General features: G+C 71.7%; 55 protein-coding genes, 1 tRNA gene and 1 riboswitch (2 of these 57 cut by a window edge). Of the genes, 25 read left to right on the forward strand and 31 right to left on the reverse strand.

Features of this window, described 5'->3' with window-relative positions; genetic code table 11:
- The 5 genes from DEI83_RS00530 to pstB all read left to right on the forward strand — a co-directional run.
- A protein-coding gene (locus DEI83_RS00530) for an NUDIX domain-containing protein (protein ID WP_111079882.1) crosses the window boundary here: on the forward strand, positions 1-210 show its 3' portion. It extends 738 nt beyond the left edge of the window; 210 of the gene's 948 nt are visible here — the last part of the coding sequence; its start codon lies beyond the left edge, outside the window; its stop codon occupies positions 208-210.
- Positions 211-592: 382 nt separating this feature from the next.
- Positions 593-1708: a phosphate ABC transporter substrate-binding protein PstS gene (locus DEI83_RS00535; protein WP_111079883.1), complete on the forward strand. Its 1116-nt coding sequence runs from the start codon at positions 593-595 to the stop codon at positions 1706-1708.
- Between the two features lie 161 nt (positions 1709-1869).
- Positions 1870-2820, forward strand: a complete 951-nt coding sequence (gene pstC / locus DEI83_RS00540) for a phosphate ABC transporter permease subunit PstC (protein ID WP_111079884.1) — start codon at positions 1870-1872, stop codon at positions 2818-2820.
- A gap of 20 nt (positions 2821-2840) precedes the next feature.
- Positions 2841-3920 (forward strand): phosphate ABC transporter permease PstA, encoded by a 1080-nt coding sequence (gene pstA, locus DEI83_RS00545; protein ID WP_111079885.1) that lies wholly within the window; start codon positions 2841-2843, stop codon positions 3918-3920.
- A gap of 76 nt (positions 3921-3996) precedes the next feature.
- Positions 3997-4776 carry a phosphate ABC transporter ATP-binding protein PstB gene (pstB, locus tag DEI83_RS00550; RefSeq protein ID WP_111052332.1) on the forward strand — a complete coding sequence of 260 codons (780 nt, stop codon included), beginning with the start codon at positions 3997-3999 and terminating at the stop codon, positions 4774-4776.
- A 161-nt stretch (positions 4777-4937) separates the two neighbouring features.
- On the opposite strand, the gene DEI83_RS00555 is transcribed toward pstB, so the two are convergent.
- From DEI83_RS00555 to DEI83_RS00565, 3 genes are all read right to left on the reverse strand, one after another.
- Positions 4938-5783 carry an anti-sigma factor domain-containing protein gene (locus DEI83_RS00555; RefSeq protein WP_111079886.1) on the reverse strand — a complete coding sequence of 282 codons (846 nt, stop codon included), beginning with the start codon at positions 5781-5783 and terminating at the stop codon, positions 4938-4940.
- Positions 5780-6379, reverse strand: coding sequence for an ECF RNA polymerase sigma factor SigK (sigK, locus tag DEI83_RS00560; RefSeq protein WP_111079887.1), 600 nt, complete (start codon positions 6377-6379; stop codon positions 5780-5782). The genes DEI83_RS00555 and sigK overlap by 4 nt, the downstream gene beginning before the upstream one ends.
- Positions 6380-7041: 662 nt before the next feature.
- Positions 7042-7671: a DNA-directed RNA polymerase subunit beta gene (locus tag DEI83_RS00565; protein ID WP_111079888.1), complete on the reverse strand. Its 630-nt coding sequence runs from the start codon at positions 7669-7671 to the stop codon at positions 7042-7044.
- A gap of 43 nt (positions 7672-7714) precedes the next feature.
- Here DEI83_RS00565 and DEI83_RS00570 point away from each other — a divergent pair.
- The 5 genes from DEI83_RS00570 to DEI83_RS00590 all read left to right on the forward strand — a co-directional run bounded on the left by DEI83_RS00570 (position 7715) and on the right by DEI83_RS00590 (position 11066).
- Positions 7715-7787: transfer RNA gene (locus tag DEI83_RS00570), tRNA-Lys, on the forward strand.
- Between the two features lie 59 nt (positions 7788-7846).
- A complete protein-coding gene (locus tag DEI83_RS00575; protein WP_111079889.1) occupies positions 7847-8971 on the forward strand; it encodes an acyltransferase in 1125 nt (374 codons plus the stop codon).
- Between the two features lie 43 nt (positions 8972-9014).
- Positions 9015-9803, forward strand: coding sequence for an SGNH/GDSL hydrolase family protein (locus DEI83_RS00580; protein WP_111079890.1), 789 nt, complete (start codon positions 9015-9017; stop codon positions 9801-9803).
- A gap of 143 nt (positions 9804-9946) precedes the next feature.
- Positions 9947-10585, forward strand: coding sequence for a TetR/AcrR family transcriptional regulator (locus DEI83_RS00585; RefSeq protein ID WP_146243200.1), 639 nt, complete (start codon positions 9947-9949; stop codon positions 10583-10585).
- Positions 10586-10745: 160 nt separating this feature from the next.
- A complete protein-coding gene (locus tag DEI83_RS00590) occupies positions 10746-11066 on the forward strand; it encodes a hypothetical protein (protein WP_111079892.1) in 321 nt (106 codons plus the stop codon).
- 121 nt (positions 11067-11187) lie between these two features.
- On the opposite strand, the gene DEI83_RS00595 is transcribed toward DEI83_RS00590, so the two are convergent.
- Positions 11188-12135: an aldose 1-epimerase family protein gene (locus tag DEI83_RS00595; RefSeq protein WP_111079893.1), complete on the reverse strand. Its 948-nt coding sequence runs from the start codon at positions 12133-12135 to the stop codon at positions 11188-11190.
- Positions 12132-12977: a DeoR/GlpR family DNA-binding transcription regulator gene (locus DEI83_RS00600; RefSeq protein ID WP_111079894.1), complete on the reverse strand. Its 846-nt coding sequence runs from the start codon at positions 12975-12977 to the stop codon at positions 12132-12134. The genes DEI83_RS00595 and DEI83_RS00600 overlap by 4 nt, the downstream gene beginning before the upstream one ends.
- Before the next feature lie 63 nt (positions 12978-13040).
- On the opposite strand from DEI83_RS00600, the gene galT reads away from it, so the two are divergent.
- Complete coding sequence (galT, locus tag DEI83_RS00605; RefSeq protein WP_181431015.1) at positions 13041-14138, forward strand: galactose-1-phosphate uridylyltransferase; 1098 nt, start codon at positions 13041-13043, stop codon at positions 14136-14138.
- Positions 14135-15274 (forward strand): galactokinase, encoded by a 1140-nt coding sequence (gene galK, locus DEI83_RS00610; RefSeq protein ID WP_111079896.1) that lies wholly within the window; start codon positions 14135-14137, stop codon positions 15272-15274. Before galT ends, galK begins: the two co-directional genes overlap by 4 nt.
- A 59-nt stretch (positions 15275-15333) precedes the next feature.
- Here galK and DEI83_RS00615 read toward each other — a convergent pair whose 3' ends face one another.
- From DEI83_RS00615 to glyA, 4 genes are all read right to left on the reverse strand, one after another.
- Positions 15334-15771: a hypothetical protein gene (locus DEI83_RS00615; protein WP_146243201.1), complete on the reverse strand. Its 438-nt coding sequence runs from the start codon at positions 15769-15771 to the stop codon at positions 15334-15336.
- Between the two features lie 5 nt (positions 15772-15776).
- The gene (locus tag DEI83_RS00620) at positions 15777-16283 is read right to left on the reverse strand and encodes a hypothetical protein (protein WP_111079898.1); all 507 of its coding nucleotides are present in this window, start codon (positions 16281-16283) and stop codon (positions 15777-15779) included.
- A gap of 115 nt (positions 16284-16398) precedes the next feature.
- A complete protein-coding gene (locus tag DEI83_RS00625; protein ID WP_111079899.1) occupies positions 16399-17322 on the reverse strand; it encodes a tetrahydrofolate dehydrogenase/cyclohydrolase catalytic domain-containing protein in 924 nt (307 codons plus the stop codon).
- Positions 17319-18623 (reverse strand): serine hydroxymethyltransferase, encoded by a 1305-nt coding sequence (gene glyA / locus DEI83_RS00630; RefSeq protein ID WP_309146577.1) that lies wholly within the window; start codon positions 18621-18623, stop codon positions 17319-17321. Before glyA ends, DEI83_RS00625 begins: the two co-directional genes overlap by 4 nt.
- 74 nt (positions 18624-18697) lie before the next feature.
- Positions 18698-18783: riboswitch (ZMP/ZTP riboswitch) on the reverse strand.
- Positions 18784-18821: 38 nt separating this feature from the next.
- On the opposite strand from glyA, the gene clpS reads away from it, so the two are divergent.
- The 5 genes from clpS (at position 18822) to nagA (ending at position 22123) form a co-directional block, all read left to right on the forward strand.
- On the forward strand, positions 18822-19109 hold the full coding sequence (gene clpS / locus DEI83_RS00635) for an ATP-dependent Clp protease adapter ClpS (protein ID WP_111052343.1): 288 nt from the start codon (positions 18822-18824) through the stop codon (positions 19107-19109).
- Positions 19106-19582, forward strand: a complete 477-nt coding sequence (locus DEI83_RS00640) for a DUF2017 family protein (protein WP_111079900.1) — start codon at positions 19106-19108, stop codon at positions 19580-19582. The genes clpS and DEI83_RS00640 overlap by 4 nt, the downstream gene beginning before the upstream one ends.
- 80 nt (positions 19583-19662) lie before the next feature.
- Complete coding sequence (purU, locus tag DEI83_RS00645; RefSeq protein ID WP_111079901.1) at positions 19663-20532, forward strand: formyltetrahydrofolate deformylase; 870 nt, start codon at positions 19663-19665, stop codon at positions 20530-20532.
- A gap of 8 nt (positions 20533-20540) precedes the next feature.
- Positions 20541-20948 carry a YrdB family protein gene (locus tag DEI83_RS00650; protein ID WP_111079902.1) on the forward strand — a complete coding sequence of 136 codons (408 nt, stop codon included), beginning with the start codon at positions 20541-20543 and terminating at the stop codon, positions 20946-20948.
- Entirely contained in the window at positions 20945-22123 is a 1179-nt protein-coding gene (nagA, locus tag DEI83_RS00655; protein WP_111079903.1) for an N-acetylglucosamine-6-phosphate deacetylase, read from the forward strand. Before DEI83_RS00650 ends, nagA begins: the two co-directional genes overlap by 4 nt.
- 43 nt (positions 22124-22166) lie before the next feature.
- On the opposite strand, the gene DEI83_RS00660 is transcribed toward nagA, so the two are convergent.
- A complete protein-coding gene (locus tag DEI83_RS00660) occupies positions 22167-23012 on the reverse strand; it encodes a helix-turn-helix transcriptional regulator (protein WP_111079904.1) in 846 nt (281 codons plus the stop codon).
- Between the two features lie 101 nt (positions 23013-23113).
- Here DEI83_RS00660 and DEI83_RS00665 point away from each other — a divergent pair, with 101 nt between their 5' ends.
- Together DEI83_RS00665 and DEI83_RS00670 are read left to right on the forward strand one after the other, a co-directional pair.
- Positions 23114-24082 carry an SDR family NAD(P)-dependent oxidoreductase gene (locus tag DEI83_RS00665; protein ID WP_111079905.1) on the forward strand — a complete coding sequence of 323 codons (969 nt, stop codon included), beginning with the start codon at positions 23114-23116 and terminating at the stop codon, positions 24080-24082.
- 151 nt (positions 24083-24233) lie between these two features.
- Positions 24234-24896, forward strand: coding sequence for a peroxiredoxin-like family protein (locus DEI83_RS00670; protein WP_111079906.1), 663 nt, complete (start codon positions 24234-24236; stop codon positions 24894-24896).
- A gap of 28 nt (positions 24897-24924) precedes the next feature.
- Here DEI83_RS00670 and DEI83_RS00675 read toward each other — a convergent pair whose 3' ends face one another.
- The 3 genes from DEI83_RS00675 to DEI83_RS00685 form a co-directional block, all read right to left on the reverse strand.
- Complete coding sequence (locus DEI83_RS00675) at positions 24925-25107, reverse strand: hypothetical protein (protein ID WP_111079907.1); 183 nt, start codon at positions 25105-25107, stop codon at positions 24925-24927.
- A 114-nt stretch (positions 25108-25221) separates the two neighbouring features.
- Positions 25222-25518, reverse strand: coding sequence for a hypothetical protein (locus DEI83_RS15665; protein WP_146243202.1), 297 nt, complete (start codon positions 25516-25518; stop codon positions 25222-25224).
- 88 nt (positions 25519-25606) lie between these two features.
- Positions 25607-28072 (reverse strand): GH92 family glycosyl hydrolase, encoded by a 2466-nt coding sequence (locus tag DEI83_RS00685; RefSeq protein WP_258370994.1) that lies wholly within the window; start codon positions 28070-28072, stop codon positions 25607-25609.
- A gap of 136 nt (positions 28073-28208) precedes the next feature.
- On the opposite strand from DEI83_RS00685, the gene DEI83_RS00690 reads away from it, so the two are divergent.
- Entirely contained in the window at positions 28209-29378 is a 1170-nt protein-coding gene (locus tag DEI83_RS00690; RefSeq protein ID WP_111079910.1) for a MalY/PatB family protein, read from the forward strand.
- An 11-nt stretch (positions 29379-29389) separates the two neighbouring features.
- Here DEI83_RS00690 and nagB read toward each other — a convergent pair whose 3' ends face one another.
- Positions 29390-30175: a glucosamine-6-phosphate deaminase gene (nagB, locus tag DEI83_RS00695; protein ID WP_111079911.1), complete on the reverse strand. Its 786-nt coding sequence runs from the start codon at positions 30173-30175 to the stop codon at positions 29390-29392.
- A 169-nt stretch (positions 30176-30344) separates the two neighbouring features.
- Here nagB and DEI83_RS00700 point away from each other — a divergent pair, with 169 nt between their 5' ends.
- The 3 genes from DEI83_RS00700 to DEI83_RS00710 all read left to right on the forward strand — a co-directional run bounded on the left by DEI83_RS00700 (position 30345) and on the right by DEI83_RS00710 (position 33252).
- Positions 30345-31589: a Gfo/Idh/MocA family protein gene (locus DEI83_RS00700; RefSeq protein WP_111079912.1), complete on the forward strand. Its 1245-nt coding sequence runs from the start codon at positions 30345-30347 to the stop codon at positions 31587-31589.
- Positions 31590-31664: 75 nt separating this feature from the next.
- Positions 31665-32726: a LacI family DNA-binding transcriptional regulator gene (locus DEI83_RS00705; RefSeq protein ID WP_111079913.1), complete on the forward strand. Its 1062-nt coding sequence runs from the start codon at positions 31665-31667 to the stop codon at positions 32724-32726.
- A gap of 46 nt (positions 32727-32772) precedes the next feature.
- A complete protein-coding gene (locus DEI83_RS00710) occupies positions 32773-33252 on the forward strand; it encodes an NUDIX domain-containing protein (protein WP_111079914.1) in 480 nt (159 codons plus the stop codon).
- Between the two features lie 179 nt (positions 33253-33431).
- Here the strand turns inward: DEI83_RS00710 and DEI83_RS00715 are convergent, their stop codons facing one another.
- The 10 genes from DEI83_RS00715 to DEI83_RS00760 form a co-directional block, all read right to left on the reverse strand.
- Positions 33432-34295, reverse strand: a complete 864-nt coding sequence (locus tag DEI83_RS00715; protein WP_111079915.1) for an NAD(P)H-hydrate dehydratase — start codon at positions 34293-34295, stop codon at positions 33432-33434.
- A complete protein-coding gene (locus tag DEI83_RS00720; protein ID WP_111079916.1) occupies positions 34288-35034 on the reverse strand; it encodes a histidine phosphatase family protein in 747 nt (248 codons plus the stop codon). The genes DEI83_RS00715 and DEI83_RS00720 overlap by 8 nt, the downstream gene beginning before the upstream one ends.
- Before the next feature lie 141 nt (positions 35035-35175).
- Positions 35176-36378 (reverse strand): ice-binding family protein, encoded by a 1203-nt coding sequence (locus tag DEI83_RS00725; protein WP_111079917.1) that lies wholly within the window; start codon positions 36376-36378, stop codon positions 35176-35178.
- Between the two features lie 267 nt (positions 36379-36645).
- Complete coding sequence (locus DEI83_RS00730) at positions 36646-39693, reverse strand: glycoside hydrolase family 38 C-terminal domain-containing protein (protein ID WP_111079918.1); 3048 nt, start codon at positions 39691-39693, stop codon at positions 36646-36648.
- A 53-nt stretch (positions 39694-39746) separates the two neighbouring features.
- On the reverse strand, positions 39747-40646 hold the full coding sequence (locus DEI83_RS00735) for a carbohydrate ABC transporter permease (protein ID WP_111079919.1): 900 nt from the start codon (positions 40644-40646) through the stop codon (positions 39747-39749).
- A gap of 2 nt (positions 40647-40648) precedes the next feature.
- Positions 40649-41599 (reverse strand): carbohydrate ABC transporter permease, encoded by a 951-nt coding sequence (locus DEI83_RS00740; RefSeq protein WP_111079920.1) that lies wholly within the window; start codon positions 41597-41599, stop codon positions 40649-40651.
- Positions 41600-41700: 101 nt separating this feature from the next.
- Positions 41701-43056 carry an extracellular solute-binding protein gene (locus DEI83_RS00745; protein ID WP_111079921.1) on the reverse strand — a complete coding sequence of 452 codons (1356 nt, stop codon included), beginning with the start codon at positions 43054-43056 and terminating at the stop codon, positions 41701-41703.
- Between the two features lie 138 nt (positions 43057-43194).
- Complete coding sequence (locus DEI83_RS00750; RefSeq protein WP_111079922.1) at positions 43195-44046, reverse strand: PhzF family phenazine biosynthesis protein; 852 nt, start codon at positions 44044-44046, stop codon at positions 43195-43197.
- 118 nt (positions 44047-44164) lie between these two features.
- Positions 44165-46531, reverse strand: coding sequence for a lamin tail domain-containing protein (locus tag DEI83_RS00755; protein ID WP_111079923.1), 2367 nt, complete (start codon positions 46529-46531; stop codon positions 44165-44167).
- 139 nt (positions 46532-46670) lie between these two features.
- On the reverse strand, positions 46671-47945 hold the full coding sequence (locus DEI83_RS00760) for an ROK family transcriptional regulator (protein WP_111079924.1): 1275 nt from the start codon (positions 47943-47945) through the stop codon (positions 46671-46673).
- Between the two features lie 81 nt (positions 47946-48026).
- Between DEI83_RS00760 and DEI83_RS00765 the strand changes: the two genes are divergently transcribed.
- A complete protein-coding gene (locus DEI83_RS00765; RefSeq protein ID WP_111079925.1) occupies positions 48027-48479 on the forward strand; it encodes a GNAT family N-acetyltransferase in 453 nt (150 codons plus the stop codon).
- 8 nt (positions 48480-48487) lie between these two features.
- Complete coding sequence (locus DEI83_RS00770) at positions 48488-48886, forward strand: MGMT family protein (protein WP_111079926.1); 399 nt, start codon at positions 48488-48490, stop codon at positions 48884-48886.
- Here DEI83_RS00770 and DEI83_RS00775 read toward each other — a convergent pair.
- The 7 genes from DEI83_RS00775 to DEI83_RS00805 all read right to left on the reverse strand — a co-directional run.
- Positions 48883-49338: a DUF805 domain-containing protein gene (locus tag DEI83_RS00775; RefSeq protein WP_111079927.1), complete on the reverse strand. Its 456-nt coding sequence runs from the start codon at positions 49336-49338 to the stop codon at positions 48883-48885. The genes DEI83_RS00770 and DEI83_RS00775 overlap by 4 nt on opposite strands.
- A gap of 103 nt (positions 49339-49441) precedes the next feature.
- Positions 49442-51250: an ABC transporter ATP-binding protein gene (locus tag DEI83_RS00780; protein ID WP_111080110.1), complete on the reverse strand. Its 1809-nt coding sequence runs from the start codon at positions 51248-51250 to the stop codon at positions 49442-49444.
- A gap of 191 nt (positions 51251-51441) precedes the next feature.
- The gene (locus DEI83_RS00790; RefSeq protein ID WP_111079929.1) at positions 51442-53268 is read right to left on the reverse strand and encodes an ABC transporter ATP-binding protein; all 1827 of its coding nucleotides are present in this window, start codon (positions 53266-53268) and stop codon (positions 51442-51444) included.
- A 247-nt stretch (positions 53269-53515) separates the two neighbouring features.
- A complete protein-coding gene (locus DEI83_RS15785) occupies positions 53516-53668 on the reverse strand; it encodes a hypothetical protein (protein WP_181431016.1) in 153 nt (50 codons plus the stop codon).
- 158 nt (positions 53669-53826) lie between these two features.
- Complete coding sequence (purH, locus tag DEI83_RS00795) at positions 53827-55464, reverse strand: bifunctional phosphoribosylaminoimidazolecarboxamide formyltransferase/IMP cyclohydrolase (RefSeq protein WP_111079930.1); 1638 nt, start codon at positions 55462-55464, stop codon at positions 53827-53829.
- Entirely contained in the window at positions 55461-56054 is a 594-nt protein-coding gene (purN, locus tag DEI83_RS00800) for a phosphoribosylglycinamide formyltransferase (protein WP_111079931.1), read from the reverse strand. The genes purH and purN overlap by 4 nt, the downstream gene beginning before the upstream one ends.
- Positions 56055-56119: 65 nt before the next feature.
- Positions 56120-56918 carry the final stretch of a DUF6350 family protein gene (locus DEI83_RS00805; RefSeq protein WP_111079932.1) on the reverse strand. The gene runs 1334 nt beyond the window's last position, so only the last 799 of its 2133 coding nucleotides appear in the window; the start codon falls outside the window, past its right edge — the gene reads right to left on this strand; it ends in the stop codon at positions 56120-56122.

Below are 56918 nucleotides of genomic sequence, written 5' to 3' on the forward strand. Positions count from 1 at the left end.
CTCGACAAGGCCAAGTCCGCGGTGCTGTGCTCGCACGGACCCGTGCTGCCGGACATCGTGGCCAGGATCGCGACCGACACCGCTGACGACGGCTCGCGGTTCGACCTCCGCCGTGCCGCGATGCTCTCGGTCGGGGACTTCGCCGTCATGCACATCGCTGGCCGCAAGCTCGTCGCGGTCGAGACGCACCGCAACACCGTCAGCGCCTGACACGCCGATCTCGCGGGCTGAACGGGTCGAGAGACCGGCAGGGTCGGCAGGGCGGCAAGGCCGGCAGGGCGGCAGGGCCGGTGAACCCGGCACGGCCGGCACGGCCGGCACTCTGCCGCTGCACGCGGACGGGAGCACCTCCGTCCGGTGACGGACCCGGAGTGTCCCCGCGACCTCCCGTCCGCAGGGCAGCGTGCCCCGATCCTGCCCGCGCCCGCCCCCGGTGTCCGTCGACCCGCACCGGATGAACCCCGCGTTCACCTTCCGTTCACCAGAGGGCGTCATCCCGGTCACCTCTCGTCCCTACAGTCACTCCCGGGTCAGCACCGGCCCGGGGACCACACAGCGGTCCCACTGCACTTACATTCCCGAAGGGACCCCTGTGAACATCAAGCGAATCGGCTCGGTCGCGGCAATCGCGATCGCCGGCGCCGTCGTGCTCTCCTCCTGCGCGGCGAACGAGGACACCGCGGGCAGCGACACCTCGTCGTCCGCCTCCTCCTCGGGTGTCGACTACTCGAACCTCTCCGGCACCCTCACCGGCTCGGGCTCCTCCGCGCAGCAGACCGCCGAGGCCACCTGGGCCGCCGGCTTCCAGGAGCAGGCCTCCGGCGTCACGGTGAACTACACGCCCGACGGCTCCGGTGCCGGGCGCGAGAACTTCATGTCCGGTGCCGCTGACTTCGCCGGCTCCGACGCCGCGCTGAAGGAAGAGGAGCTCTCCGGCGAGTTCAAGAACTGCGCCGCGGACTCCAAGGGCATCGACATCCCCGTCTACATCTCCCCGATCGCGATCGCCTACAAGGTCGACGGCGTCTCGGACCTGACCCTCGACGCGAAGAGCATCGCGGGCATCTTCTCCGGCAAGATCACCAAGTGGAACGACGACGAGATCGCCGCGCTCAACGACGGTGTGGACCTGCCGTCGTCGAACATCACCGTCGTGCACCGCTCGGACGACTCGGGCACCACGCAGAACTTCTCCGAGTACGTCGCGGCGAACGCCCCCGACGTGTGGACCGAGGAGCCGAGCCAGACCTTCCCGTTCCAGGTCGGCGACAGCGCGAAGGGCACCTCGGGTGTGGCCTCGGCCATGCAGGGCGCCTCGAACGCCATCACCTACATCGACGACTCCGGCGCCGGTGACCTCGACAAGGCGAAGCTGATGGTCGGCGACACGGCCACCGAGCTCTCCGCCGAGGGTGCCGCCCAGGTCGTGGCCGACTCCGACGTGGCCTCGGGCCGCGAGGAGAACGACCTCGCGATCGACATCGACCGCAAGGACACCGCTGAGGGCGCCTGGCCGCTCGTGCTCGTCTCCTACGCGATCGCGTGCCAGGAGTACGAGGACAAGGACAAGGCCGACCTCGTGAAGGCGTACCTCGGCTACGTCGTGTCCGAGGACGCGCAGAAGGCCGCGGCGACGGAGGCCAAGTCGGCCGCCCTGTCGTCCGAGCTGTCGGAGAAGGCCGCAGCAGCGGTCGAGTCCATCAAGTAAGTCCCGCTAGCGCCCGGACGCCGGTCCCACCCATCAGACCGGCGTCCGGGCTCTCGCCCGTCCCGACGCGAGCTGCCTCCGCGCCCGTCGTGACCCGCACGATCACCTCTCCCCCGAACCCCTCGCGTTCACCCCGGGCGCGATCCTCCGACAGGAGCCCCATGACGACCGCACCGGTCCGAGACCAGGACACCGCCACCCCGTCGAAGCCCAAAGCCGTCGTCCGTATCGGCGACCGGGTGTTCTCCACCGCCTCCGTCGTGGCGGGCAGTCTCATCCTCTTCGTCCTCGCGCTCGTGGCCGCGTTCCTCGTCTGGCAGAGCCTCCCGGCGTTCTCCGCGAAGGCGGGCGACCTGCCGAACGACGCGGCGAACTTCTGGGACTACGTCGGCCCGCTCGTCTTCGGCACGGTGTGGTCCGCGTTCCTGGCCCTCGTGATGGCCGTGCCGCTGTCGCTCGGCATCGCGCTCTTCATCTCGCACTACGCGCCGCGCCGTCTGGCGCCGGTGCTCGGGTACGTCATCGACCTGCTCGCCGCGGTCCCCTCGGTCGTCTACGGCCTCTGGGGCATCGTCGTGCTGGCTCGGTTCGTGCGCCCGTTCTACGAGTTCCTCAACGAACACTTCGGCTGGATCCCGCTGTTCTCCGGACAGGTCTCCGGCACGGGCCGCACCATCCTGACCGCCTCGATCGTCCTCGCGGTCATGGCCATCCCGATCATGACCGCGGTCATGCGCGAGATCTTCCTGCAGGCGCCGACCCTCAACGAGGAAGCGGCGCTGGCGCTCGGAGCGACGCGCTGGGAGATGATCCGGATGTCCGTCCTGCCGTTCGCCAAGTCCGGCATCGTGTCCGCGATCATGCTCGGCCTCGGACGCGCGCTCGGCGAGACGATGGCGATCGCACTGGTCCTGTCGGTGTCGACGAACATCACCTTCAACCTGATCGGATCGCTCAACCCGTCGACGATCGCGGCGAACATCGCCCTGCAGTTCGCCGAAGCCTCCGGGACGGCGCTGAACGCCCTGGTCGCCTCCGGCTTGATCCTCTTCGTCATCACCCTGGTCATCAACATGCTCGCGCGGTACATCGTCCGCAAGCGAGTCTCCTGACGGGAAAGGTCGCACACCCGATGTCCCTCGCACTCCGTCAGCCCGCCGGCAACGTCTTCGCCAACGGGAAGCTCCACAAGTCCGTCCCGTGGCTGCTCCTCGTCGGCAGCTGGGTCGCCCTCGGCCTGGTGTTCGCCTTGCTCGCCGCCAGCGGCGCCACGAAGGACTTCAACATCGTGGCCGCGGTCTTCCTCGGCACGGTCCTGTTCGACGTCCTCATCGTCGTCCTCTCCCGGATCGTCGAGGGTGGACGAAAGGCCGTGGACCGGCTCATCACCTCGCTCGTCGTCACCGCCTTCGTGATCGCCGTGCTGCCGCTGGTCTCCCTGCTCTACACGGTGCTCGCCAAGGGGCTGGCCCGCTTCGACGCCGAGTACTTCTCGTACTCGATGCGCGGCGTGATCTCCGAGGGTGGCGGCGCGGTCCACGCCCTCATCGGGACGCTCGAGATCACGCTCTTCGCGGCGCTCATCAGCGTCCCGATCGGCCTGCTCACCTCGATCTACCTCGTCGAGTACGGCAAGGGCGTCCTCGCCCGGGGCATCACGTTCTTCGTGGACGTGATGACCGGCATCCCCTCGATCGTCGCCGGTCTGTTCGCCTACTCGCTCTTCGCGCTGATCCTCGGCCCGGGCGCCCGCTTCGGCCTGGTCGGTTCCATCGCCCTCGCGGTGCTGATGATCCCGATCGTCGTGCGGTCCACCGAGGAGGTCCTGAAGATCGTCCCGATGGAACTCCGCGAGGCGTCCTACGCACTCGGCGTCCCGAAGTGGCTGACGATCGTGAAGGTCGTCCTCCCCACCAGCCTCGCCGGCATCACGACGGGCGTCATGCTCTCGATCGCCCGCGTCATCGGTGAGACCGCCCCGCTGCTCGTCACGGCCGGCTTCACGTCGAGCATGAACTACGACCTGTTCGGGGACCCGATGATGACGCTGCCGGTGTTCGCCTACACCCAGTACTCGCAGCAGGGCGCCAACCCGGTGCCGTTCGTCGACCGGGCCTGGACGGCAGCGCTGCTCCTCATCCTCATCGTGATGCTGCTCAACCTGCTGGCCCGCTTCATCACCCGCCTCTTCGCCCCGAAGCTCCCGCGCTAGCGCGGAAGCGATCCCGAGCACCCCTCCACCGACTTCCCGCCCCAGCGGTTCGACCACCCAACCCAGAAGGATCCACGTGTCCAAGCGCATCGAGGTCGACGGCCTCAACGTCTACTACTCGAAGTTCAAGGCCGTCGAGGGCGTCGACATGACGATCGAGCCCCGCACCGTCACCGCCTTCATCGGCCCGTCCGGCTGCGGCAAGTCGACCTTCCTCCGCACCCTCAACCGCATGCACGAGGTCATCCCCGGTGCGTACGTCGAGGGCTCGGTCAAGGTCGACGGTGACGACCTGTACGCCCCCGGCGTCGACCCGGTCATCGTCCGCCGCCAGGTCGGCATGGTCTTCCAGCGCCCGAACCCGTTCCCGACGATGTCGATCAAGGACAACGTGCTGGCCGGGGTCAAGCTCAACAACAAGCGCATCTCGCGGTCCGAGGCCGACGACATCGTCGAGCGCTCGCTCCAGGGTGCGAACCTGTGGAACGAGGTCAAGGACCGCCTCGAGAAGCCCGGCATGGGCCTGTCCGGTGGTCAGCAGCAGCGCCTCTGCATCGCCCGGGCGATCGCGGTGCAGCCGGACGTGCTGCTCATGGACGAGCCGTGCTCCGCGCTCGACCCGATCTCGACCCTCGCCATCGAGGACCTCATCGAGGAGCTGAAGAAGGAGTTCACGATCGTCATCGTGACCCACAACATGCAGCAGGCCTCGCGCGTCAGCGACAAGACCGCGTTCTTCAACATCGCGGGCACCGGTCAGCCGGGCCACCTCATCGAGTTCGACGACACCGCGACGATCTTCTCGAACCCGTCGGTGAAGTCGACCGAGGACTACGTCTCGGGTCGCTTCGGGTGATCGACCGCCGGTCGGTCCGCTGACCATCGGACGGGAGGCCCGGTGCACGTCCGCCACGGACGACACCGGGCCTCCCGTCGTTGCGCGGGACGCCCCGCACGAACGGAAGGCCCCCACCGGTCGGTGGGGGCCTTCCGTTCGTGCAGCCGGGACCGCGCGGGTCAGGCCTCGGAGGTGGGGACGGCCACGACGGGCTCGGATGTCGGCTGGTCCGACCCACCCGTCGGCTCGACCGTGATGCCGATCACGTCACCGGCACCCATCGTGCCGTGCAGGACCGCGGAGCGGACCCCACCGTCGACGTCGTTCATGAGCCCGGCGGCCGTGATGGTGCCGCCCGACTCCTCCGGGCTGATGTACCAGAGCTCGTACGTCTTGTCCTGGGGCGCCGCCTCGACGCCGTCGAGGATCACCGCGGAGCGACCGAGTTGACCGGACCACACGACGGTGGCCGTACCGCCGCCCTTGACCTTCGCGGTGCTGCGCTGGAAGTCCGGCGAAGCGTAGATCTGGTCGAGCCCCGTGGCGGCCTGCGTGGTCGCCGGGGTGTTGCTGCCGTCGTCGAGGGCGGTGCCGACGCCCAGCCCGACACCGAGGAAGACGACCGCGCCGGCGGCAGCGACGCTGAGCATCGCGGCGGGGCGCTGGAACCAGCGGGCGCGGGCGGTGGATGCGGCGCGACCAGAGTCGGAGGCGACGTCCGTGACGGGCGCGGGCCGGGCCTCCTGGACGGGTTCCGGACTCGCCTGCTCCGTGCCGTCGAGGGCGGGCAGCTGCGGGGTCGTGGCGATCTTCGCCATGAGCGCGCTCTTGAGCGAAGCGGACGGCTCGACCGGCGGCACCGCGTACGCGAGGGCCAGAGCGGTCTCACGCAGTGAGTCGGCCTCGACGCGGAGCTCGGAGGAGCCCTGCAGTGCCCGCTCGACCGCGGCACGTTCGTCGTCGTCGAGGGCGTCGAGCGCGTGCGAGCCGGTCATCAGCTCGGGGTCGTCGTGCTTGCTGGTCATGATGTCACCCCCATCTCGTCACGGAGTCGGATCATCCCGTCGCGGAGACGGGTCTTGACGGTGCCGATCGGCACCCCGAGCTTCTCAGCCATCTCGCTGTGCGAGAACCCGCCGTAGTAGGCGAGCTGCACGGCTTGGCGCTGGAACTCGGTGAGTCGGGACAGCGCCCGGCTGACGCGCTCGTGCTCGAGTCGGATCTCGACCGACTCGGAGACGGAGTCGAAGTCCGTCTCGAAGTCGCGGATGCCGATCTTGGTGTCGCGATCGCGGGAGGACTGCGATGCCCGCACCCGGTCGACCGCTCGCCGGTGCGCCATGGTGAGCACCCAGCTCGCGGCGCTGCCGCGGGCCTGGTCGAAGCGCGTCGCCTGCTGCCAGACCTCGAGGAAGACCTCCTGCGTGACCTCTTCCGACTGCGCACGGTCCTTGAGGAGCCGTGTCACGAGTCCGAGGACCCGCCCCGACAGCTCGTCGTACAGGTCGGAGAACGCAGCCTGGTCGCCGGTCGCGACCCGACTGAGCAGGTCGTCCGCCGACACCGGTTCCGGCGCCGCGGGAGTCCAACCATCCATGTCGCCTTCCACGAGAGTGAGCATTGCAGGTTTTCCTCCTCCCCGTGTGTACGGCGTCCTCCGCGCGCACTGGACAGAGCGCTCGGCGACGGCGATCGCGGTGGTCATCAGCTGGGTCCCGTTCGGATCGGGTCGCGGCAGCGGTCGCTGCGCGGGTGGTGCGGTGCCTGTGGCGAGGCCCCGTGCGACCCACAGGGAATTGACCCGGGAGCGGGCCCGGGTCGCACGGGGACCTCGTGCGACCGTCGTACGACGGTCACGCTGATGATTCGGCACCCTCGCGCTGTCGGATTGGGTGAGGATCGCTTCGGGTTCGCTCGGCGGGGGCGGGTGCACCCGTCGGCCGTTGCCCGGGCGCCGTGTCGCGGGCGGCACGGGCCGGGGCGGAACGAACCGGGGCGCGCCCGGTGCCGGATCTGTCCACCGAGAGTGAACACCTGGGCGCACACCCGGAGGTGTCTCGTACAATTGAACTCGCCGGGCCGCAGCAAGCCCCGGGCTCCAATATTCGCCGCTCCGAGCGGCCTCGCGCCGAGAGGCGCTTCTGCGGCCCGGTCTTCTCATGTCCGGAAGTGGATCCGGTCGCGTGGCGGCTGCGCGCCCGTGCTGCACGCCCGGCGGTCAGGTCCGCCCGTGCGGTCCTTCGCCGTTGCCGCCCGTGGCGTCCGGGCCTCCGGGCGTGCGGATCAGTCCAGGCTGTCGCGCCGCCAGAGCGCCGCCGCGGCGGACAGGTCCTCGGCGAGTTCGGCGAGTCGGTACGCCCGGGTCGTCAGGGCCGACGCCCGCTCCGCCGCCGTCAGGTCCGCGTCGTCCGCCACCGACGTCGCCCCCGCCGCGGTGAGCCGGGCGAACGCTGCGCCGCGCTCCAGCGCCACCGCGAAGTCCCCCGTGTAGAGGCCGTGCAGGATCCGGTCGGACAGGGTGAGGATCTCGGCCGGTCCCGTCGGTTCCTCCGCGCCCGCGACGGCCTGGTCGATCGTGCCGATGAGCTGCGTGCCCCGCTCGAAGAGGTACGCGATCTCCTCCGGGTTCTGCCGGATGACCGTCCGCACCAGGTAGATGCGCCACAGGGCTCCCGGCAGGGTGTGCGCTCCGACGCGGGCCCAGAGCTCCGCGATCGCGTCGATGCCGTGCACGTCGGTGTAGGTGACCAACCGCTCCACGACCGCCGGATCCGGGTCCTCCCGCACACGGTGCAGCAGTGCGTTCGCCGTGTCATGGGCGACGCGGTTCACCAGCGCCGGGTCCTCACCGCCCTGGATGGCGGCGAACTCGGCATCGGTGAACTGGACAGGACGGTGGTGTTCGCGAGGCACCGCGACAGTGTAGGCGCTGCTCTCCCGATACCCTTGTCGACGAGGGCCTCTAGCTCAGTTGGTAGAGCACCGGACTTTTAATCCGAGGGTCGTGGGTTCGAGCCCCACGGGGCCCACTTCCTCATACAAGATGACGGGTTTTCGGATTCAGTGCTGACCTTCGTAGGATCAGTCCATGCGCGATCGCCCAGCGGGCCGGATCGGTTCGCTCGACGGCCTGCGTGGTGTCGCTGCGGCCGTCGTCCTGGTCCACCACTCCCTGTTGACGATCCCGTCGTTCGCGAACGGGAACCTCCACCTCCCCGTGCCGGAGAGCCGCTCGTGGCTCGTGTACACGCCACTCCACCTGTTCTGGGCCGGAGGCGAGGCGGTCTTCGTCTTCTTCGTGTTGAGCGGTTTCGTGCTCACGCTCCCGGCGCTGCGCCGCACGCAGGACTGGGTGGCGTACTTCCCCGCGCGCCTGGTGAGGCTCTACGTGCCCGTCGTTGCGTCGGTGGCCGTCGCGCTCGTCCTCTTCCTGCTCGTCCCACGCACTCCGGACGCGGGCGAGTCCGCGTGGGTCGCCCGCCATGCGCAGTCGCTCAGTCTCGAAGGGCTCGTCGGTGACCTGACGCTGCTCGCCCCCACCCGGATGAACAGCCCGCTCTGGTCGCTCACCTGGGAGGTGGGATTCTCACTCCTCCTGCCGCTGTTCGTCTCGATCGCCGCCGTCACGCGTCGGTACTGGTGGATCACCGCGATCATCGCCGCGCTCCTGTCGACCGCTGGCCATCCGCTCCGCGTGCAGTGGCTCACGTACCTGTCGATGTTCCTGGTCGGGTCGGCCCTCGCCGCCGGCTGGGAGCGGATCCCGCAGGTCCGGCGTCCGCTCGGCTGGTTGCTCTTCCTCGCGAGCCTGCTCGGCCTCACCTGTGCGTGGTGGTACCCGCGGGAGGCACCCGGTGCGGTCTTCGGGTCGACGGTGATCCTGCTCTCGGCCGCCGTGTTGGTCGTGCTGGCCGGCAAGTGGCTGCCTGCGGAGCGGGTGTTGCTCGGCTCGCTCCCGCGGACGCTCGGACGCATCTCCTTCAGCCTCTACCTCATCCACGAACCGATCGCGGTCAGCATCGCGGAGCTGGTCCCGGTCGAGTACCCGTGGATCACACCGATCCTGACGATCCCGCTCGCGCTCGTCGCGGCGGTGTTCTTCGCTCGGTTCGTCGAGCTCCCCGCCCATCGGCTCGCCAAGAGGGTGTCCCGCCGGATCTCCGGTCCCGACCGGACGCGGCGGGGGCGGCGAGCCGCCGAGGTGACCGGCTAGGACCGACACCTCCCCGGTCAGTTCCGTTCCGTAAGATCCAGACGTGTCCAGGCGAAGCAACGGTGACGTGGTCGTCGACGCCACTGCAGGCGCTGGGCGCAGCCGACGGCGGACCATCCCACTGGTGTTGACCGCGCTCGGCGTCGTCGCGTTCCTCGTGCTGGTGCCGTCCAACTCAGAGGCCTGTCTGCCGGTGGAGACGCCCGCCACCGAGCAGGCTCAGCGGGCGGTGGCGCCGGGTTCCCGCGTCCTGGTCATCGGCGACTCGTACACGGCTGGGCGCGGGTCCTCCGACGGGCGGACCGGATGGGCGCAGATGCTGTCGGCCCGCAACGGCTGGGACAGCACGCTCGACGGACGACCCGGCACCGGGTACGCCAACCCGGGCGCATCGGGCTCCGAGCAGAACACCTACCTGCCACGGGTCATCGCCCACGCCGACGAGGACCCGGACCTGGTGATCGTGCAGGGCAGCCAGAACGACTGGACGGTGGGTGAGACCGCGCTCCGCCGACGTGTCGAGCAGACGCTCCGTCAGGCCGTGCGTCAGTGGCCACGGGCGTTGGTCGTCGCCATCGGTCCGTCGGCACCGCAGCCACGTGCCGCGACCACCGGCACGATCGACGCTGCGGTCGGTGCCGGTGCGGGATCGGTCGGTGTGCCCTACATCGATGCCGACGAGGAACAGTGGTTCACGTCGGTCAACAGCCACGAGTACGCGGCCGCCGACGGCGAACACCTCGACGACGACGGACACCGGTACCTCGCACGTCGGATCGACGCCGCGCTCCGTGCGCTCGGGACGACCGCCCCGGACTGCCGCGCCCGGTGACCACGGCCGACCAGACGGCGACACGACGACCGTCCCGGGGGCGTGGACCGAGGTCGCCGGACCCCGCCCGGCGCTACGCCGAGCGGACAGGACTCTCGTTGTGGGGGTACCCCGACGCCTCCGCCATGTGATGTGGTGCTGACATGCCCAGCCCCACCATGGACTCCGCACAGCACGACGACGTCTCCACCCGCCTGCAGATCGTCGATGCGATGATCCGCGTGCTCCACGAACTGCCCCTGCACGAGGTCACCCCCGCTCGCGTCGCCGACGAGGCGACCATGAGCGTCGAGTCGATGACCGTCTCGTTCCCGAGTTGGGACGGCCTCCTCCTCGCGAGCATCGACCGATGGAACGACCAGCGCACGACGCCCCTCATGCCGATCGCCGCGGACTTCGGCACCATCCGGTTCCTCCGCGCCATCGTCATGAAGAACATCGAGGACCCGTCGCTCATGCGGTTCCTCACCGCGACGCTGAACATCGCCGCAGCCCCGAAGCACCCGCTCGCACCGATGCTCCACAGCCGCTGGCGTCGTTTCCACGGCTTCGTGCAGCAGTCGCTCGTGCAGGACATCGCGGCCGGCCGTGAACCGCACACCATGGAGCCTGCCCGCGGCGCCGAGCAGTTGCTCGCCACGTACGAGGGCCTGCAGCTGCAGTCGATGGTCCGCCCGGAGATGGACCTGCTCGAGTCGTTCGACCGTGCCGTCACGCGCCTGCGCGAGGGCTGGTCCCGCGCCTACGTCCCGCCGGTGTGGGACCTCACCCGAGCGAGCTGACCCCGGGGTACAAGTCACCCCCAGGTGTTCCTTGGCCACTGCTCTGTCCACATCAGTGGCCCGCTCAGCAGTCTGTTGGATTCGCCCGGATATGGTCGTTCCTGGTTCCGCTCACCGCGGGACGCCAGCACTGAACGAACCACACCGAACGGGGTACATCGTGATCGAGCCCATCGACGCCACGCAGACCAGCTCCACCGGTGACGCGCGCCGCCTCGTGGAGCTCGCCGCCGCCACCGGGACGACCATGAGCGACGAGCTCCTGCTCGACACCCTCCGCCGCAACGCCAAGGTCAGCATCCGGCACATCCGCAATGACTTCGCAGAAGTCGCGACCGGCACTGCCGTGCTCGGGTACGTCTGCCGTCAGCGCAAGGACTTCCTGGCGCTGCGTGGTGACGATCCCGCGTGGGCGCAGGAGATCGGTCGCTACCCGAGCGAGTCCCTGGCGGTCGAAGCCCTGCGGATGCGCCGGGCCTGACCCGGCCGCCGGGCCTGACCCGGCCACGCCTGAGACCGGCGACCGGCGACCGGTGTCACCAGTCACCGCCAGCGCCAGCGCCACCACCGGAGAGACCGGGTCGACTCAGGCGTGGAGCGGGTCAGGACCAGACGCGCCGGATCCCCCACGAGCCGGTCCAGGTCTCGTCGGCATCGAGCCACCGGAGGCCCTCGCCGGAGTTGAGCGCGTCCGCGGGCGCGGTCATCGGTTCCACCGCCACCGCGAGCCCCTTCCCGTCGCCGCGGGGGAACTCGCGGGAGGTGAAGACCTGCACGTACGGGAACGACCCGTCCTGCCACAACTCGACGCCGTCCCCCTCGGGGCCGTGCAGTGACGTCCGCCGGATGCCGGCTTCGTCCGGCTGCACGTCGGTGTAGGCGGTGTCGAGGTCCGAGTCCCCGGCCCGGCGCCCCTGACGGAGGTCGACGTCCGTGCCCTCGACCGGCCGGGTGCCGTTCGGGATCTTCCGCTCGTCCACGGTGAACGCGGTCGCCGCGTCGAGCTGGACGACCAGGTCCTCCGGCGGGGTGTCGCCCGCACGCAGGTAGGGGTGCGCCCCGACCGCGAACGGCGCCGGGCGACCCGACCGGTTCGTGATGGTGTGGGTGATCCGGATGCCGTCCTCGACGAGTTCGTGGTGCACGCGGGTCTCGAGGGTGAACGGCCAGCCGTGCTGCGGGTGGATCGTGGCCTGCTGCGCGATCGACGACTCGGTCTGGTCCACCACCCGGTACGGCGCGAAGCGGAGCAACCCGTGCGAGGCGTTGCCGTACTTCGGCTCCGAGATGTCGAGCTGCTGCGCCTTCCCGTCGAGCTGCCACACACCACCGGCCACGCGGTTCGGCCACGGCACGAGCACGATGCCGTTCGCACCTGCGGGCGCCTCGCTCGCCGGGAACGGCTCGGTCAGGTCGAAGCCCGCGACCCGGAGTTCGCGGATGCCGGCGGCCACCTCGGTGACGACGGCCTCGACGACACCGTCGGGTCCGGCGTACCGCAGGTGGTACTGGCCGCCGGTGGGTGCCGCTGCGCTGGCCGCTGTGCTCATGGTGTCTGCTTCCTCTCCGATGCGCGGGTCGTGCCCGCTGGTGCATCCGCGACGACGACGTGGACCCCGGCGGCCCGGATCGGGTCGACCGCGTCCGCGCTGACGCCCGCGGTGACGACGACGTCGACGTCCTCCAGCGTGCTCACCACGCCGATGTCGGCCCGGCCGAACTTCGACCCGTCCGCGACCACGACGGTACGCCTGCCCGCCGCTGCGAGGACCCGCTTCGCCTCGGTCTCGGGCAGGTTCACGTTGGTCAGGCCGTGCTCGACGTCGAGTCCCGTCCCGCCCAGGAACACCAGGTCCGCCGACAGCATCGGCAGCACGGTCGCGTTGAACGGTGCGACGAGCGAGTGCTGGAGCGGGCGCAGTGTCCCGCCGGTGACGACGACGGTGACGCGCGGCACCGCCCGTTCGAGCGCGAGTGCGGTGGTGAGTGAGTTCGTGACGACGGTGACGTCGACCAGGTCCTCGCGGGCGACGAGCGCCTCGGCGACGGCCGCTGGCGTGGTGCCGACGTCGATGACGATGCACTGCCCGGAGCGGACGAGGTCCGCCGCGGCCCGGCCGATCGCGGCCTTGGCGGTGCTGTTCTCGACGGCGGTCTCCTCGAGCGGGCGCTCGCGCGACCCGGCCCCGAGGCGGACGGCACCACCGTGCACCCGTCGGATCCGGGCCTCCCGGTCCAGGGCGGCCAGGTCCTGGCGGACCGTCACCTCGCTCGTGCCGACGGCCGCGGCCAGTGCTGCGGTCCGGACCATGCCGGGGGCGCCGTCCAGGAGCGCGACGATGCGGTCCTGGCGCAGCAGCGCTGGCAGGACGGAAGGCTCGTCAGACGTCACACCACGAGTTTCGTCTGCTTCCACTTGCTTTCGCAACCCTTCGACTCGGAGTACAGTGAAGCGGTGATCACGAAACGTGCGACGACGCTCGCGGACGGCCGCGACCTCTTCTACTTCGACGATGCGGATTCCACCCTCCCCGCCGAGCGGAGCATCGACCAGCGCGTCCTCGACCCCCGTCCCGAGACAGCGCGGATGCGCCAGGACGTCCTGACGGGCGAGTGGGTGTCCATCGCCGCCGCCCGGCAGAACCGGGTCTTCCTGCCGCCCGCCGACCAGGACCCGCTTGCGCCGCAGACCGCCGCGAACCCGTCCGAGATCCCGAGCCGCTACGACGTCGCCGTTTTCGAGAACCGTTCGCCGTCGTTCGGTCCGGTGCTCGAGGCCGACGACGCCCCGTCCTCGCTCGAGTCCCTGTCCGAGGTCGGCCTGAACCGGGAGCTCCGGAGCGTCGGGCGCTGCGAGGTCGTCTGCTTCTCCCCCGAGACGAGCGGCTCCTTCGCGTCGATCTCCGGATCGCGCGCCCGCACGGTGGTCGAGGCGTGGGCGGACCGCACCGCGGCACTCTCCGCGATGCCCGGGATCCAGCAGGTGTTCCCGTTCGAGAACCGCGGTGAGGCCATCGGCGTCACACTGCACCACCCGCACGGGCAGATCTACGCCTACCCGTACATCACCCCGCGCACCCAGCGGTTGCTCGCGTCGATCGAGCGCTTCGGGCCGGACCTGTTCGAGCAGCACCTCGCGAACGAGCGGGCGTCGGACCGGGTGGTCCTCGCCGGCGAGCACTTCACCGCCTTCGTGCCGTTCGCCGCGCGCTGGCCGATCGAGATCCACATGCTCCCGCACCGCCACGTGCCGGACTTCGCCGGGCTCACCGACGCCGAGAAGGACGAACTTGCACACATGCACCTGCGGCTCACCCGCGGCCTCGACGCGCTCTACGGCGACCCGACGCCCTACATCGCCGCCTGGCACCAGGCGCCGGTGCACACCGCGCGCGACACCGTCCGGCTGATGCTGCAGATCACCTCGCCGCGACGGGCGGCGGACAAGTTGAAGTTCCTGGCCGGCAGTGAGGCCGCGATGGGCGCCTGGATCGGGGACCTCGTGCCCGAGAAGGCGGCCGAGTTCATCCGAGGAGGGATCGAACGAGCATGACGTTCCAACAGGTGTTCGGGTACGAGCCGACGGTGCGGTACTCCGCGCCCGGCCGAGTGAACCTGATCGGTGAGCACACCGACTACAACGACGGGTACGTGCTGCCCTTCGCGATCGACCGCCGGACCACGGCGGACATCGCCCGGCGCGAGGACCGCGTCATCCGCGTGGCCTCGGCGTTCGACCAGGAGGGCGGCGCCGTCTCGCTGTCCCTCGATGACCTCGCTCCCGACGCCATGGACGGCTGGTCGGCGTACGTCTTCGGCATCGCCTGGGCGTTGCGTGAGCAGGCCGGTGCGGACCTGTCGGACAAGACCGGCTTCGACGTCTTCATCGACTCGGACGTCCCGGTCGGCGCGGGCCTGTCCTCGAGCGCGGCGATCGAGTGTGGTGTCGCGCTCGCGTTCGACGACCTGTGGGAGCTCGGGCTCGACCGCAAGACGCTGGCCCGCGTCGGCCAGTACTCCGAGAACCACGCCGTCGGCGCCCCGACCGGGATCATGGACCAGTCCGCGTCACTCCTCGGCGAGCAGGACGCGGTCGTCTTCCTCGACTGCCGCACGCTCGACACCGCCGTCGTCGACCTGGCGCTCGAGGCGAACGGGCTCGAGGTCCTCGTCATCGACACGCGCGTCGAGCACGCCCACGCGACCGGTGGGTACAAGGCCCGCCGTGACTCGTGCGAGCGGGGGGCCGAGGTGCTCGGTGTGCCCGCGCTCCGTGACGTGTCGGTCGCGGACCTGCCACGCGCGCAGGAGCTGCTCGACGACGAGACGTTCCGCCGCGTCCGGCACATCGTGACCGAGGACCAGCGCGTCCTCGACACCGTGCGCACGCTCCGTGAGCAGGGTCCGCGTGCGATCGGTGACCTGCTCGTCGCCTCGCACGCGTCGATGCGCGACGACTTCGAGATCTCGGTGCCGGAGCTCGACCTGGCGGTCGAGACCGCGATGGCGCACGGTGCTGTCGGTGCGCGCATGACCGGTGGCGGCTTCGGCGGTGCCGCGATCGCGCTGGTCGACCGGGAGGCGCGTAGCGCGATCACCGACGCGGTCACGTCCGCCTTCGCGGCGGCCCGGTACCGCGAGCCGACCGTCTTCACGGTGCACGCCGCGCAGGGCGCCCGGCGCGACTGACGCGCAGCCCGGCAAGCCGGGCACGCCGAGCCCGAGCAGGGCGACTCGGACGCGCGCGGTCAGCCCTCGTGGCTCGGGTACTCCACCGTGCTCGACACGTCGCCGAGCATGAACGGGTGCAGGACCCCGTGGTCCACCGCCCAGAACGCCCACTCGTACTGCACGAGGAACAACACCCACACCAGGACCGTCACCCCGACGACGCCCGCGAGTCCGAGTGCGATCACGCGGTCCTGGTCCCAGCGCCGAGCACCTCTGCGTGCGACCCCGACGAGGAACCCCGCGAGGGCGGAGCCGACCGTGAGCAGGGTCCACCCGAGCCACGGACGCGCCTGGAACGCCACCGAGCCGAGTGACACGGCGTCCGTGCTGCCGGGCAGGGGCGGCTCCGCCGACCAGTTCTGCGCGAGCACCTGCAGGAACAGGCAGATCAGCGTGATCCAGACGAGCTTGCGGCTGTCGCGGGTGAACAGTGACTCCCCGGTGGCCCCACGCACGGACCTCACCGCGTCTCGTGTCCCGTCGTCACGGTGACGCCACCCCACGGGAAGCCGTGTGGTTCGAGGACCTGCCGGTTGATCTGGTCCATCACGACGTGGCCCTGCCACACCGTGTAGACGAGCGTCCCGACGACCGCGCAGACGACGACCGCCGCGTACGCACCCCACCGGACGAGTTCGCCGAGCCCGGGGCGCCCGTACCGTGCGAGCGTCGGCGGCGCGACGATCCCGACGACGACCACGAGCAGCAGGACCGCGAGGGCAGCCGGCGCCGGGTGCCCGACGACGTCCACGGTCGGCGGAGCTGCGGTCACGGGGTTGCCGGCGCCGTCGATCCAGTTGCCGGCTGCGTCCGTCCCGCCGTGACCGGCAGAGGCGCTCCAGAGGGTGGTCTGCGACGTCAGCACGGCGACGATGCCGATCAGCACGAGCCCCCGGGCGCGCGGCCGGAACCGGCGCCCTCCGGGCACCGTCACCGGAGCGGTCAGGACCGACTGCGTCTCCCCCATGGGGTGACCGTAGCACCGCGGGAGGCGCGTGGCTGCGGTGATCCGCGCCTCCAGTCCGGGTGACGGGACACGCTCGCTTCCGCCGACCAGCCCGGCGGGAGACGCGCCGCGGCGCTCAGCGCAGGTGGCGCTCCGCGGCCTCGACCACGTTCTTCATGAGCATCGCCCGGGTCATCGGGCCGACACCGCCCGGCGTGGGCGACAGGAAGCCGGCGACCTGCGCGACCGACGGGTCGACGTCGCCGCGGAGCTTCGCCTTCCCGGTGGTCTCGTCGATGATGCGGCTGATGCCCACGTCGATCACCGCCGCACCGGGCTTGACCCAGTCCGGCTGCACGAGCCCGGCGACGCCGGCGGCCGCGACGACGATGTCGGCGCGACGGCACTCGGCGGCGACGTCCTCGGTGAGCGAGTGCGTCAGCGTGGCCGTCGCCTCGAGGCGGGTGAGCAGCAGGCCGAGCGGACGCCCGACCGTCAGGCCCTGCCCGATGATCGTGACGTGCTTGCCGCGGATCGGGACCTCGTACGCCTCGAGCATCGCGACGATGCCCCGCGGGGTGCACGGCAGCGGGGCGTCGATCGTGCCGGCACCGCCCGGCACGGCGAGCACGAGTTCACCGAGGTTCGTCGGGTGCAGGCCGTCAGCGTCCTTCGCCGGGTTCATGAGCTCGAGCATCGGGATCGGGTCGATGCCCTGCGGCAACGGGAGTTGCACGATGAACGCGGTGACCCGGGGGTCGTCGTTCATCTGCAGGATCGCGCCCCGGATGTCCGCAGCGCTGGCGGTCTCCGGCAGGTCGATGCGGACCGAGTCGAGCCCGATCTGCGCCGAGTCCTTGTGCTTGCCGGCGACGTACGACACCGAGCCCGGGTTCTGGCCGACCATGATCGTGCCGAGCCCGGGGCGGAACCCGTGGTCGTGCAGGCGGTCGATGCGGACCTTCAGGTCGTCGAGCGTGCGGGCGGCGAGGGCGGTGCCGTCGATGCGGACGGCACTGCCCTCGCCGGCCCAGCGCTCGCGGGGAAGCGCGTCGCTCACGCGTAGAGCGGGAACGCGTCGGTGAGGGCCTTCACCCGGGCCGAGAGCGCCGCGACGTCGGGGTTCGGCATGAGCGTCAGCGCGATGATGTCCGCGACCTCGGTGAACTCCGCGTCCCCGAAGCCGCGGGTCGCGAGCGCCGACGTGCCGATGCGGACGCCCGAGGTCACCATCGGCGGGCGCGGGTCGAACGGCACGCTGTTGCGGTTCACGGTGATGCCGACCTCGTGCAGGAGGTCCTCGGCCTGCTTGCCGTCGACCTCGGACTCGCGGAGGTCCACGAGCACCAGGTGCACGTCGGTGCCGCCGGTGAGGACGTCGATGCCGGCGGCCTTCGCGTCGGGCTGGGTGAGGCGCGACGCGAGGGCCTTCGCCCCGCGGAGCGTGCGCTCCTGGCGGTCCTTGAACTCGGGCGTCGCGGCGAGCAGGAACGCGGTGGCCTTGGCGGCGATCACGTGCATGAGCGGGCCGCCCTGCTGCCCGGGGAACACGGCCGAGTTGAGCTTCTTGAAGAGCGACTCGTCGTTGGACAGGATGATGCCCGAGCGGGGACCGGCGAGCGTCTTGTGCACCGTCGAGGAGACGACGTGGGCGTGCGGGAGGGGCGACGGGTGCAGGCCCGCGGCGACGAGCCCGGCGAAGTGCGCCATGTCCACCCAGAGCGTCGCGCCGACCTCGTCCGCGATCTCACGGAACTTCGCGAAGTCGAGCTGTCGGGGGTACGCCGACCAGCCGGCGATGAGGACCTTCGGCTGGTGCTCGATCGCCTTCGCGCGGATGTCGTCGTAGTCGACCTCGAACGTCTCCGGGTCGACGCCGTAGGACACGGCGTTGTAGATCCGGCCGGAGAAGTTGAGCTTCATGCCGTGGGTCAGGTGGCCGCCGTGGGCGAGCTCGAGGCCCAGGATGGTGTCACCGGCGGAGGCGATGGCGTGCAGGACCGCGGCGTTCGCGCTGGCGCCGGAGTGCGGCTGCACGTTCGCGTACGCGGCGCCGAAGAGGGCCTTCGCACGGTCGATGGCGAGCTGCTCGGCGACGTCGACGAACTCGCAGCCGCCGTAGTAGCGCTTGCCCGGGTAACCCTCGGCGTACTTGTTCGTGAGCACCGAGCCCTGCGACTCGAGGACCGCGCGCGGCACGAAGTTCTCCGACGCGATCATCTCGAGGGTGTCGCGCTGACGGCCGAGCTCCTGCTGGAGGACGGCCGCGATCTCCGGGTCGACCTCGGCGAGCGGGGCGTTGAAGGTGGTCCGGGCTGCGTCGGCGGACGCGGCGACGGGGGTGAGATCGGTGATGGACACGGGACTCCTCGTTGTCTGGCCGCGCCGAGCGACGCGACACCGCCGTGCAGGGACGCACGACGGGGTGGACGGGTGGGCGCGGCCCAGGCGTACGGCTGCGCTCCGTGTCAGGTGTCGCTCCCCGATGGTGACCCATCCAACGCCAGTCGCGACCGTTCGATCGTACCGAGGCCACCGGTTCGTGTCACCCTTGTCTGCATGACCATGCTGAGTCCGGACGTCGACGAGCGCACCTCGGTGCGGGCCGACGTCCCGTGGACCACGGTGGTGTGGGACGACCCGGTGAACCTGATGTCGTACGTCACCTACGTCTTCGAGTCGTACTTCGGGTTCCCCCGGGCGAAGGCCGAGCGCCTCATGCACCAGGTCGACTCCGACGGTCGGGCGGTCGTCGCGACCGGGCACCGCGAGGAGATGGAGCGCCACGTGGAGGCCATGCACGGGTACGGCCTGCAGGCGACCGTCGACCGGGCCCCGGCCGCGTGATCCCCTTCGTCCGTCGCGCCGACGGGGTGCACCTCGGTCTGGCCTCCGGCGAGCGCGCCGTCCTCACCTCGCTGGTCGAGCAGCTGCGCCAGGTCCTCGACCACGACCTGGTGACAGACCCGGTGGCGGCCCGGATGTTCCCGGACGCGTACCCGGAGGACGACGAGGCGAGCGCCGAGTTCCGCCGCTACACGCAGGATGACCTGCGGACGGCGAAGTCGTCGAACGCGACCGTGGTCCACGAGTGGCTCACCGGCACGCGGGAGGGCGCGCTGACCCGCGCGGACGAGCAGGCCTGGCTCCGGTCGCTGACCGACCTGCGGCTCACCATCGCGGACCGCCTGGGCATCGTCGATCGCGAGACGGCCGACAACGGGCTGGACGGCGACGACGGCAGCGTCGGCCTGCGGGACGTCTACGACTGGCTCGGGTACGTGCAGGAGCACCTCGTCGTCACGATCTCGTCCCGCTGACGACCGGGAGGCCCGTCACACCGCCGCCACGTGCCTCCCGTCCCGCGCGGACGCGCTCACGCCCCCGGTACCCTGATCCGGTGACGACCCCGACGCCCGAGACCCCCACGCACTGGACCCTCACGCTGGTCTGCGACGACCAGCCCGGCATCGTGCACGCCGTCTCCGGAGCCGTCGTCGCCGCCGAGGGCAACATCACCGAGTCGCAGCAGTTCTCCAGCGCCGACACGGACACGTTCTTCATGCGCCTGCAGGTGATGGCCCCGGTCGACCGCCAGACGTTCCAGGAGGCCCTGGCACCGGTCGTCGAGCGCTACGGCATGCGGGTGCAGCTCGACGTGGTCGGCCGGCCGATGCGCACCCTCGTCCTCGTGTCCAAGGCCGGACACTGCCTCAACGACCTGCTGTACCGGCAGCGCGGCGGGCAGCTCCCGATCGACGTGCCGCTCGTGCTGTCGAACCACACCGACCTCGCCGAGCTGGCGTCGTTCTACTCGGTGCCGTTCGAGCACCGCCCGGTCACCGACGCCGAGTCGAAGGCCGCGATGGAGCGCCGGATCCTCGAGGCGGTCGAGGAGCACGACATCGAGCTCGTCGTCCTCGCCCGGTACATGCAGATCCTCTCCCCCGAGCTCTGCGCCGCCCTGGCCGGGCGCGCGGTGAACATCCACCACTCGTTCCTGCCCGGCTTCAAGGGCGCCAACCCGTACCGGCAGGCGCACGCCCGCGGGGTGAAGCTCATCGGGGCCACGGCGCACTTCGTCACGAGCGACCTGGACGAGGGCCCGATCATCGAGCAGAACGTCGTGCGGGTCGACCACACCAAGGAACCGGCCGAGCTCGTGTCGATCGGACAGGACGAGGAGTCCCGCACCCTCACCCAGGCCGTCCGGTGGATCGCCGAGGACCGCGTGCTCCTCGACGGCGCCCGGACGATCATCTTCAAGTAGGTCAGACGATGCGCGACGCACCCCGCAGTCCGGTCGACCCCGGCGACGACCACGTGCCGGCGACGCCGGCGGCCCCGCGGCGACGGGTCGACACCTGGAGCGTCCTCCGCGTCGTGGTCCGCGCCTTCGGCCTGCTCTCCCTGGCGTACTGGGGCTACCTGGCGTGGCCGTACCCGTTCCCGGCGGTGTTCTTCATCGTCGGCGCCCCGCTCTTCGCGGCCGTCGTCTGGTACCTCTTCCGTTCGCCGCGCTCCCCGATCGAGACCGACGTGGTCGGCAAGTCCGTCGTCGAGACCGCCCTGGTCGTCGCCGCGGGCGCGACCTGGGTCTCGCTCGGGCACCCGCTCGTCGGACTCGTGTTCGTCGTGGTCGCCGCCGTGAGCGGCGTCGTCGCGTTCCGCAGGGAGACCGCATGAGCACCACGGGCCTCCAGGACCGCGATCGCGCCTCCGGCCTGGAGGCCCGCACCACCCTGGTCCGGGCCGCCCGCCTGGTCGACGTGGCCGGGTCCGTCGCGGACGGGTGGGTGCTCGTCGGCGGCGACACGATCCTCCAGGTCGGGTCCGGGGCAGCACCCGCGGCGGACGAGGTCGTCGACCTCGGCGACGCGACCCTGACGCCCGGCTCCATCGACCTGCACGGACACGGCGGCGCGACCGAGGCGTACGAGGACGACTCCTTCGCCCAGGCCCTGGCCATGCACCGGGCGCACGGCACGACCCGGTCGGTGCTGTCGCTCGTCGCGAACCCCGTCCCCGCACTCGTCGCATCGCTGGCGCAGGTGCGTGCCGTCATGGCGACGGACCCGCTCGTGCTCGGCGTCCACCTGGAGGGGCCGTTCCTCTCGCCGCACAACAAGGGCGCCCACAACGAGGACCACCTCATCGCACCGACCCCGGCCGACGTCGACACCCTGCTCGAGGCCGGCGAGGGCGTCCTCCGACAGATCACCATCGCGCCCGAACTGCCCGGGGCGCTCGACGCCGTCCGTCGGTTCGCCGCCGCTGGTGTGACCGTCGCCGTCGGGCACACCGTCGGGACGGTCGACCAGACGCGGGCCGCGTTCGATGCCGGCGCGACCGTCCTGACGCACGCGTTCAACGCCATGCCCGGCCTGCACCACCGAGCGCCCGGGCCGATCGGGGCGGCGGTGTCGGACGACCGGGTCACGCTCGAGCTCATCCTGGACGCGGTCCACGTGCACCCGCTCGTGGCCGAGACGCTGTTCCGCGCTGCCCCGGGTCGGGTCGCACTCATCACCGACGCGATGGGGGCCGCGGGAGCTGCCGACGGCGACTACCGCCTCGGGTCGCTCGACGTCACCGTGACGGACGGGGTCGCGCGCGTCGCCGGGACGGACACCATCGCCGGGTCGACCCTGACGCAGGACGTCGCACTCCGGAACGCCGTGACCCTCGCCGGGCGGTCGCTGCCCCAGGCCGTGGCGGCGCTCACGAGCATCCCGGCCGCGGCGCTCAGGCTCGGGGACCGCCTCGGTCGCCTCGCTCCGGGCTCCGCGGCGGACCTCGTGGCGCTGTCGCCGGCGCTCGAGGTGCGGCGGGTGTGGGGCGGCGGACGCGAGCTGCGCTGACGGCTGGCGGCTGGCGGCTGGCGGCTGGCGGCTGGCGCGGACGCTACCGCCGCGCCGCGGTCCTCGCCGTCATGCCCACGGAGAGCAGCGGAAGAGCTCGTGCCGTCGCGGACCCCGGTTCGACCCCGTAGACGACGAGATGCAGGCCCGGCGCGCCCTGGACGGCGAAGGAGTGCGCGTCGAACTCCAACCGTCCGACCTCGTCGTGCAGGAACTGCTTGACGGTCGCCGTCTTGCGCTGGACGCGCTGCGCTCGCCACCGCTCCTCGAACTCCGGACTCCGCTCGCCCACCGACTCCACCACGCTCAGCAGCCGGGGGTCGGCCTCGAAACCCGTCGTCGCTGCCCGGAGGCTGGCCACGGTCGAATCGGCGGTGCGTGCCCAGTCGACGTGGAAGCGCCGGGCCACCGGCTCGAGGAAGGTCATCCGGACCAGGTTGTCGAACTCGCCGAAGGGCGCGTACACCGCGCGGGCGAGCGCGTTCGCGGCGAGGACGTCGTGGGCCGGGTTGATCACGAACGCGGGCTGCGCCGACCAGGAATCCAGGAGTTGCGCGAGCGCCGGTGTCACGGACGTCGCCGCAGCGTGCACCCGTGGCGGCGCGGTCAGCCCGGCCAGGGTGAACAGGTGGTCGCGCTCGTCCCCCTCGAGCTCCAGCCCGGTCGCGATGCCCTCGAGCACCGCCACGCCCGGGCTGAGCTCGCGTCCCTGCTCGAGACGCGTGTAGTAGTCGACGCTGAGGCCGCCCAGCACGGCCACCTCCTCGCGCCGGAGCCCCGCAACACGGCGGACGCCGCCACCGGGCAACCCGAGCGCCTCCGGGGAGAGGCGCCCACGGACGGCGCGGAGGTAGGCGGCGAGGCTGCGGTCGTGATCGGGCGGAGACACACCTCCACGGTAGGCGCAGATCGTGGCGCCTCCCTGGCCCTCGCGCACCCCGGGACGATGCGACCTGGGTCCGGGTCCGCGCCGGCTCCAAGGTGGTGGACATGAACGAGGACACGACCACCACCACACATCCGTACGTCGGGCTCTGGGTCACATCGGACGGCCGGATCCGCCACGAACTCCGCGCCGACGGGCGGTACGTCGAGGCCCGCGGCGACCGGGAAGCGGCGTACGTCGGGCGCTACGAAGTCTCCGGCGGCCACGTCGAGTACGTCGACGACACCGGTTTCACCGCGGATGGCGACTTCCGTGACGACGTCCTGCACCACGCCGGCATGGTGCTGCACCGCCGAAGGGTCGTCCTGGTCACCGGTGCCTCGAGCGGTATCGGGCGGGCCACGGCGCTCCGCCTCGCCGCCGCCGGGCACCCCGTCGTGCTGGGCGCCCGACGGACCGATCGCCTCGACGCCCTCGTGGCCGAGATCGAGGCTGCCGGAGGGCAGGCGCTCGCGGTACCCCTCGACGTGACCGACGCAGCCTCGGCCCGCCACTTCGCCGAGGCCGCACTCGCGCGGTTCGGACGCATCGACGTGCTGGTCGCCAACGCCGGAGTCATGCCCCTGTCCCCACTGGCAGCGGGTCTGGTCGACGAGTGGGACCGCATGATCGACGTCAACGTGCGCGGTCTCCTGCACAGCATCGCCGCGACCCTGCCCACCATGCTCGCCCAGGGCACCGGTCACGTCGTCACGATCGCGTCCGTCGGGGCATTCGAGGTCTCGCCGACGGCAGCCGTCTACTGCGGCACCAAGTACGCGGCCCGAGCCATCACGGAGGGACTCCGCCAGGAGTCCCCGCGCTCCGTCCGCGTGACCACCGTCTCCCCCGGCGTGACGGACTCGGAACTCGCCTCCACGATCACCGACGCATCGGCCGCCGCCGCGATGGTGGCGTACCGCGCAGAGTCCGTCCCGGCCGACGCGATCGCTCGTGCGGTGGCCTACGCCGTGGACGAGCGCCCCGATGTCGACGTGAACGAGATCGTCGTGCGTCCGGTGGGGCAACGCTGAGTTCCCTGTCCGGGCACGTGATCGGGAAGCGGCTCCGTGACGGCCCGTGACACTCGGTGACGGAGCGTGACGTCCGAGCACACCCGCCCCGACCTCGCTGCATAGGCTCCCTGCACCGGCGGACCCACCGCCGCCACCCGGAGGAGCCCCGATGCCCGAGCAGTCCATCGCCGAGCAGGTCCACACGTTCAACGAGGGCTTCACCGCCCAGATCGGTCCGGAGTTGAGCGCGGTGTTCGACCGGGAGCAGGCGGCACTCCGTGCAGCGGGCGTGCCGAGCACCGCCGCCGACGTGGGCGACACCGTCCCCGACGCCGCGCTGCTGACGGCGACCGGGGCCGACACGTCACTGGCCGCCGAGCTCGACGGCACCCTCGCCGTCGTGGTGTTCTACCGCGGCGCCTGGTGCCCGTACTGCAACCTGGCGCTCCGCACGTACCAGCAGGACCTCCTGCCGGAACTCACCACCCGCGGGGTCCGTCTCATCGCGATCTCGCCGCAGACACCCGAGGGTTCCGAGCAGGCGATCGCGAACGGCGAGCTGGCGTTCCCCGTCCTGTCCGACCCGGCGAACGCCCTGGCCGCGCGGCTGGGCGTCGTGACCTCGCCGGACGGGCCCGCGCGGGAGGCCCACACGAAGCTCGGCTTCGACGTCGCCGACAGCAATGCCGACCACACGGCTCAGGTCCCGTTCCCGTCGGTGTTCGTCGTCGACGGTGACCGGATCGTCCGGTTCGCCGACGTGCACGTCGACTACACGACGCGCACCGAGGTGGCGACGGTCCTCGACGCCGTCGCCCGCGTCGCCGGGTAGCGGCTCGCGGGAGCTGGTCCGGCCCGCCTCACCGCTCGACCGGCACCGCCGTGTCGTGGAGCCACGACGCGATCATCGCCGTGGCCGTCGAGAACTCCGTCAGCGTCGGGCGGTTCAGGAAGGCGTGCCGCGTACCCGGCAGGACGTGGTGTGCCAGCTCGACACCGGCGGCACCGAGCTCCGCCGCGAAGAGGTCACCCGAAGCGCCCATGTTGTCGTGCTCGGCCTCGATCAGCCGTGCCAGGAGCTCCGTCGGGCACTGAGGGTGGTCCTGCTGTGAACGGCTCCGGCCTCCGCGACGGTGCGGGGTCAGCAGCCTGGAGGACTAGAAACCCTTGCGGTGTGCGGTCTCCCAGTACGCCAGTTCCACCGTGTGACCCTCAGCCTCCACGACTCGTTGTACCGCGCCGAACAGACCCCGACCGCGACGGCGGTGTTCGTCGGCACGCGCCTTCGTCTGCCAGCCGAACTCGTACGAGTAGCCGCCGTCGAAGTCGGCCGCCCACTGGCGCACGTCAGCGTCGAGGCGCGGCGGGAGCGCTGGTTCCCCGTCCGGGCACTGGCCGTCATCGCCCCATAACGGCCAGTCCGCCGAGTAGTCGTTCATCATCCGGTAGTGCACGCGGACACTCTCGCACGACAGCCCGTCGGGCCGGCAACCACCCGGCACCGGGACGTCCTCGACCGCTTGCTGGGGCGTGGTGGTGCGCTCAGCGGTCGACCGGCCGGTCCCGCACCGCCGTCGCCCACTCCGTGTCCGGCGTCGCCCCGACCCGCAGCGACAGCGTGCCGCCCCGGTTGACGAACGATGCCGGCACCCACGACTTCGTGAGGGCCTTCCCGTCGAGCCGCGCGCCCTGCACGTACTGCTCCGTCCCCGAGGACCGGATCACGATCCGCTGCCCACTCGACCGCCGGATGTCGACCGTGCTGAACGTCGGGCTGCCGACGAGCATCTCGGCCCGGCCGGGCGTCTGCGGGAAAAGCCCGATCGAGGCGAAGACGTACCAGGAGCTCATCGTGCCGAGGTCGTCGTTGCCCGGCAAGCCGCTCGGTCCGGTGCGGTACGCGTCGTCGACGACCCGGCGCACGGTCTCCTGCGTCTTCCACGGCTGTCCGAGCGCGTTGTACATCCACGGCGTGTGGATGTCGGGCTCGTTCGTCGGGTCGAAGCGCGTCGCGTCCCCGCCGGTCACCGCCCAGTTGCCCGAGGCGGCGTGGAAGAACGCGTCGAGTCGAGCGACCGCGGCCTCGTCCCCGCCGAGTGCCGCGGACAGCCCGCTGACGTCCTGCGGCACGAGCCAGGTGTACTGCGCGCTCGTCCCCTGCGCGAACCCGGTCCCGGTCGAGGGCGACCACCCGGGCGTCCATGACCCGTCGGCCTGGCGCGCAGCCTGGTACCCGACGGCCGCGTTGAACGTGTTCTCCCAGTACTCGCCACGGGCGGCGAACATCCGGGCGTCGGACCGCAGCCCGAGCGACGAAGCCCAGTACCCGAGGGCGCTGTCGGAGATGGAGTCCTCGAGCGTCTCGGCAGCGCCGCCCCAGCACGAGCAGTCGTCGTTCGTGGCGTAGTGCCGCTGCAGGTACTCGTCGAGCGCGGGCCGCTGCGCGAGGCACTGGCCGGGGCACCCGATGTCGCTCTCGGCGTCTCCGTTCTCGACGGTCGCCTGGCGCTTGAGGGAGGCGTAGGCGGCGCGGACGTCGAAGTTCCGGACCCCCATGGCGTACCAGGTGGCGAGCGTCGCGGCGGAGGGGTCCCCGGTCATCACGTGTGTCGGTGCGCCGAGGTGCAGCCACCGGTCCCACACGCCGCCGTTCTGCTCGGCGAACCGCAGCATCGACTGGGCCATGTCCCCGGCGACGTCCGGCCGGAGCAGCGCGAGCAGCTGGATCTGCGCGCGGTACTGGTCCCATCCGGAGTACGTGCCGTAGACGGCGCGGTGCCCGCGGTCCATCCGGTGAACCCGCATGTCCGGCCCGAGGTAGCGTCCGTCGCGGTCGTTCAGCGTGTTCGGCTGCATGAGCGCGTGGTACACCGAGGTGTACAGCTGCGTGGTGCGGTCGGTCGTGCCGCCACCGACCCGGATGCGCGACAGCTCCGTGTTCCAGGAGGCCCGGGTCGCCGCCGCCACGCTGGCGACGGTCGCCCGCTTGGTCACCTCGGCGTCACGGTTCGCGACGGCGCCGGCGGCGCTCACGTACGAGATCCCGATCTTCGCGTGCACGGTCGCACCGCGACGCGCGTCGAACCCGATCCACGCACCGGAGCCGCGTCCCGCGCGGTCGGTGCCGGTCAGGTAGCCCTCCCCGCCGGAGGCGCGCGTGCCTCCCGGCTGGACGGTCCCGTCCTTCCAGGTGCCGGTGCTCGTGAACGGCTTGTCGAAGGTGGCCGTGAAGAACAGGCGGTAGTAGCTGCGGCGGTCGGGGTTCGTCGCGCCGCCGCCGTTCGCGCGGCGGCTGCAGAAGCCGCCGGTCAGGACGCTCCCGCTGACCGTGCGGGTGCGGGGGTCGACGCGGGTGTCGGCGGCCTCGCTGCCGTTGATCGAGTTCGAGGTGCGGAAGAGCAGGTTCGCGTCCTGCCCGGCCGGGAACGCGAACTTGCCGACGCCGGCGCGGGTGGTCACGGCGAGGTCGGTGCGGACGCCGTTGTCGAGCGTGACGCCGTAGCGGCCGGGGCTGGCGTGCTCCTGGTCGTGCGAGTACCCCGCGGCGTAGACGGCGTCGGTCGAGTCCGCGGAGGGCGAGGTCGTGACGGGCGTCGTGACCGGCATGATCGGGACGTCGCCGGCAGCACCGGGGGCGCAGCCGGCGCCGTTGAGGTGCGTGAGGCTGAATCCGCGCAGGCGGTTCACGTCGTACGAGTAGCCGTTCGCGACCGGGGTCGACGTCTGGTCGCCCTTGGTCCCGGTCGGGCTCCACTGCATCATGCCGAACGGTGCGGTGGCGCCGGGCCAGGTGTTGCCGTCGTGGCTGGTGCCGATGAACGGGTCGACGGACGCGGCCGGATCGGTGACGGGCCGGGAGGCCGTGGCCACCCCCGCAGCACCGGCGGTGGGCGCGGCGGTGGCCGGCGATGCACCGACCACGGTGCCGAGCAGCGCGGCGATCGTGGCCACCGCGGCGAGTGGGACGGGACGGAGGAGCGGGCGGCGGTGCACGCGAGAGCTGGTCACCTTCGCGACGGTAGACCCCTCGGACGGGGGACGCCAGGGTCGTCACCGAGCGGTCGGGGGTTGTTCACGTCGTGGCCGCCTCGGGTCGGTGCGCACGGCCCTGGTCGCCGGACCTGGGTGCTGCGAGGATGACGGCATGAGCGTCATGGTCTCCGTGTTCGATGCCCGCCAGACCCGCACGAGCGAGAAGTACACCGCGTTCGGCCCCGAGGTGCTGCCGATGTTCGTCGCCGAGATGGACTGCGCCCTCGCCGGACCCGTGCGGGACGCCCTGGTCCGAGCGGTCACGGACGGCGACACCGGGTACGTCGGGCACCACCGGGTGCTGCCCGAGGCCTTCACCACGTTCGCCGCCGACCGGTGGGGCTGGGCGGTGGACCCCGACCTCGTCCGAACCACCACGGACGTCTCGGTCGCCGCGGTCGAGGTGCTCCGCCGGGTGATCGAGCCCGGGGACCAGGTCGTCATCATGCCGCCCGTGTACGCGCCGTTCTGGGAGTACGTCAGCGAGGCCGGCGGGTCCGTCACCGAGGTGCCGCTCCTCGCTCCCGAGGGCCCGGCCGACCCCTTCGACACGACCGCGGGCTGGCGGATGGACCTGGACGGCGTGCGGCAGGCCTTCGCCGACGGCGCCCGGACCGTACTGCTCTGCAACCCGCACAACCCGCTCGGGCTCGTGCACGACCGGGAGTCGTTGGCGGCACTCGCCCGGCTCGCCGCCGAGTGGGACGCCGTGGTGGTCTCCGACGAGATCCACGCCCCGCTCGTGCACGCGGACGCCGCGTTCACGCCGTTCCTCGACTCCTGCCCGGAGGCCGCTGCCCTCGGGGTCGCCCTGACGAGCGCGAGCAAGGCCTTCAACCTCGCCGGCACGAAGTGCGCCCTCATGGTCGGCGCATCCGACCGGGCTCGCGGGTGGTTCGACGGGTTGCCGGGCGAGGTCGTCGAGCGAACCGGGATCCTCGGCTACACCGCGAGCGTCGCCGCCTTCACTGAGGGCGGCCCGTGGCTGGCGTCCCTGCTCGCGGAACTCGCGGCGAACCGCCGGGTGCTGGCCGAGGAGCTGGGTGAGGCGCTGCCCGGCGCGGGGTACCGGCAGCCGCAGGCCTCGTACCTGGCGTGGCTCGACCTGCGGGCGCTGCCGTGGGGCGAGGACCCCGCGCCGCTCCTGGTCGACCGGGCGAAGGTGGCGCTGTCGAACGGGCGGGACTTCGGCCGGCAGGGCATCGGGCACGTCCGGCTCAACTTCGGGTGCTCGGAGGAGACCCTGCGCGAGGGGCTCGCGCGCCTGGCCGCCGCCCGCTGACCTCCGCGGGGCTACTCGAACCGCTGCCACTCCGGCTTGTTGGCGTACGTGTACCGGTAGTAGTCGGCGAGCTGCAGGCCGGCGGCGGCCTCTTCGTCGACGACGACCGTGGCGTGCTCGTGCAGCTGCAGCGCGGAGCCCGGCACGAAGGACGACAGCGGGCCCTCGACGGCGGCGGCGACTGCGTCCGCCTTCGCCGCGCCCTGGGCGACGAGGACGAGTTCGCGGGCTTCGAGGATCGTGCCGAGACCCTGGGTCATGCAGTGCGTCGGCACCTGGTCGAGCGAGTCGAAGAACCGCGCGTTGGCCTCGCGGGTGCTCGGCGCGAGCGTCTTGATCCGGGTGCGGGACGCGAACGACGATGTCGGCTCGTTGAACCCGATGTGCCCGTTCGCCCCGATGCCGAGGATCTGCACGTCCACCCCGCCGGCGGCGCGGATGGCGGCGTCGTACTCCTTCGCGGCGAAGGCGAGGTCCCCCGCGCGGCCGTCCGGCACGCGGACCCGCGAGGGGTCGAAGCCGAGGGGCTCGACGACGTCGCGGGCGATGACGCTGGCGTACGACTCGGGGTGCTCGAGCGGGATGCCGACGTACTCGTCGAGGGCGAACCCGCGCGCCTGCGCGAACGACAGCTCGCCGGCCTCGACCCGACGGCGCAGGTCGGCGTAGATGCCCTGCGGGCTCGACCCGGTGGCGAGTCCGACGACCGCCGCGGGCTTCGTGGTGACGACCGACGCGATCTTGGCCGCGGCGACGCGACCGACCTCCGCCGGGGTGGGCAGGATGATGATCTCCACGTCGTCAGCCTACTGGTCATGACCAGTGTGTCGTCAGGGGCGCCTGGAGGCGGCCTGCGCAACGAGGGGCATCCCTTCTCCTGGAAGGGTTGACACGAGTAAATCCGCACAGCAGTCTGGGTCCGATCGGTCCGACGAGGGACCGGCGTGACACGGTTCAGGAGCCCCCATGACGTTCACGATCGGGATCGTCGGTGCCGGCCAGTTCTCGGCCCACTTCGCCTCCCTCTTCCAACTGCACCCGGGTGTCGGTGCGGTCTTCGCGACCGACGTGATCGAGGGCCGCGCCGAGCGCCTGGTCACCGAGCTCGGACTCGCGGGTACGCACCCGGACCTCGACACCATGCTCGCGGACCCGGCTGTCGACGCCGTGGCGGTCTTCACCCAGCGGTGGACACACGGTCCGATCGTCACCCGGGCCCTCGAAGCGGGCAAGCACGTGTACTCGGCGGTCCCGATGGCGGTGACCGAGGACGAGATCCGCGCGGTCGTCGAGATCGTCGAGCGGACCGGCCTGACCTACATGATGGGCGAGACGAGCCAGTACAACCCGGCGACCGTGTTCGCCCGTCAGAAGCTCGACGCCGGCGCGTTCGGTCGGGTGTTCTACGCCGAGGGCGACTACCTGCACGACATGGACCTCGGCTTCTACGACGCCTACCGGTACAGCGGCGGTGACGGCTGGAAGGCCACGGCGAGCTACCCCCCGATGTGGTACCCGACGCATGCGATCGGCGGTGTGCTCGGGGCGCTCCCGACCCATGTCACGAGCGTCAGCTGCATCGGTGTGCACGACGAGCAGGACGACGGGGTGTTCGACACCGAGGTCAGCATGTTCGACAACGACTTCTCGAACATGACCGCGCTCTTCGAACTGGCAGGCGGCGGCTCCATGCGGATCAACGAGTTCCGTCGGGTGGGGTACCCGTCGCCGATCCGGGAGAGCCGGTTCCGGTGGTTCGGCACCGAGGGCAGCTTCGAACAGCTCGCCACGACCTCCCTCTGGCAGGACAAGGACGGCGTCGAGGACGTCACGACCCGCCTGGCCTCGGAGCCGTCGATCGGGCTGGACGACCCGCTCCTGGCGGACATCGCGCCGTCCCTGCGCGAGGCCTTCAGCTCCGGCCACGCCGAGGTGCACGCGGAGGAGGCCCGTCGTCTGCCCCGCGAATTCGACGTCGCCCCCGACGGCCACGAGGGCAGCCACCGGTTCCTCGTCGACGACTTCGTGCGCGCGGTCGAGACGCGCACCCTGCCGACCGTGAACGCGTGGGTCGCCGCGCGGTACACGCTGCCCGGCCTGGTGGCGTACCAGTCCGCGCTGCGCGGCGGCGAGCGCCTCCAGGTCCCCGACCTCGGTGACGCTCCGGTCGCCGTCGGGACGGCCCTCCCCGCGACCACCGAGTCGGTGTGACCGACACGGGTCGGACCTCGTCGTAGGGTGACCACCGGGCCCGAGGCGGACCAGGAGCGGAGCCGAGGGAGGCCCATGGACACGAGCGGCGCCAACGGCACGAGCGGCACTGCCGGCGGCGCTCCCCGGAAGCCCACCCGCCGTGACGTCGCGAAGCTCGCCGGCGTGTCCGACGCGGTCGTCAGCTACACGTTGAACGGCGGCCCCCCGGTCGCCGCGGCCACCGCAGAGCGCGTCCGCGCCGCCGTGGCACAGCTCGGGTACCGCCCGAACCTCAGCGCACGGGCACTCCGCTCCGGATCGGCGAGCACGCTCGTCTTCCTGGTCCCGAGCGGACCCGATCCGGTCTTCGACAACCCCTTCTTCGCCGAGTACGCCGGCACGTTGGAGAGCGCCGCCCGGGAGCGCGGCTACGCCCTGTACACGACGTCGTCGTCGTTCGAGCCGGAGCACGTGCTCGCGCGGTTCCGTGAGTTCGCGGCCCGGCAGGTGGACGGCGTGCTCGTGTTGGCCGGCGGGACGCCGTTCGACCGGCAGGCCCTCGACCAGGTCGGCCTGCCCTGGGTCACCCTGAACGTGGTGACTCCCGAGCCCGGGGCAGACACCCTCGGGACGGACCTCCGCGCCGGCGCCGTCGCGACGACCGCGCACCTCCTCGGCCACGGCCACCGATCCGTCGGGTTCGTCGGCGAGGACGACCCCACGGAGCCGCGTCATGTCGGATGGCTCGAGGCGTGTGCGGCGGCCGGCGTCGCCCCGGGCCCGTTCGTGCCCGCGGCCCTGACCCGCCAGGGTGGCCACGACGCCGGCGTGCGGATCGCGGACGCCCTGCGGGTCGGCGGCCCCGACGCCGCGCCGGCGTTCTTCATCGCATCCGACCGGACCGCGATCGGCACCCTCCGCGCCTTCCACGAGCGCCGGGTCGCAGTACCGGACGACGTCGCGATCGCCGCGTTCGACGGATCGTCCGACGCCGAGTACGCCTGGCCCGCGTTGACCTCGTTCCGGCAGCCGATCGAGGACATGGCCCGCAGCGCCGTCAGCCGCGTCCTCACCCCGGGACACGACGGTCGGCATGAGTTGTTCGACGGGCACCTCGTCGTCCGCGCTTCGTGCGGCTGCGGCCACGCCGCCTGAACGTGGCACGGAGGACCTGACCCCGGCGGGTCGGTAGCGTGGCGGCATGCCCACCCCCGACTTCGTCCTGTCCCTGCGCGAGAAGGTCGGGAACGACCTGCTCTGGCTCACCGGCGTCACCGCGGTCGTGACCCGCGGCGAGGGCGACGACCGCGAACTCCTCGTCGTCCGCCGTGCCGACAACGGCGCCCTCACCCCGGTCACCGGCATCGTCGACCCGGGCGAGGAGCCCGCCGTCGCCGCCGAGCGTGAGGTCCTCGAGGAGGCCGACGTCGTCGCGGTCGCCGAACGCCTGGCCTGGGTGCAGACCCTCGAGCCGATGACCTACCCGAACGGCGACCGCGCCCAGTACATGGACCTCGTCTTCGCCTGCCGCTGGGTCTCCGGCGACCCGTACCCGGCCGACGGCGAGAACACGGAGGCGTTCTGGGCGCCGGTCACGAGCCTCCCGGACATGCCGGAGAACATGCGGCGCCGGGTCGACGCGGCCCTCGCCGACGAGGTCGCCGCACGCTTCGAGCGCTGACCCCTCGTCGGCGATCCCGGTGACGTCGGTGGCGGAACGCCTCGACCGGGAACGGACGTCGTGATCCGCACCGGTGGGTGACGGACGCCCCCCGCCGCGTCCGTCGGGTCGAACCGACGCCGCCGAGGAGCCCGGAGCGATGGCGTCGACGCCCGCGACGGCGGCTCAGGGCGTCCCGCTCAGGCGCCGAACTCGACCAGGACGCGCGGGATCTCGCCGAGCAGCTCGCTCGCCAGGTAGCCCATCGGCCCGACCTGCACCGCGAGCCGGTCCCCGGCCGCGGCGTGCACCTGGGTCGCCCACACGGTGGCCTGTGCCACGTCGGCACCGCGGGCCAGCAGCCCCGTGATCGCACCCGACAGCACGTCGCCACTGCCGCTCGTCCCGAGTCCGCCGGCACCGGTGCCCTTCGCCCACGCACGTCCGTCCGGCGCGGCGACGACCCCGCCGAGGGACACGACGGCGCCGAAGCGCTCGGCGATCTCCGCCGCGTCGGTGTGGTCGTCCGAGCAGTCGCGGCCGAGCAGCCGTTCGGCCTCGCCGGAGTTCGGCGTCATCACGAGCCGACCCCGGAGCGGCGCGAGTTCGTCCGCCAGGTCCGCCGCGACCCCGAGCGCGAAGGCGTCGAGCACGACGACCGTCTCGTCCCCGACGGCCGCGGCGAGCCCGGCGACGAGGTCGCGGCTGCCGTCGGGTTCGTCGAGTCCCGGTCCGACGAGCACGGCGTCGGCGCTCGCGAGGTCGTCCGTCAGGCTCGAGATCGCGCCGACCGCGACGTGCCCGCCCTCGTCCTGCGCCAGCGGCTGCACGCCGGACTCGGGCAGGGCGACGGCGACGTGCGGGGCGACGCTCTCGGCGACGGCGAGGGTGAGCCGTCCACCACCGACGCGGAGGGCCGCGGTGGCCGACAGCATCGCGGCACCGGGGGTCTTCGCGGCGCCGCCGACGACGAGCACCTGCCCGCGGCCGTACTTGCTCCCGCCGACCTCCGGCAGGGACCACTCGCGCAGCAGGTTCGGGGTGACGGGTACGGGCTCAGACACGGGCGTCGTCCTTCCGGCCTTCGTGTTCGGTGACGGTGGCGCCGGGGTCCTCGTCGAGGTGTCCGGTGCCGGAGAACTCCTCGAGCGTCCACGGTCCACCGAGCGTGTCGCGTCGGAGCCGGGTCAGGGAGGCGTTCGCGACGGTGTGCGACTCGGCGAAGTCCATGAGTTCCGGCTCGTCGAGGTCGAGGCAGACGGCGAGGACCAGCATGACGACGGCGTCGTGCGCGGCGATGACCAGGCGGTCGGCGTCCTCGATGCGGTCGACGTCGGCGAGCAACGAGCGGAGCCGGAGCATGACGTCGACCCAGGACTCCCCGCCGGCCGGCCGGTGGTAGTACTTCCCCAGCCACTGGCGGCGCTGCTCCTCGTCGGGGTGCAGGTTCGCCGAACCGGTGCGGGTGAGGCGGTCGAGCACGCCGAGCTCGCGGTCGCGCAGCCGTTCGTCGACCCGGCGCGGGGGTTCGGCGAGGCCGCCGGCCTCCAGCGCGATGCCGATGGTCTGCTGCGCCCGCCGGTAGGGCGAGACCCAGAGCACGACGGGGACGTCGTCGACCCCGCGGTCGGCGAGCTCCGAGCCGAGGGCGCGGGACTGCTCCTCACCGAGCGGGCTCAACGGCACGTCCGCGTCGCGGTGGTCGACCTCGATGACATCGGCACCTGCGGCCTCGGCTCGGGCTGCTGCGACGTTCGCGGTGGACTCGCCGTGACGGACGAGCCAGATCTCGGTGACGGCCATGGCGGTGAGGTTAGCCGGGAGGCGCTGGGTCGGTTCACGTGGGGGTGCTGCGGTCCCGTCTCCGCCGTCGGCCCCCCACACGAACACGGCACCGACCGTCCGGGGACGAGCGGTGCCGTGCGCGAGTGGCGACGATCGGTGTCAGACCCGGCCTGCGCGACGACTTCGGGCGACGATGGTCAGGCCGATGCCCGCGGCCAGCAGCACACCGGCGATGCCGAGCGGGACGGACGGGTCACTGCCGGTGAACGCCAGGGTCCCGGTGGGGGTCCGCCCGTCGCCGGCGACCACACCAGCGGTGGTCGGACTGTCGGTCGGGGTCGGCGTCGGCGCCACGACCCGGACGGTGACGACCTGGGTGTCCGCCGGCGCGGTGCCGTTCGAGGCGGTGATCGTCACGGTCGAGGAACCCGGGGCGGTCGGGGTGCCCGAGATGACGCCGGTGGTGCTGTCGATCGTGAGACCGGCCGGCAGCCCCGTGGCGGTGAAGGTCGGGGTCGGCGTGCCGGTGGCCGTCACCGTGTAGCTGTAGGGCTGACCCGTGGTCGCGGCCGTCGGCGTGCCGGAGGTGATCGACGGCGCGACGGTCGGGGTGGGGGTCGTGGGCGGCGGGCAGGTCTGCGCCGGGGTGATGGTGTTCGTGTCGAGCGTCACCGCACCGTTCAGCGCGAGCAGCCGGCCCTGGACCGTCGCGCCGGTGACCGCGGTGACGGACTGCTCGGCGAGGACGGTGCCCTGGAACTGCGCCCCGCTCTGGACGGTGGCCGAGCTGCCGACCTGCCAGAAGACGTTGCACGAGCTCGCGCCGCCGGTGATCAGGATCCGGCTGTTCGTCCCGACGACCAACGTGGACGCCGCCTGGAACACCCAGATCGACTGCGCGTCACCGTCGAGCGTGAGGGTCCGGTTGTCCGAGAGGTCCAGCGCACCACCGGAGTAGACGCCGGGGACGAGCGGAGCGCGGTTGTCGAGGTCGGTGACGTCGACACCGCTCGGGGTGAGCGCCGCGGCCGCGTCGTAGGCGGTCCGAGCGTCCTGCTGTGCCTGCGCGGCCTCGGTGCGGGACCGGATCGTGCCGGTGACGACGCCGTCCGGGGCCGCCCCGAACCCGGTGATCGCGGTGCCGGGCGAGACGCCGAGGTCGCCGGTGACGACGGTGGGTCCGGTGTTGGTGACGGCGCTGGCCCCGAGGACGCCGTAGGTCGCCGCGGTCTCGAGCGTGACGGGCCCGTCGATCTCGGCGGCGGCGGAGGCACCGGACGACATCGTGAGGACGAGGGACGCTGCGAGGCCGAGGCCGGCACCACCCGTCAGGACTCTGCGGAGGAACGGGGACGTGGCCATGGGAGGCACCTGACTGAGATGGAGAGGCACAGTGCGACCGCCGACGACGAGCGCATGATCTCCGTGTCCGAAGTATGCGCGTCATCCGGGCCGATCGGCACCGAACGCGGGAATCGCCTGCCGTGCCAGCCGGACTCCCAGGCTGAGGACCCCCACTCGGAGGATCGGTGCTGTGCACACCCCCAGTCATGGGGGTGTGCGCAGCGGAAGCGGCGTCGGACGGGTGCACCCTGAGCCCCGTCCGACGCCGCGGTCCCCCGCCGCCCGCTACGCCCGCCGCACCCGCAGCGTGACGAGCTCGAACGGCCGCATGGTGAGCACGACGGGTGCACCGTCGACCCAGGCCCCGCCGTCGAGCGGACGCTCGAGCAGGTCGACCCGCGTGACCTCGGCGACGTCGAACCCGAAGTCGACGCCGACGTCACCCGCCCGACCACCGAGGGCCTCGTACAGCCTGACGACGACGTCACCCGACCGGTCCTCGGCGAGCTTCACGGCCTCGACGAACACCTGCGGCGACGACACCGTGACGAGCGGCTCGACGACGGCGTCCCCGGGGACCGTGCGCACCGGCAGGTTGAGCCGGTACCCGGAGTCCGCCGCGTCGAGCACGGTCTCGCCGATCCGCAGCACGGTCCGGAACACGTGGTGCCCCTGGTCGGCCTCGGGGTCCGGGAACTTCGGCCCGCGCACGAGCGACTCCCGCACCTGCGTCGTCGTCCCGCCGTCGGGGCGGGTGCTCCGGGTGACGTCGTGCCCGTAGGTGGAGTCGTTCGCGACCGCGACGCCGAAGCCGGGCTCGGCGACGTGCACCCACCGGTGCGCGCTCGTCTCGAACCGGGCGAAGTCCCACGAGGTGTTCTGGTGCGTCGGCCGGTCGATGTGTCCGAACTGGATCTCGCTGGACGCCTGGTCGGCCTTGAGGTCGAGCGGGAACGCCAGCTTGAGGAGCTTCTGCTGCTCGTGCCAGTCGGCCTCGGTCTCGACGACGAGCTCCGGCTGCCCCTCGGTCGCCGTGTACCGGGTGGTCACGGTCGAGCTGCCGAACGGACGGACGACGACGAGCGCGTCCCCCTCGACGGTGACGCTCGTGGCGGCGAGCACCGCTCCGTGCCGCTGGTAGGCCCGGTCGATGTCCCACGCCTCCCACTGGTTCGGGGTGTCCCGGAACACGGTGTACTCGGCGGCCGCGGCACCAGGGGCGATCGCGTCGCGCCCGGTGGCCCGGTCGACGAGCGACACCACGTGGCCGGCCGCGTCGACGGTCGCCACCACCGCGCCGGTGTCGAAGACGAACCGGTCACCGTCCCGGACGGGAGGCACGGCCCGCACCACGTCGACCGGCTCGGCGCCCAGGGCGCGCACGCCGTCAGCGGCCATCGGGGACGCGTTGAACCGGACATGCGGTGCGGTGGAGGGCGCGCCTCCCGGCCGGTCCGCACTGCGCTCCGCACCACCGACGGCGAGCGCCGTCGTCGCGGTGCCGATCAGGTCCTCGAGGACCTCGGCGACGCGGGCGTACTCGGCCTCGGCGTTCTCGTAGACCCAGGCGATCGACGACCCCGGCAGGATGTCGTGGAACTGCGCCAGGAGCACCGTGTGCCAGGCGTCCTCGAGCGCGTCGTACGGGTAGTCCTGCCCGAGCCGGACGGCTGCGGTGGCGGCCCAGAGCTCGGCCTCGCGGAGCAGGTGCTCGGAGCGGCGGTTGCCCTGCTTCGTGCGGATCTGCGATGTGTACGTGCCGCGGTGGAACTCGAGGTACATCTCCCCCGACCAGACCCCGGGGGTGGGCAGCGCCCGCTCGAGTTCCTCGAAGACCTGTGCGGGCGTGCCGAGGTCGACGCGGGGCGAGCCGTCCAGGTCGTGCTGACGTCGAGCGGCGGCGACCATCTCGCGGGTCGGGCCGCCGCCGCCGTCACCGAAGCCGTAGAGCAGCATCGAGGTGTTCGCGACGCCGCGCTCCTTGTTCTGGCGCTCCCCCCGGTGCAGGTCGGCGGGCGAGACGTCGGAGTTGTAGGTGTCCGCCGGGGGCAGGTGCGTGAGCACCCGCGAGCCGTCGATGCCCTCCCACAGGAACGAGGTGTGCGGGATGACGTTCGTCTCGTTCCACGACGGCTTCTGCGTGACGAACCACTTCGAGCCCGCGGCTCGCACGATCTGCGGCAGGGCACCGGTGTAGCCGAACGAGTCGGGGAGCCAGGCCTCGGGGGTGTCGACGCCGAACTCCTCGAGGAAGAAGCGCTTGCCGGCGACGAACTGCCGGGCGAGGGCCTCGCCCCCGGGCAGGTTCGTGTCGGACTCCACCCACATGCCACCGACCGGGATCCACCGGCCCTCGGCGACGCGCTGCTTGATCCGCCCGAAGACCTCGGGGTACTCGTCCCGCATCCAGGCGTACTGCTGCGCGGACGAGCAGGCGAAGGTGAAGTCGGGGTCGCGGTCCATCAGGTCCAGCACGTTCGAGAAGGTGCGGGCGCACTTGCGCTTGGTCTCGCGCACCGGCCAGAGCCAGGCGGAGTCGATGTGCGCGTGCCCGACCGCGATCGCCCGGTGTGCCGAGCCGCTGGCGGGGACCGCGAGCGCCTCGGCGAGCACGGCGCGGGCGTCGCCGGCGGTGCCCGCGACGTCGTCGGGGTCGAGCGCGTCGGCAGCGCGTTCGAGCACGCGGAGGACGTCCGCACCGCGGGTGCCGTCGGTCGGCAGCTCCGCCATGAGCCCGCGCAGCACCCACAGGTCCTGCTGCAGCTCCCAGACGGTGTCGTCGCGCTCGACGACCTCGAGCGCGCGGAGCCGGTAGATCGGGGTGTCCCCGGCGGTGTGCTTCGAGCCGAGCGGGGTGGCGCCCTGGAAGTCGTCGCCGCCGATGTCGGGGTTCGCACCGGCCTCGACGTAGAGCTCGAACGACTTCCCCGGGCCGACCGGCAGCGGCACGGTGTCGTTCCGCGGCTCGATGGCCTTGATGGTGGAGCCGTCCGGCCGGTACGCGAGCCCCTCGGCCTGGAACCCGGGCTGCCGCTTGCTGAAGCCGAGGTCGACGAGGAGTTCGGCGGTGGTGCCGTCCGCGGTGCCGAAGTCGGCGGGCACGGTGCCGGTGACCTTGAACCACGTGGTGCCCCACGGCCGGGCGCCCCACGGCTCGCCGACGGTGAACGGCGTGTAGGTCTGCTGCACGGCCTCGGCGAAGGGCACCGGTTCGTCCGGCACCTGCCAGGCCTCGATCGTCACCGGCGATGCCCGGCGGTGGACGTTCGGGTCGACGCGGTCCCGTACGAGTCGTGCGATCCGGGCCTCGACGAGCGGTTCGTCCTGGTGCATGGGTGTCCTTTCGTTCCGCGTTCCGCGAAGGAGCGCGGCTGGGTGTGCGGTGGTCAGCCCTTGATGCCGCCGGCGAGGGCGTTGCCGCCACCGAGGCCGCGCGACACGAGCACGTAGAGGGCGATGACGGGCAGCGAGTAGACGATCGAGAACGCCGCGAGCTGCCCGTAGGCGACGGCCCCGTTCTGACCGAAGAAGTTGAAGATGCTCACCGCGGCGGGCACCTTGTCGGGTGAGAGCAGCAGGACGAAGGGGACGAAGAAGTTCCCCCACGCCTGGATGAACACGAAGATGAACACCACCGCGATGCCGGGGCGCATGAGCGGCACGACGATCCGGGTCAGCGTGGTGAACATCGATGCGCCGTCGGTCCACGCGGCTTCCTCGAGCGAGATCGGCACCGAGTCCATGAAGTTCTTCGCCATCCAGATCGCCATCGGCAGGCTCGTGGCGGCGAGGAAGAAGACGCAGCCGTAGATGTTGTCGATGAGGTTGAGCGACACGAACAGCGCGTAGACGGGGACCATCATCGCGGTGATGGGCAGGCCGGTGCCGAACAGGATGCTGTACAGGAACGGCTTGTTCACGCGCAGCTTGTACCGGGACAGCGGGTACGCGGCGAGGAGCGCGGCGACGACCGTCACGACGGCCGTGCCACCGGAGAGCAGCAGGCTGTTCGCGAGCGGGATGAACGACAGTTCCGGGGTGAGCACCTGGGCGAAGTTGTCGAGCGTGAACTGCGACGGCAGCTTCACCGACAGCGACGCCTGCGTGTCCACCGATGCGAGCACGAGCCAGAGCAGCGGCACCGCGAAGCACACCGCGATCACGAGCAGGACGACGTTCGACACCCACCGCAGGGTGCGACCCCGTGGCGAGGTCATGTGGAGCGAGCCCGGGGCGGTCACCGAGCGGGTGACGTTCGCGACCGGACGGTCAGCGGTGAGGGCCATGGTCAGTCCACCTCCGGCTTCAGTGCCTTGATGTAGATGATCGAGAAGACGGCACCGACCACGAGCAGGATGGTCGCGATCGCCGTCCCGAAGCCGAGCTGCGAGAACTGGAACGCCTCCTGGTACGCCAGGATCGGCAGGGTCGACGAGTTCGTGCCCGGTCCGCCGCCCGTCATCACGAAGATGAGGGTGAAGACCGACAGGGTCTGCAGCGTCGTGAGCATGAGGTTCGTCGAGATGCTCCGCCGGATGACCGGCAGCGTGATGTAGACGAGACGCTGCCAGCCGGTGGCGCCGTCGACCTCGGCGGACTCGGTGATCTCCTCGGGGACCTCCTGCACGGCGGCCGAGTAGACGAGCATCGAGAACGCCGTCCCGCGCCAGACGTTCGCGAGGATGACCGCGATCATCGGGTACGTGTAGAGCCAGTTCGGCCCGCTGATGCCCAGCGACGCGAGGAACGTGTTCAGCGTCCCCTCGTCGTGGAAGAACGCGTACGCCGCGAACGAGGCCACGATCTCGGGCAGCACCCACGCAGCGACGACGAAGGTGCCGACGACGCCGCGGACGACCCTGTTCGCGCTGCGCATGAGCAGCGCGAGGCCGAGGCCGAGCACGTTCTGCCCCACCACCGCCGAGGCGATGAGGAACACGATCGTCAGGACCACGGACTTCGGGAAGTCCGGGTCCTGGAAGAGCTCGACGTAGTTCTGGAAGCCGACGAACTGCTGGTTCGCGGCGTCGATGCCGGTCAGCGCCGCGTTCGTGAAGGAGCCGTAGAACGACGAGATGACCGGCCCGAGCAGGAACACGACGAGCAGGACGACGGCGGGCAGGAGCGGGACGACGCGCGTCGCGTTCCGCATCGGGCGCCGCTTCCGCGGCGCCGGTGGGTCGGCGCGGTTGGGCGAACCGGGGGCCGACAGCGTCGGCGCGAGGGGGGTGCTGGACACGGTGGATGCCTTCCGGGTGCGGAGAGGGTTCCGGAGATGGGGACTGACGGGAGGCGCGGGGCGGGTCGGCACCGCACCTCCCGTCAGGTGGTGCCGGCCGGTCAGCCGGAGACGGTGTCGTCCTTGCCGACGACGCCCTCGACGGCCTTGTCGTAGACCGCCGCTGCCTCGGCGGGCGACTGCTGACCGGTCATCACGGACTCCATCGCGACCTGGATGGCGTTCGAGACCTGTGCGTACTCGCTCGTCGCCGGACGGAAGTTGGTGTGCTCCACCAATCCGGAGAAGAACTCGAAGGTCGGGTTCGCGTCGGTGTACGCCGGGTCCTCGGCGACGTCCTTCCGGACGGCGATCTGGCTGTTCTCCGAGTCGTACTTGATGGAGCCGTCCTTGTCGAGGAACATCGTGATGAAGTCGAACGCGTCCTGCGGGTTCTTCGACTTCGAACCGACCGCGAGCGTCCAGCCGCCGGACATCGAGTTGTAGCCCGGCTCCTGGCCGTTCTGCGTCGGGAAGGGTGCCTGGCCCATCACGTCGTTCCACTCGGCCCACGGGGCGGTCCCGGACTCCAGCCAGGTGCCGGACTGCCACGAGCCGTCGAGGTCGATCGCAAGCTTGCCCTCCGGCAGCCACGTCTGCGTGATCGTCGTCCCGATGTTGGTGTCGAGGGCCTGCTGCGGGGTGGGTCCGAGGTCGCCCTGGTAGACGTCCTCGATGAACTGCAGCGAGTCCTGGAACTGCTGCGAGCCGACGACCCACTTGCCGTCCCGGTACAGCGTGTTGCCGTCGCCGTCCGCACCGTAGAGCAACATCTCGAAGCCCTGCATCGTCGAGGCCTCGCCCTGGGCCTTGCCGGAGTAGATGTTGAACGGGATGACGTCCGGCTGCTGCTCCTTGATGGTCTTCGCGGCGGCGAGGACGTCGTCCCAGGTCTTCGGCTCCCACGGCACGGGCAGACCGACCTCCTCGAAGATCTCCTTGTTGTACCAGAGCGCACGGGTGTCGGTGCCCATCGGGACGCCGTAGATCTTGCCGTCCTCTCCCTCACCCGCCTGCTTCGCGTTGTCGTAGAACTGGTCCCACTCGTCCCACTTCTCGGTGAACTGGTCGATCGGCTGCAGGTAGCCGGCATCGGCGTCGGCCTTGATGCGGAACGTGTCCTCGTAGATGACGTCGGGCGCGGTCGCCGGTGCCCGGTTCATCAGCGCGAGCTTCGTGGCGTAGTCGTCCTCCTGCGCCTGGATCGGAACGAGCTCGACCTTCTTGCCGGGGTTCGCGTCCTCGTACTCCTTCTTGACGACCTTCATCTGGGCGTCGAGCTGCTGGAAGGCGCCGAACTTCTGGTAGGCGATCTTGATCGTGTCGCTCGAGGCGGACCCCGAGCTCGAGCAGCCGGCGAGTCCGACCGAGGCGACGGCCACGGCGGCGAGTCCGGCGATGATGCGGGTGCGTTTCATCGGTGCTCCTTTGCACGGGTGAAGGTCGCGGACTCCGTTGCCCGCGTTGCGGGTTTAGTCCATCGTATGGATTTGAACGTTGTCAAGGGATCGACGCGAAGCGCGTCCGGTTCGTGACCTCCGAGCGGCGCGGGCCGGCTACCGGATCGGGGTCGCCCCGCCGGTCACGGTGACGCCGCCGACCTCGGGCACGTCGACGAGCAGCACGCTCGGCCGTCCGACGTGCCGCCCCTGCCGGATCACGACCCGGTCCCCCGGCGCGGCCGCCCCCACCTCGCGCAGGTACGCCCCGACGGACGCGGCAGCCGATCCGGTCGCCGGGTCCTCGGTGATGCGGCCGACCGGGAAGAGGTTCCGCGCCTCGTACTCCCCCGGCGCCACCGGGTGCAGCACGGTCACGGTCGCCGGCCACCCGCTCCGCCGCATGAGGTCGGCGAGCACCGCGGGGGCGAACCGGAACTGGTGGAACAGGTCCGCGTCGGCGACGACGAGCACCGGGTGCCAGTTGCCGGCGAAGGCCTCGAGGGGTGGGTGTGCCGCGTCGAGGTCGTCCGGCACCAGTCCGAGCAGGTCGAGCAGCGGCACGAGGCAGTCGTCCGGCAGCGGCCGGATCACGGGCTCGACGCTCGTCATCGCGACCTGCACGCCGCCCGCGGAGTCCGATGTGTCGAGCACGACGTCGCCCGACTGCGTGACGAACACCCGCCGTCCCGGACCCTGCCGCTCGGCGATCGCCACCGCGAGGGCGACCGTCGCGTGGCCGCAGAACGGCACCTCGGCGGCCGGGGAGAAGTAGCGCACCCGGATCCGGTCGCCCTCCGAGCCGGTCACGAAGGCGGTCTCGGAGTACCCCACCCGCTGCGCGATCGCGAGCATCTCGTCGTCGCGGAGGGCCGCGGCGTCGAGCACGACTCCGGCCGGGTTGCCGCCATCCGCGCCGGCATCCGGATCGGCGAACGCGGTGTACCGGAGGACCTCGACGTGCTGCACGGTCCGAGGGTAGCGAGCACGTGCCGACGACGGACGGGAGGCGCGGTGCGGGTCGGACCCACACCGCGCCTCCCGTCCGGGAGCGGTACCGCCGGTACCGCCCGTACCGCCCGTACCGCTACTCGGCGGTGGCGGTGGCGGTGCGGCGACGCCGACGTGCGACGAGCAGACCGCCACCGGCGGCGAGCAGGAGCAGGGCGGCCGCGGTGCCCGAGGCGAGCTCGGCACCCGTGAACGCGAGCTGCTGCCCGGAGGCGGTGGTGATCGTGATCGGCGCCCAGCCGATCAGTGCGCCGTCCGCGCCGACGACCGCGATCCGGTGTGCGCCGATCGTCGTGCCGGCCGGGATCGTGACCCCGACCGTGCCGTCCGCAGCGACGACCGGAGTCCCGAGGAGCACCGGTGACGAGTACAGGTACACGGCGACGCGCTCACCGGCGTGCTCGCGCCCCATCGTCACGGTGATCGTCTCGCCGACGCGTGCCGTGGCCGGGGCGCTGATCCCGCCGCGGTTCGCCGCGGTCAGGGACGACTCAGCCGGGGCACCCGGCACGGTCGGCGACGCGCCACCGGTCCCCGGGTCGGCGGTGGGCGTCGGCGTGGGCGTGCCGTCGCCGGGCGCAGGGGCCGGCGTCGGTGTCGTGCCGCCGTCGCCCGGCTCGGTCTCCTCGGTGCACGGGAACGTCCCGGTGCGCAGGGAGAACCCGTCGGTGTCGTTGTCGTCCGCGTAGTAGGTCGCCCGCGAACCGTCGGTGCACACGTCCGACACCACGAAGCCCTCGTTGGCCAGGTCGCGTGCCGCACCGGACGGAGCCTCGTACACGCTCGCCGCGGTGAACACGCCGTCCTGCACGTCGAACAGTGCGGTGCGGCCAGCGCACGCGTCGTCGCAGGCCACCCAGAGCGCGTCGAGCGTCGCGTCGAACTGGACTTCGGCCACGACGCTGAACGGCGTGGCGATCTCGGCCACGCGTTCCGCCGAACCGTCCGCCATCAGGGCGTAGGCGTAGACGCTCGCCGTGCCCTCGACGCCGACGAAGAAGAGCCCCTCGCCGTGACCGGGGTACCGTGCCGGTGCGTAGGCGGCGCCGGTGGACCCGTCGGTGAAGCCCTGTGCGGTGAGCCAGGAGTCGGGCACCCAGGTGACGCCCTCGAGTCCGGCGTTCGCGCCGAGGCCCGGGAAGTCGCCGGCCAGGTTCCACTCGTCCGTCGCGTTCAGCGTCCGCTCGGAGCTGTCCGTCGTCGCGAAGCGCAGGACCGCCGGGCGGCTGGTCGACGACCGGTCGTTGTCGCGCTCGGTGGAGACGTACACCGCGCCGGGGTCGTCCGTGGTGACCGTGACACCCTCGGCGTCCGGAGTGCCGGAGCCGTCGGCGTAGTGCAGCGTCGTGCCGGTGGCGTTCGAGGGGGTCCAGCCACCCTTCCCGTCGGACACCATGCGGTAGAGTAGTCCGTCGCCGTTCTGCACGCCCCAGATGACGCCTCCGCCGACCGCGGTGGACGAGGACTGCCAGTCGAGTCCGCTGAGGTCGCCCGAGAACGTGCCCTCGGCATCGAGGACGGTCTCGTCCGGGCCGCCGGGCCAGGGTTCGGCCGTGACGACGCCGGCGAAGGCGTTCACCGCGCCCTTGGTCGCAGCGGACGTCGGGGCGAACTCGCCGGTCCCGTCCGGGTTGCGGCCGATCGTGACGGCCGCGTGCTCGGTCCAGCTCGTCGAGTCGGCCAGGACGCCCGCGGGCGTGGAGATGCGCGCGGAGTCCGCCTTGCCGAGCCCGAACCCGAAGTCGGCCTCGTCCAGGACGGTGAACCCGCCCGGGGCCACGGTCGTGCCGGCGGGGATCGTGTACGCGTGGTCGTCCTCGGCGTCCTGGAACACGTAGCCGGCGAGGTCGACCGTCGTGGTGCCGGTGTTCGTCAGCTCGACCCAGTCGCCCGGGGTGCCACCCTGCGACTCGACCTCGTTGATGCGGACCGGCGAGGAGCAGTCGTTCGCCCGGCCCTTGGTCGAGGCGGTGGTGTCGACGAGGGCCCCGAGGCCGTCCGGGCAGCGGCCGTACGTGACCGCGGCGTGGGTCTCGTAGGCGTGGGCGAGCACGAGCGCACCCGTGGCGTCGAAGACCCGGACCTGGTCGGGGTTGCCGAGGCCGAAGTCGAACCCGGGCGCCGTGCTCGTCAGCTGGTCGATCACGAAGTACCCGCCCGGAGCGATCACGGACCCGGCGGGGAGCACGTACCGGGTGTGCTTGTCGCTGTCGTCGAGCATCGACCATCCGCTGACGTCGGCGGCGACGGTCGCGGTGTTCTTCAGCTCCACCCAGTCGGTGTCGTCGGCGTTCGACTCGATCTCGTTGATGACGACGCCGTTGGCCGCGACGGCAGGGGCATCGACGGGTGCCGCCGTGGCGGGTGCGGTGGCGAGGACGCCGGCCGCGACGACCAGGCCCGTCGCGATCGTGGCGCCGAGACGCAGGGCGGGTGTGCGCATGGAGGTCCTTCGGGTCGGGGGCCTGCACGACTGTTCAGCATCCAGTGGGACGGGCGGTGTCGCGTTGGTGAACGGACGGTGTCGGTGGCCGCCCTCCGCGGACCGCGTCGCGTGCGTGACACGTCGGGGCGGGATGCGCTCAGTGCGCGATGAGCATCGCACTCGCGCGCGGCGACAGTGCCGCGTCCAGCACCAGACAGGCCGCCCCGACCGCGGCCACGTCCGCCCCGCGCTGGCTCTCGACCACGGTGACGGGGTGCTTCGGGACGAGGATCGGCGACCCCGCGATGGCAGCCGTCGCCGCCGGGAGGGCAGCCGGTGCGATCCGCGACCAGAACGGCCCGCCGAAGACGACCCGGTCGACGTCGAGCAGGTTCACGATGACGACCACGGCCCGCCCCATGACCGTGCCGACCTCGGCCGCGAACGCCGATGCGAGCGGGTCACCGGATGCGACGGCGTCCCCGAGCGCGTCCCACGCCCGGTCGACGGCCGCGAGGTCGACGGCGGCACCGTCGGTGCCTATCGCGGGGGCATCCACGTCACCGAGCGGGATGCCGCGTCCGACCGCGATCCGCACCAGCCGGTCCGGGGTCACGGCGGCCCCGACCTCGCCGCGCGTGCCCTCGCCGTCGGGCGTCCCGGCGAGCAGACCCTGGTCGACCATGATGTGTCCGGCGTCCCCGGCGTTGGCCCCAGCCCCGCGCACGGGCTCGTGGTCGATGACGAGCCCGACGCCGAACCCGGTGCCGAAGTACACGAAGGCGAAGTCCCGCGCCGCCGCCTCCCGGGCCAGGAACACCTCGCCGACCGCCGCGGCCGTGACGTCCTTCTCGAGCAACACCGGGTAGCCGGTCGCATCACCGAGGGCGTCCCGCAGCGCGACGTCCCGCCAGCGCGGCAGGAAGGGCGGGTCGAGCACGATGCCGGCCGCTGCGTCGATCGGCCCCGGGGACGCGACGCCCACCCCGAGCACCGCGTCGGTGTCGACTCCGGCGCGACCGACGAGTTCGTCGACGGCCGCCGCCATCGTCCGCACGACCTGCTCCGGGTCCTCGGCGCTCGGGGTCGACGTGGTGGCCTCAGCCACCACCGCACCCGCCAGGTCGAGCAGCACGTACGTGACGACCGCGGGGTCGACGTGCACCCCGACGGCGAAGCGACTCCGGGCCTCCAGACGGAGGATCGTGCGCGGCTTGCCGCGCCCCGACACCACCGTCCCGGACTCGACGATCATGCCGGCGTCGATGAGGTACCGGGTGACGTTCGAGACCGTCTGCGGGCTGAGGCCGGTGCGGGCTGCGAGTTCGACGCGGCTGAGACCGTCCGGGGACCGGCGGACGGCGTCGAGCACGACCGTGCGGTTGAACCCGCCCAGCGACGGCAGGTTCGCCCCACGCCGATGCTCCGCCACCCGAGTGACGATACCGCCGGAGCACGGTCGCTCCGTCGCACCGCTGGCTTCTCACCCGCTCGCACCGTTAGCCTGACCGACATGACGGACCTCCGCCTCGAAGAACTCTCCGCAGCGACCGCCGCAGCGGCCAACTCGCTGACGCTGAAGCCGGGGCAGGAGCAGTTCGTCCAGCCGACCTCCTACGCGCAGGCCGAGTCGGACGTCAAGCCGAGTGCGTCCTGGCCCCGGGTCGTCCTCGACGGGGACGAGGTCGTCGGCCTCATCATCGGCAGCTTCGACGCCGAGAACGCGCAGGAGGAACTGCGCAGCTGCATCTGGCGCGTCAACGTCGCCGCCAACGCGCAGGGCCGCGGCGTCGGCCGGTTCGCGGTGCACGGTCTGGCGGAAGAGGCCCGCAAGCGCGGCTTCGAGCGTCTGACCGTGGTCTACGAGCCCGGCACCGGGAGCCCGGCGGCGTTCTTCGAGGCGATCGGCTTCCAGGTGATCGGCGAGACCCAGTACGGCGACCACTTCGCAGCCCTGACGCTCTGAGCAGCGCCGTGTCGGCACCGTCCTCCGCCGGAGACGGCGATGGCAACGCGGACCCAGACACCCTGAACGCGGCCGCGCACGACTTCGGCGCCGCCGTCGCGGAGGTCGTCCGCGCCATCCCCTCCGGCCGCGTCATGACCTACGGCGACGTCGCCGCCGTACTCGGCTCCCGCGCCTCCCGTGCCGTCGGGAAGGTGATGGCCCACGAGGGCGCCGACCTGCCCTGGTGGCGGGTCGTCCGCGCCGGCGGGCTGCCCCCGGTCCACCACGAGGCGCGTGCGCTCGAGCACTACCGCGCCGAGGGCACACCGCTCCGACAGACGCGCGCGGTCGACGACGACACGGCCTGGAGGCTCGACATGCGCCGTGCGCGCTGGTCGCCGACCGCGGACGGCTGGTCGGGCTAACGCCGCGTGGGCGGCACCGGACCGGGCTGCAGGTCGAAGCGCGTGCCCTTCGGGTTCGACGGCAGCAGGAAGAACACGAAGAGCACGAGCGACCCGATGCCGGGCAGCACGTGCAGGAACTGCCAGAAGCCGGACAGGTTCGCGTCGTGCAGCCGTCGGGCGCCGAGGGCCAGACCTCCGATGAGCGTCACGAGGGCCCACAGCACGAACAGGTAGGAGCCGACGGGGTTCTCGAGCAGCGGGGCGTCCGGGGTGAAGGCCTGCGGCACGAGCTGCAGCACGAGGCCGATCGCGAACGACGTCAGCCACCACCACCAGAACTCGGAGCGGGACGCCCGGCCGGTGAACACCGTGTACTTCCGCCAGAACCGCCGGACGGCCTCGGCGAAGGGGGCACCGACGAAGGGGTCGCGCAGGGCGACGCCTCCCGGCTGGACGTCATTGCTGCTCATCCCCCCAGCAAACCACGGCCGTGCGCCGGATCGCGCCCGGGAACGGCCATCGCGCCCCGTCGGAACGGGGCGCGATGGCCGGAGTGGGGTCGGGACGCGCAGGTCAGACCAGCGAATCCCGCCAGGCGGCGTGCAGCTGCGAGAAGCGACCCGTGCCCGCGATGAGGTCGGCGGGGGTGCCGTCCTCCACGATCCGGCCGTACTCCATCACGAGCACCCGGTGGGCGATCGCGACGGTCGACAGCCGGTGCGCGATGATCACCGCGGTGCGGTCGGCGAGCAGGGTCTCGAGGCCCTCCTGCACGAGCCGCTCCGACGGGATGTCGAGCGAGGCCGTGGCCTCGTCGAGGATGAGCACCTTCGGGTCCGCCAGGAACGCCCGGGCGAACGACAGCAGCTGCCGCTGACCCGCCGACACCCGGCCGCCGCGCTTGTTCACGTCGGTGTCGTACCCGTCCGGCAACGCCATGATGAACTCGTGGGCCCCGACCGCCTTCGCCGCCGCCTCGATGTCCGCCCGCGTGGCTCCCGGTCGGCCGAGCTCGATGTTGTCGGCCACCGATCCGGAGAACAGGTACGCCTCCTGGGTCACCATGACGACGGCGCGACGCAGGTCCTTCGGGTCGAGGTCCCGCAGGTCCACCCCGTCCAGGGTGACCGAGCCCGAGGTCGGGTCGTAGAACCGGGCCATGAGTTTGGCGAGCGTCGACTTGCCGGCACCGGTCGACCCGACGAGGGCGATGGTCTGCCCCGCGGGGATGTGCAGGTCGAACTCCGGCAGCACGACGCGGTCCTCCTTGTAGGCGAACTCGACGTGCTCGAAGTCGACCCGGCCGGTGGCGTCGGGCAGCTTCGTCGGCTTCGCTGGGTCAGGGACGCTCGGCTGCTCCTCGAGGACACCGGAGATCTTCTCCATCGCCGCCGAGGCCGACTGGTAGCTGTTGTAGAACATCGCCAGTTCCTGCGCGGGGTCGAAGAACCGCTTGGCGTACAGCGCGACCGCGAGCAGCGCGCCGATCGCGAGCGAGCCGCCGACGACCCGGAAGCCGCCGACGATGACGACCGCGGCGAGCGTCGCGTTCCCGATGAGCACCAGACCCGGATCGAAGATCCCGAACAGGTTGAACACGCGGGCGTTCGCCTGCCGGTTCTGCTCGACCTGCTCGCCGTACTCGACCTCGTTGCGGGACTCCTTGCGGAAGGCCTGCACGGCACGGATGCCCGTCATCGTCTCGACGAAGTGCACGATCACGCGCGCACTGGTCGTCCGGGTCGACCGGAACAGCTGCTGCGAGCGCTGCTGGAACCACCGGGTCAGGAACCACAGCGGCACGAGGGCGATCGCGAGCACCAGGCCCGAGGTCGGATCGAGCAGCACGAGCGCCACCGCGGTGAACAGCATGTACAGGACACCCTGGATGAGCTGGTTCAGACCGGAGTCGAGCAGCTCGCGGATCGAGTCGAGGTCGCTCGTCTGGCGCGAGATGATCCGGCCCGAGGTGTACGTCTCGTGGAACTCGAGCGAGAGCCGCTGCGTGTGCAGGAAGACGCGCTTCCGCAGGTCGAACAGGATCGCCTGGCTGATCCGCGCGGAGAGCACGGTGTACCAGGCGGTGAGCACGGCCCCGACGACCGCGATCGTGATGTACGAGCCCACCACGAGGAACGCCGGCGTCCAGTCGTCCCGGTCGAGCACGGCGGGGAGCGCGTGGTCGATGCCCCACGCGATGAGTGACGGGCCGGCGACCTGTCCGGCGGTGGAGAGCACCACGACGATCGCGATGCCCCACAGCCTGGCCTTGAGCGGCGCGGCGAGCGAACCGAGCAGGGACAGCGACCGGCGCCGCAGTCGTCGGCTCTCGGCCTTGCTGAAGTCCTCGCGCTCCTCGCCGCGGACACCGTGCACGGTGATCGAGGCCGTCACCGGGGCTGCTGCCTCGGCCGCCTGCGTGCCGGTGCCGACCTGCGCGACCGGCACCGATCCTCTCCCCACGGCCTCGGCCGCCACGTCGCTCCGCAAGCTCCGCGACGCGTCGGTACCGGGCCGCGTGGGCCCAGGTTCCTGGTCGACGGTCACGCGCGCGTCCTGGTCGGTCTCGTCGCTCATGCCATCGCCTCCTCTCGGTCGTTCGCGTCGTCGTCGTCCAGGGACGAGATGACGTACCGGTAGTGCTCGTTGCTGGCCATCAGCTCCGAGTGGGTGCCGACGGCGGTGACCCGTCCGTTCTCCATGAGCGCCACGCGGTCGGCGAGCGTCACGGTCGAGGGACGGTGGGCGACGATGAGCGACGTCGTCTCCGCGAGGACCCGGCGCAGCCCGGCTTCGACGCGCGCCTCGGTGTCGACGTCGAGCGCAGACAGCGGGTCGTCGAGGACGAGCACGCTCGGCCGCGCCGCGATGGCCCGGGCGAGCGCGAGCCGCTGCCGCTGCCCGCCGGACAGCGACAGCCCCTCCTCCCCGACGCGGGTGTCGACGCCCTCGGGCAGGTCGTCCACGAAGGACGCCTGCGCGATGTCGAGGGCCTCGCGCATGATCCGCTCGGCGTCGTCACCGGTCAGGTCGGGACGGCCGAGCAGGACGTTGTCCCGCACACTCGACGAGAACAGGGTGGCGTCCTCGAACGCGACCGCGACGTGGCGGCGGAGCTCGGCCCGCGTGAGGTCGCGGACGTCGACGCCGTCGATCGTCACCGAGCCACCGGTGACGTCGTACAGCCGCGGCACGAGCGACAGCAGGGTCGTCTTGCCCGACCCGGTGAGCCCGACGAGCGCCATGGTCTCGCCTGGCTGCAGGTGCAGGTCGACGCCGTTGACGAGGTCGGGGAACTGCGGCGGGGAGTCCTGGTAGCGGAAGTGCGTCTGGTTGAACGACAACGCACCGTGCGGCTCCGCGATCGTCTCCGGGCGCTCGGGGTCCGTGATGGTGTTCTCGGAGTCCATCACCTCGAAGAACCGGTCGACGGCGGTCCGGGTGTCGAAGGTCATCGACAGGAAGAAGCCGATCGACTCGATCGGGAAGCGCAGCACCGTGGCCGTCGCGAAGAACGCGAACAGCTGGCCGACGCTGAGGTCCCCCTGGCTGGCGAGCCAGATGCCCGCGAGCAGGCACAGTGCGAACGCCACGTCCGGCACGAGCAGGAGCCAGAACCAGATGGCCGCGATCGCCTTCGCCTTCTCGATCTCGGTGCCGCGCAGCTGCTCGGCCTGCTCGGCGAACTCGTCGAGCTTGTACCGCCCGCGTCCGAACGCCTTGAGCACGCGGATGCCGTGCACCGACTGCTCGACGCTCGTCGCGAGGTCGCCGACCTGGTCCTGGCTGCGGCGCGCGACGATCGAGTACTTCCGCTCGAACAGGACGCTGTTCACCCAGACCGGGATCGACGCCACCAGGAAGATGAGGCCGAGCTGCCACCCGAAGGTGAACAGCACGGCGAACCCGATGACGATCGTCACGACGTTGACGACCAGGAGCACGATGCCGAAGGCCAGCCAGCGGCGGATGAGCGACAGGTCGGACACCGAGCGGGACAGCAGCTGCCCGGACTCCCAGCGGTCGTGGAACGCGACCGGCAGGTCCTGCAGCTTGGCGTAGAGCGCGTTGCGCATGCTCGCCTCGATGCGGGTCGACGGTCGCATCACCATCTTCCGACGGGAGGCGATGAAGAACGCCTCGAGGACACCGAGCGCGAGCACGGCGGCGCCGGCGGGCAGGATGAGGGCGCCGTCACCGGACGCGAGCGGCCCGTCGACGAGGGCCTGCAACACGTACGGGATGGCGAGCGCGACGACGGAGGCGCCGAGCGCCGCCACCATCCCGCCGAGCAGCCGCCAGCGGTACGGCCTGACGTAGGGCCACAGCCGCGCGATCGCGCGGGCGGTGGATGGGCGCGCCGGGGTCGGCGCCGGTTCCCGGTGGGGTCCCTGGGACATGCGTGTGCGTCCTCGTGCTTCGTGCCGGGTGCCGTCGGCCAGGGGCTGCCCCCTGTCCGGACGGGAGGCCCGGGCTGCGTTGCGTGGTCTGGTCGGCCAGGTGCCCACTCGCGTCAGCGGCCGCCGCCGCTGGTGCGGCGTCGGTCGGAGGACGGATGGGTCTCGTGGTCGGGAGCGACAGGGATCGTGTCCCTCGCGCTCGGTCCGGCTGGGCCCGCTGCGGCCCCGGTGGCTGTGGGAGGCAGCCCTACGCGGTCGGCGGTACCGAGACGACGGGCGTGCCCGCGGCCGAGTACGGCGCGACGGCCCGCAGGGCGGGTCGCGCGTCGGGAGTGGTCCCGCCGATGGACGTCCGTGCCGTCCGGGCAGCCGTTGCCGTGGTGCCGGTCGTCGTGTCCATCGTCACTCCAGTCGTCGTCTTCGTCACCGTCGTGTCCGCGGTGCCGCCGACCCGTGGAGCGGTCGTCGGCGGAGGCCGCGGAGCCTCGCAGACTATCGGCAGCGACTCTCAGCGCGCAACCAGCATCTCGTGCTGGATGGGTGCCGAGCCGACCGGACTCAGTGGAAGAAGTGCCGCTCGCCCGTGAAGTACATCGTCACGCCGGCCGCCGTCGCCGCCGCGATGACCTCGTCGTCGCGCACGCTGCCACCCGGCTGGGCGACCGCGCGGACCCCGGCGTCGAGCAGCACCTGCAGACCGTCGGCGAACGGGAAGAACGCGTCGGACGCGGCGACCGACCCGGCAGCGCGGTCACCGGCCCGGTTGACGGCGAGGTGGCACGAGTCGACGCGGTTCACCTGCCCCATGCCGACCCCGACGCTCGCGCCCTGGTTCGCGAGCAGGATCGCGTTCGACTTCACCGCGCGGCTGGCCTTCCACGCGAAGGCCAGGTCGGCGAGGGTCTGCTGGTCGGCCGGCTCGCCGGAGACGAGCGTCCACGTGGACTGGTCGAACGCGGTGAAGCGGTCGGCGTCCTGCACGAGGAAACCGCCGGAGACCTGCTTGACCTCACGCTCGGCGAGGGCGAAGTCGGCCGGCAGGGTGAGCAGGCGGATGTTCTTCTTGCGGGACAGGACCTCGAGCGCCTCGGGGTCGAACGCCGGGGCGACGACGACCTCGGTGAAGACGTCGGCGATCGTCTCCGCCATGCCCAGCGTGACCGGGCGGTTGGCGGCGATGACCCCGCCGAACGCCGACAGCGGGTCGCAGGCGTGGGCGGCCGCGTGCGCGGAGGCGATCGGGTCGCCCGCGTCGGGAGCGGCGACCGCGATGCCGCACGGGTTCGCGTGCTTGATGATCGCGACGGCCGGCTCGGTGAAGTCGTACGCGGCTCGGACGGCGGCGTCGGCGTCGACGTAGTTGTTGTACGACATCGCCTTGCCGTGCAGCAGCGTCGCCTGGGCGATCCCGGTGCCGTCCGTGCTCGTGTAGAGCGCCGCTGCCTGGTGCGCGTTCTCGCCGTACCGGAGGGTGTCGGCGAGCTCAGCGGACAGCGTGAGCGACGTCGGGAACGCGCTCTGGGCCTCCCGGCCGGCGTCGTCGGCAGCAGCGGAGCCGTCGGCCGCGACCACGTCGGAGGCGAAGTACGAGGCCACCGCGGTGTCGTAGGCAGCGGTGTGGCCGAACGCCTGCGCCGCCAGACGCTTCCGGAGCTCGAGCGTCGTGCCGCCCGCGCGGACGGCCTCGACGACCTCGGCGTAGGACGACGGCGAGACGACGATCGCGACGTTCGGGTGGTTCTTCGCCGACGCACGGACCATCGCCGGGCCGCCGATGTCGACGTTCTCGACCACGGTCGCGGTGTCGGCACCCGAGGCGACCGTCTCGACGAACGGGTACAGGTTCACGACGACGAGCTCGAACGGCGCGATGCCGAGGTCGGTGAGCTGCTGCTCGTGCGACTCGAGCCGGAGGTCGGCGAGGAGGCCGGCGTGCACGGCCGGGTGCAGCGTCTTCACGCGACCGTCGAGCGACTCCGGGAAGCCCGTGACGCTCGCGACGTCGGTGACGGCGTACCCGGCGTCGCGGATCGTCTGCGCGGTGGAGCCCGTCGACACGAGCTCGACACCCGCGTCGGCGAGGGCGCCGGCGAGCTCGAGCAGGCCGGACTTGTCGCTCACCGAGATGAGGGCGCGACGCACGGGCACGACGTCCCGGTCGCGGTACAGGCTGGGGTCGGCGGCGTGCACGCTCATGCGGGGGTGGTGCCCTTCAGGTCGATGTGTCCGTTGGCGATGTCGAGGACGGTCTGGATGAGCAGCCGGCGTTCGACGGGCTTGATGCGGTCGTGCAGGGTCGACTCGGTGTCGTCCGGCAGGACCGGGACGCGCTCCTGCGCCAGGATCGGACCGCTGTCGACGCCGTCGTCCACGGCTATGACGCTCGCCCCGGTCTCGGTGACACCGGCCGCGAGCGCGTCCCGGACGCCGTGCGCTCCCGGGAACTCGGGCAGGTACGCGGGGTGCGTGTTGATGACCGACGGGCCGAACTCCGCGACGACGGCGGGCGGGAGCAGGCGCATGAGCCCGGACAGCACCAGCAGGTCGGGCGTCCACGGGCGGATCTGCTCGGCGAGCGCCTCGCCCCACTCGGCACGGGTGGCGTAGCGCGTGAACGGCACCGTGAAGGTCGGGATCGAGAACTCCTCGCCGAGCTGCAGGCCCTCGGCGTCACGGTCGGCCCCGATCGCGACGACGCGGGCGGGGTACTCGGCATCGCGGGTCGCCTCGAGCAGGGCTCGCAGGTTCGACCCGGTACCGGAGATCAGGACGACCAGTTCGAGCACGGGGACAACCCTAGCGGGGCGGCACGCTCGTCAGGCGTCGGTGTCCACCGCCGCCTGACGGATCGCTACGCGTCGTCCTTCGGGCGCCGCCACCAGGGCAGTTCGTCGTCGGGGATCTGGTCGGTCGTGTCCCAGCCAGCGGGACGGCCGGACCCGGACCAGGCGGAGGAGCCGGACGGCTGCGGGCGGTCAGTCGCAGCAGAGTGAGGCCGTGCCGGGTCGTCGATCCCGTCGTCCTCGGGGTCGACGTCGTCACGACCGGCGACGAACTCCTCGGTGCTCCAGGGGAACGCTGGCTGCTCGTCGGGATGGGCCGGGACGCCGGCGGAGGCGACCGCTCCGAGGTCACCGCTGCGGGTCTCCCGGTCCGTGCCGGGTCGGTCCCCTGGACCAGCGGCCCGATCGGTCGCGGTCCGGTCACCGGTGGCCCGGTCGTCCGCGGTCGTGCGGTTCCGGAGGTCGGTGGCGCGGTCGCGGAGGCCGTCGACCCGGTCACGGAGGCCCCCGGCACGGTCCCCGACGCCGGCCACGCGGTCACGGGCCCCCTTCGCCGCCGACCGCAGTGCGCCGCGGAGGCCACCCGCCCCGGCCGCACCCGCTCGCACGTCCTCGCCCGGAGCGGCGACGAGCCGCTCTCCGGCGACCGCGTCGGTGCGGGCCCAGTCCGGGAGCGGCACCTCGGTGTCCGTCGCGGAGCTGGGAGCGACGGTGCGACCGGCCGGGAGGCCCGCGTCGACCCCGGCATGCACGGTCACGTCCTCGTCGTCGTCGGTCGGGTGCTCCCCGGTCTGCGTGCGGTCCGCAGCGTGCGTCACCGGGTCATGGACCTCGTCCACGGAGAACCGGTGCACGTCGGTGGTCCGG

This window comes from Curtobacterium sp. MCBD17_021 (assembly GCF_003234525.1).
In the GTDB taxonomy this organism is placed as follows: Bacteria; Actinomycetota; Actinomycetes; order Actinomycetales; family Microbacteriaceae; genus Curtobacterium.

What these genes read in the sequence shown, in the direction of transcription:
- DEI83_RS00730 (WP_111079918.1), bottom strand. Translation starts at nt 39,693, where the DNA reads ATGCACCAGGACGAACCGCTCGTCGAGGCCCGGATCGCACGACTCGTA.
- DEI83_RS00700 (WP_111079912.1), top strand. Translation starts at nt 30,345, where the DNA reads ATGACGTTCACGATCGGGATCGTCGGTGCCGGCCAGTTCTCGGCCCAC.
- nagA (WP_111079903.1), top strand. Translation starts at nt 20,945, where the DNA reads ATGAGCACCACGGGCCTCCAGGACCGCGATCGCGCCTCCGGCCTGGAG.
- DEI83_RS15785 (WP_181431016.1), bottom strand. Translation starts at nt 53,668, where the DNA reads ATGGACACGACGACCGGCACCACGGCAACGGCTGCCCGGACGGCACGG.
- sigK (WP_111079887.1), bottom strand. Translation starts at nt 6,379, where the DNA reads ATGCTCACTCTCGTGGAAGGCGACATGGATGGTTGGACTCCCGCGGCG.
- DEI83_RS00765 (WP_111079925.1), top strand. Translation starts at nt 48,027, where the DNA reads ATGACGGACCTCCGCCTCGAAGAACTCTCCGCAGCGACCGCCGCAGCG.
- DEI83_RS00650 (WP_111079902.1), top strand. Translation starts at nt 20,541, where the DNA reads ATGCGCGACGCACCCCGCAGTCCGGTCGACCCCGGCGACGACCACGTG.
- DEI83_RS00735 (WP_111079919.1), bottom strand. Translation starts at nt 40,646, where the DNA reads ATGGCCCTCACCGCTGACCGTCCGGTCGCGAACGTCACCCGCTCGGTG.
- DEI83_RS00720 (WP_111079916.1), bottom strand. Translation starts at nt 35,034, where the DNA reads ATGGCCGTCACCGAGATCTGGCTCGTCCGTCACGGCGAGTCCACCGCG.
- DEI83_RS00670 (WP_111079906.1), top strand. Translation starts at nt 24,234, where the DNA reads ATGCCCGAGCAGTCCATCGCCGAGCAGGTCCACACGTTCAACGAGGGC.
- galK (WP_111079896.1), top strand. Translation starts at nt 14,135, where the DNA reads ATGACGTTCCAACAGGTGTTCGGGTACGAGCCGACGGTGCGGTACTCC.
- pstA (WP_111079885.1), top strand. Translation starts at nt 2,841, where the DNA reads ATGTCCCTCGCACTCCGTCAGCCCGCCGGCAACGTCTTCGCCAACGGG.
- DEI83_RS00575 (WP_111079889.1), top strand. Translation starts at nt 7,847, where the DNA reads ATGCGCGATCGCCCAGCGGGCCGGATCGGTTCGCTCGACGGCCTGCGT.
- DEI83_RS00555 (WP_111079886.1), bottom strand. Translation starts at nt 5,783, where the DNA reads ATGACCAGCAAGCACGACGACCCCGAGCTGATGACCGGCTCGCACGCG.
- clpS (WP_111052343.1), top strand. Translation starts at nt 18,822, where the DNA reads ATGACCATGCTGAGTCCGGACGTCGACGAGCGCACCTCGGTGCGGGCC.
- DEI83_RS00675 (WP_111079907.1), bottom strand. Translation starts at nt 25,107, where the DNA reads ATGGGCGCTTCGGGTGACCTCTTCGCGGCGGAGCTCGGTGCCGCCGGT.
- DEI83_RS00585 (WP_146243200.1), top strand. Translation starts at nt 9,947, where the DNA reads ATGCCCAGCCCCACCATGGACTCCGCACAGCACGACGACGTCTCCACC.
- DEI83_RS00690 (WP_111079910.1), top strand. Translation starts at nt 28,209, where the DNA reads ATGAGCGTCATGGTCTCCGTGTTCGATGCCCGCCAGACCCGCACGAGC.
- DEI83_RS00755 (WP_111079923.1), bottom strand. Translation starts at nt 46,531, where the DNA reads ATGCGCACACCCGCCCTGCGTCTCGGCGCCACGATCGCGACGGGCCTG.
- DEI83_RS00595 (WP_111079893.1), bottom strand. Translation starts at nt 12,135, where the DNA reads ATGAGCACAGCGGCCAGCGCAGCGGCACCCACCGGCGGCCAGTACCAC.
- DEI83_RS00665 (WP_111079905.1), top strand. Translation starts at nt 23,114, where the DNA reads ATGAACGAGGACACGACCACCACCACACATCCGTACGTCGGGCTCTGG.
- DEI83_RS00705 (WP_111079913.1), top strand. Translation starts at nt 31,665, where the DNA reads ATGGACACGAGCGGCGCCAACGGCACGAGCGGCACTGCCGGCGGCGCT.
- DEI83_RS00620 (WP_111079898.1), bottom strand. Translation starts at nt 16,283, where the DNA reads ATGGGGGAGACGCAGTCGGTCCTGACCGCTCCGGTGACGGTGCCCGGA.
- DEI83_RS00790 (WP_111079929.1), bottom strand. Translation starts at nt 53,268, where the DNA reads ATGTCCCAGGGACCCCACCGGGAACCGGCGCCGACCCCGGCGCGCCCA.
- DEI83_RS00725 (WP_111079917.1), bottom strand. Translation starts at nt 36,378, where the DNA reads ATGGCCACGTCCCCGTTCCTCCGCAGAGTCCTGACGGGTGGTGCCGGC.
- pstC (WP_111079884.1), top strand. Translation starts at nt 1,870, where the DNA reads ATGACGACCGCACCGGTCCGAGACCAGGACACCGCCACCCCGTCGAAG.
- purH (WP_111079930.1), bottom strand. Translation starts at nt 55,464, where the DNA reads ATGAGCGTGCACGCCGCCGACCCCAGCCTGTACCGCGACCGGGACGTC.
- DEI83_RS00745 (WP_111079921.1), bottom strand. Translation starts at nt 43,056, where the DNA reads ATGAAACGCACCCGCATCATCGCCGGACTCGCCGCCGTGGCCGTCGCC.
- DEI83_RS00775 (WP_111079927.1), bottom strand. Translation starts at nt 49,338, where the DNA reads ATGAGCAGCAATGACGTCCAGCCGGGAGGCGTCGCCCTGCGCGACCCC.
- DEI83_RS00710 (WP_111079914.1), top strand. Translation starts at nt 32,773, where the DNA reads ATGCCCACCCCCGACTTCGTCCTGTCCCTGCGCGAGAAGGTCGGGAAC.